This is a genomic window from Streptomyces sp. NPDC093221, from assembly GCF_044753885.1.
GTDB lineage: Bacteria > Actinomycetota > Actinomycetes > Streptomycetales > Streptomycetaceae > Actinacidiphila.
Map to the genome: position 1 here is coordinate 990,945 of NZ_JBIVOA010000001.1, position 56,899 is coordinate 1,047,843.

General features: G+C 71.5%; 52 protein-coding genes (1 of these 52 running past the window's edge). 37 read left to right on the forward strand and 15 right to left on the reverse strand.

What is annotated here, in order from left to right; all coding sequences use genetic code 11:
• Positions 1–57 precede the first annotated feature (57 nt).
• Positions 58–558, forward strand: coding sequence for a hypothetical protein (locus ACIQCJ_RS04450; protein ID WP_402710656.1), 501 nt, complete (start codon positions 58–60; stop codon positions 556–558).
• A 39-nt stretch (positions 559–597) separates the two neighbouring features.
• On the opposite strand, the gene ACIQCJ_RS04455 is transcribed toward ACIQCJ_RS04450, so the two are convergent.
• On the reverse strand, positions 598–5,136 hold the full coding sequence (locus ACIQCJ_RS04455; protein ID WP_402710657.1) for an FtsK/SpoIIIE domain-containing protein: 4,539 nt from the start codon (positions 5,134–5,136) through the stop codon (positions 598–600).
• Between the two features lie 506 nt (positions 5,137–5,642).
• Between ACIQCJ_RS04455 and ACIQCJ_RS04460 the strand changes: the two genes are divergently transcribed.
• From ACIQCJ_RS04460 to ACIQCJ_RS04545, 18 genes are all read left to right on the forward strand, one after another.
• Positions 5,643–6,308, forward strand: a complete 666-nt coding sequence (locus ACIQCJ_RS04460) for a hypothetical protein (protein ID WP_355337480.1) — start codon at positions 5,643–5,645, stop codon at positions 6,306–6,308.
• Positions 6,309–6,327: 19 nt separating this feature from the next.
• Entirely contained in the window at positions 6,328–7,131 is an 804-nt protein-coding gene (locus tag ACIQCJ_RS04465) for a hypothetical protein (RefSeq protein WP_391162466.1), read from the forward strand.
• On the forward strand, positions 7,128–8,435 hold the full coding sequence (locus tag ACIQCJ_RS04470; protein WP_355337486.1) for an ATPase, T2SS/T4P/T4SS family: 1,308 nt from the start codon (positions 7,128–7,130) through the stop codon (positions 8,433–8,435). Before ACIQCJ_RS04465 ends, ACIQCJ_RS04470 begins: the two co-directional genes overlap by 4 nt.
• Positions 8,435–9,511: a type II secretion system F family protein gene (locus ACIQCJ_RS04475; protein WP_402710658.1), complete on the forward strand. Its 1,077-nt coding sequence runs from the start codon at positions 8,435–8,437 to the stop codon at positions 9,509–9,511. Before ACIQCJ_RS04470 ends, ACIQCJ_RS04475 begins: the two co-directional genes overlap by 1 nt.
• Positions 9,508–10,419, forward strand: coding sequence for a type II secretion system F family protein (locus tag ACIQCJ_RS04480; RefSeq protein WP_391162464.1), 912 nt, complete (start codon positions 9,508–9,510; stop codon positions 10,417–10,419). Before ACIQCJ_RS04475 ends, ACIQCJ_RS04480 begins: the two co-directional genes overlap by 4 nt.
• Positions 10,420–10,519: 100 nt before the next feature.
• Positions 10,520–10,768 carry a hypothetical protein gene (locus tag ACIQCJ_RS04485; RefSeq protein ID WP_355337495.1) on the forward strand — a complete coding sequence of 83 codons (249 nt, stop codon included), beginning with the start codon at positions 10,520–10,522 and terminating at the stop codon, positions 10,766–10,768.
• A 20-nt stretch (positions 10,769–10,788) separates the two neighbouring features.
• The gene (locus ACIQCJ_RS04490) at positions 10,789–11,307 is read left to right on the forward strand and encodes a TadE family protein (protein ID WP_355337498.1); all 519 of its coding nucleotides are present in this window, start codon (positions 10,789–10,791) and stop codon (positions 11,305–11,307) included.
• 4 nt (positions 11,308–11,311) lie between these two features.
• Positions 11,312–11,755, forward strand: coding sequence for a TadE/TadG family type IV pilus assembly protein (locus ACIQCJ_RS04495; RefSeq protein ID WP_401310066.1), 444 nt, complete (start codon positions 11,312–11,314; stop codon positions 11,753–11,755).
• Positions 11,756–11,758: 3 nt separating this feature from the next.
• Positions 11,759–12,250 carry a Tad domain-containing protein gene (locus tag ACIQCJ_RS04500; protein ID WP_401856193.1) on the forward strand — a complete coding sequence of 164 codons (492 nt, stop codon included), beginning with the start codon at positions 11,759–11,761 and terminating at the stop codon, positions 12,248–12,250.
• A gap of 147 nt (positions 12,251–12,397) precedes the next feature.
• Complete coding sequence (locus tag ACIQCJ_RS04505; protein ID WP_402710659.1) at positions 12,398–15,472, forward strand: BTAD domain-containing putative transcriptional regulator; 3,075 nt, start codon at positions 12,398–12,400, stop codon at positions 15,470–15,472.
• 75 nt (positions 15,473–15,547) lie between these two features.
• Positions 15,548–15,844: a hypothetical protein gene (locus tag ACIQCJ_RS04510; RefSeq protein WP_402710660.1), complete on the forward strand. Its 297-nt coding sequence runs from the start codon at positions 15,548–15,550 to the stop codon at positions 15,842–15,844.
• Positions 15,820–16,215 (forward strand): hypothetical protein, encoded by a 396-nt coding sequence (locus tag ACIQCJ_RS04515; protein WP_402710661.1) that lies wholly within the window; start codon positions 15,820–15,822, stop codon positions 16,213–16,215. Before ACIQCJ_RS04510 ends, ACIQCJ_RS04515 begins: the two co-directional genes overlap by 25 nt.
• Positions 16,212–17,252, forward strand: coding sequence for a hypothetical protein (locus tag ACIQCJ_RS04520; RefSeq protein ID WP_402710662.1), 1,041 nt, complete (start codon positions 16,212–16,214; stop codon positions 17,250–17,252). Before ACIQCJ_RS04515 ends, ACIQCJ_RS04520 begins: the two co-directional genes overlap by 4 nt.
• 120 nt (positions 17,253–17,372) lie before the next feature.
• Complete coding sequence (locus tag ACIQCJ_RS04525; protein WP_402710663.1) at positions 17,373–17,648, forward strand: hypothetical protein; 276 nt, start codon at positions 17,373–17,375, stop codon at positions 17,646–17,648.
• Positions 17,649–17,653: 5 nt separating this feature from the next.
• Complete coding sequence (locus ACIQCJ_RS04530; RefSeq protein ID WP_402710664.1) at positions 17,654–18,991, forward strand: hypothetical protein; 1,338 nt, start codon at positions 17,654–17,656, stop codon at positions 18,989–18,991.
• Positions 18,988–19,404: a hypothetical protein gene (locus ACIQCJ_RS04535; RefSeq protein ID WP_402710665.1), complete on the forward strand. Its 417-nt coding sequence runs from the start codon at positions 18,988–18,990 to the stop codon at positions 19,402–19,404. The genes ACIQCJ_RS04530 and ACIQCJ_RS04535 overlap by 4 nt, the downstream gene beginning before the upstream one ends.
• A complete protein-coding gene (locus ACIQCJ_RS04540) occupies positions 19,401–20,036 on the forward strand; it encodes a hypothetical protein (RefSeq protein ID WP_402710666.1) in 636 nt (211 codons plus the stop codon). Before ACIQCJ_RS04535 ends, ACIQCJ_RS04540 begins: the two co-directional genes overlap by 4 nt.
• A complete protein-coding gene (locus tag ACIQCJ_RS04545) occupies positions 20,033–20,638 on the forward strand; it encodes a hypothetical protein (protein WP_402710667.1) in 606 nt (201 codons plus the stop codon). The genes ACIQCJ_RS04540 and ACIQCJ_RS04545 overlap by 4 nt, the downstream gene beginning before the upstream one ends.
• A gap of 9 nt (positions 20,639–20,647) precedes the next feature.
• Here ACIQCJ_RS04545 and ACIQCJ_RS04550 read toward each other — a convergent pair whose 3' ends face one another.
• The gene (locus tag ACIQCJ_RS04550; protein WP_402710668.1) at positions 20,648–21,286 is read right to left on the reverse strand and encodes a CGNR zinc finger domain-containing protein; all 639 of its coding nucleotides are present in this window, start codon (positions 21,284–21,286) and stop codon (positions 20,648–20,650) included.
• 194 nt (positions 21,287–21,480) lie between these two features.
• Here ACIQCJ_RS04550 and ACIQCJ_RS04555 point away from each other — a divergent pair, with 194 nt between their 5' ends.
• Positions 21,481–22,887 (forward strand): MFS transporter, encoded by a 1,407-nt coding sequence (locus ACIQCJ_RS04555; protein ID WP_402710669.1) that lies wholly within the window; start codon positions 21,481–21,483, stop codon positions 22,885–22,887.
• Here ACIQCJ_RS04555 and ACIQCJ_RS04560 read toward each other — a convergent pair.
• From ACIQCJ_RS04560 to ACIQCJ_RS04570, 3 genes are all read right to left on the reverse strand, one after another.
• Positions 22,826–24,505, reverse strand: coding sequence for a transporter (locus ACIQCJ_RS04560; protein WP_391162455.1), 1,680 nt, complete (start codon positions 24,503–24,505; stop codon positions 22,826–22,828). The two genes, ACIQCJ_RS04555 and ACIQCJ_RS04560, sit on opposite strands and share 62 nt — an antisense overlap.
• On the reverse strand, positions 24,505–25,386 hold the full coding sequence (locus tag ACIQCJ_RS04565; RefSeq protein WP_391043145.1) for an ATP-binding cassette domain-containing protein: 882 nt from the start codon (positions 25,384–25,386) through the stop codon (positions 24,505–24,507). Before ACIQCJ_RS04565 ends, ACIQCJ_RS04560 begins: the two co-directional genes overlap by 1 nt.
• Before the next feature lie 141 nt (positions 25,387–25,527).
• On the reverse strand, positions 25,528–26,184 hold the full coding sequence (locus ACIQCJ_RS04570) for a bifunctional DNA primase/polymerase (protein ID WP_391043148.1): 657 nt from the start codon (positions 26,182–26,184) through the stop codon (positions 25,528–25,530).
• A 258-nt stretch (positions 26,185–26,442) separates the two neighbouring features.
• Here ACIQCJ_RS04570 and ACIQCJ_RS04575 point away from each other — a divergent pair, with 258 nt between their 5' ends.
• The 3 genes from ACIQCJ_RS04575 to ACIQCJ_RS04585 all read left to right on the forward strand — a co-directional run bounded on the left by ACIQCJ_RS04575 (position 26,443) and on the right by ACIQCJ_RS04585 (position 30,939).
• A complete protein-coding gene (locus ACIQCJ_RS04575; protein WP_188279929.1) occupies positions 26,443–27,822 on the forward strand; it encodes a transcriptional regulator in 1,380 nt (459 codons plus the stop codon).
• 235 nt (positions 27,823–28,057) lie between these two features.
• Positions 28,058–29,554: a hypothetical protein gene (locus ACIQCJ_RS04580; RefSeq protein ID WP_402710670.1), complete on the forward strand. Its 1,497-nt coding sequence runs from the start codon at positions 28,058–28,060 to the stop codon at positions 29,552–29,554.
• Between the two features lie 200 nt (positions 29,555–29,754).
• Positions 29,755–30,939: a serine hydrolase domain-containing protein gene (locus ACIQCJ_RS04585; RefSeq protein ID WP_402710671.1), complete on the forward strand. Its 1,185-nt coding sequence runs from the start codon at positions 29,755–29,757 to the stop codon at positions 30,937–30,939.
• A gap of 55 nt (positions 30,940–30,994) precedes the next feature.
• Here the strand turns inward: ACIQCJ_RS04585 and ACIQCJ_RS04590 are convergent, their stop codons facing one another.
• Positions 30,995–32,257, reverse strand: coding sequence for an ABC transporter substrate-binding protein (locus ACIQCJ_RS04590; RefSeq protein ID WP_402710672.1), 1,263 nt, complete (start codon positions 32,255–32,257; stop codon positions 30,995–30,997).
• 160 nt (positions 32,258–32,417) lie between these two features.
• On the opposite strand from ACIQCJ_RS04590, the gene ACIQCJ_RS04595 reads away from it, so the two are divergent.
• Together ACIQCJ_RS04595 and purU are read left to right on the forward strand one after the other, a co-directional pair.
• Entirely contained in the window at positions 32,418–32,864 is a 447-nt protein-coding gene (locus ACIQCJ_RS04595; RefSeq protein WP_355337548.1) for a hypothetical protein, read from the forward strand.
• A 151-nt stretch (positions 32,865–33,015) separates the two neighbouring features.
• Positions 33,016–33,891: a formyltetrahydrofolate deformylase gene (purU, locus tag ACIQCJ_RS04600; protein WP_188279924.1), complete on the forward strand. Its 876-nt coding sequence runs from the start codon at positions 33,016–33,018 to the stop codon at positions 33,889–33,891.
• Positions 33,892–34,016: 125 nt separating this feature from the next.
• Here purU and ACIQCJ_RS04605 read toward each other — a convergent pair whose 3' ends face one another.
• Positions 34,017–35,366: a maleylpyruvate isomerase N-terminal domain-containing protein gene (locus tag ACIQCJ_RS04605; RefSeq protein ID WP_355337552.1), complete on the reverse strand. Its 1,350-nt coding sequence runs from the start codon at positions 35,364–35,366 to the stop codon at positions 34,017–34,019.
• On the reverse strand, positions 35,363–35,941 hold the full coding sequence (locus ACIQCJ_RS04610) for a sigma-70 family RNA polymerase sigma factor (protein WP_355337555.1): 579 nt from the start codon (positions 35,939–35,941) through the stop codon (positions 35,363–35,365). The genes ACIQCJ_RS04605 and ACIQCJ_RS04610 overlap by 4 nt, the downstream gene beginning before the upstream one ends.
• Positions 35,942–36,223: 282 nt before the next feature.
• On the opposite strand from ACIQCJ_RS04610, the gene ACIQCJ_RS04615 reads away from it, so the two are divergent.
• Entirely contained in the window at positions 36,224–36,613 is a 390-nt protein-coding gene (locus ACIQCJ_RS04615; RefSeq protein WP_402710856.1) for an STAS domain-containing protein, read from the forward strand.
• A gap of 94 nt (positions 36,614–36,707) precedes the next feature.
• Here the strand turns inward: ACIQCJ_RS04615 and ACIQCJ_RS04620 are convergent, their stop codons facing one another.
• Entirely contained in the window at positions 36,708–37,346 is a 639-nt protein-coding gene (locus tag ACIQCJ_RS04620; protein ID WP_402710673.1) for a TetR/AcrR family transcriptional regulator, read from the reverse strand.
• Positions 37,347–37,450: 104 nt separating this feature from the next.
• Between ACIQCJ_RS04620 and mca the strand changes: the two genes are divergently transcribed.
• Complete coding sequence (mca, locus tag ACIQCJ_RS04625) at positions 37,451–38,302, forward strand: mycothiol conjugate amidase Mca (RefSeq protein WP_402710674.1); 852 nt, start codon at positions 37,451–37,453, stop codon at positions 38,300–38,302.
• Between the two features lie 67 nt (positions 38,303–38,369).
• On the opposite strand, the gene ACIQCJ_RS04630 is transcribed toward mca, so the two are convergent.
• Positions 38,370–39,902: a class I adenylate-forming enzyme family protein gene (locus ACIQCJ_RS04630; RefSeq protein WP_402710675.1), complete on the reverse strand. Its 1,533-nt coding sequence runs from the start codon at positions 39,900–39,902 to the stop codon at positions 38,370–38,372.
• A gap of 177 nt (positions 39,903–40,079) precedes the next feature.
• Here ACIQCJ_RS04630 and ACIQCJ_RS04635 point away from each other — a divergent pair, with 177 nt between their 5' ends.
• The 5 genes from ACIQCJ_RS04635 to ACIQCJ_RS04655 all read left to right on the forward strand — a co-directional run bounded on the left by ACIQCJ_RS04635 (position 40,080) and on the right by ACIQCJ_RS04655 (position 45,219).
• Positions 40,080–41,270 (forward strand): amidohydrolase family protein, encoded by a 1,191-nt coding sequence (locus ACIQCJ_RS04635; protein WP_401310667.1) that lies wholly within the window; start codon positions 40,080–40,082, stop codon positions 41,268–41,270.
• The gene (locus ACIQCJ_RS04640) at positions 41,260–42,168 is read left to right on the forward strand and encodes an SDR family oxidoreductase (protein ID WP_401716473.1); all 909 of its coding nucleotides are present in this window, start codon (positions 41,260–41,262) and stop codon (positions 42,166–42,168) included. Before ACIQCJ_RS04635 ends, ACIQCJ_RS04640 begins: the two co-directional genes overlap by 11 nt.
• Positions 42,169–42,175: 7 nt before the next feature.
• Entirely contained in the window at positions 42,176–43,396 is a 1,221-nt protein-coding gene (locus ACIQCJ_RS04645) for an acyl-CoA dehydrogenase family protein (RefSeq protein WP_402710676.1), read from the forward strand.
• Positions 43,381–44,430: an acyl-CoA dehydrogenase family protein gene (locus ACIQCJ_RS04650; RefSeq protein WP_402710677.1), complete on the forward strand. Its 1,050-nt coding sequence runs from the start codon at positions 43,381–43,383 to the stop codon at positions 44,428–44,430. Before ACIQCJ_RS04645 ends, ACIQCJ_RS04650 begins: the two co-directional genes overlap by 16 nt.
• Before the next feature lie 375 nt (positions 44,431–44,805).
• A complete protein-coding gene (locus tag ACIQCJ_RS04655; protein ID WP_402710678.1) occupies positions 44,806–45,219 on the forward strand; it encodes an ATP-binding protein in 414 nt (137 codons plus the stop codon).
• 143 nt (positions 45,220–45,362) lie between these two features.
• On the opposite strand, the gene ACIQCJ_RS04660 is transcribed toward ACIQCJ_RS04655, so the two are convergent.
• On the reverse strand, positions 45,363–46,289 hold the full coding sequence (locus ACIQCJ_RS04660; protein WP_401856212.1) for a cyclase family protein: 927 nt from the start codon (positions 46,287–46,289) through the stop codon (positions 45,363–45,365).
• A gap of 135 nt (positions 46,290–46,424) precedes the next feature.
• Here ACIQCJ_RS04660 and ACIQCJ_RS04665 point away from each other — a divergent pair, with 135 nt between their 5' ends.
• The 4 genes from ACIQCJ_RS04665 to ACIQCJ_RS04680 all read left to right on the forward strand — a co-directional run bounded on the left by ACIQCJ_RS04665 (position 46,425) and on the right by ACIQCJ_RS04680 (position 50,569).
• A complete protein-coding gene (locus tag ACIQCJ_RS04665; protein WP_391043173.1) occupies positions 46,425–47,336 on the forward strand; it encodes an SDR family oxidoreductase in 912 nt (303 codons plus the stop codon).
• Positions 47,337–47,344: 8 nt separating this feature from the next.
• Positions 47,345–48,523 (forward strand): acyl-CoA dehydrogenase family protein, encoded by a 1,179-nt coding sequence (locus tag ACIQCJ_RS04670; protein ID WP_402710679.1) that lies wholly within the window; start codon positions 47,345–47,347, stop codon positions 48,521–48,523.
• Entirely contained in the window at positions 48,520–49,392 is an 873-nt protein-coding gene (locus tag ACIQCJ_RS04675; protein ID WP_402710680.1) for an SDR family oxidoreductase, read from the forward strand. Before ACIQCJ_RS04670 ends, ACIQCJ_RS04675 begins: the two co-directional genes overlap by 4 nt.
• Before the next feature lie 127 nt (positions 49,393–49,519).
• The gene (locus tag ACIQCJ_RS04680; protein WP_402710857.1) at positions 49,520–50,569 is read left to right on the forward strand and encodes a Zn-dependent alcohol dehydrogenase; all 1,050 of its coding nucleotides are present in this window, start codon (positions 49,520–49,522) and stop codon (positions 50,567–50,569) included.
• A gap of 60 nt (positions 50,570–50,629) precedes the next feature.
• Here the strand turns inward: ACIQCJ_RS04680 and ACIQCJ_RS04685 are convergent, their stop codons facing one another.
• Positions 50,630–51,625, reverse strand: a complete 996-nt coding sequence (locus tag ACIQCJ_RS04685) for a GlxA family transcriptional regulator (protein ID WP_402710681.1) — start codon at positions 51,623–51,625, stop codon at positions 50,630–50,632.
• 193 nt (positions 51,626–51,818) lie between these two features.
• Between ACIQCJ_RS04685 and ACIQCJ_RS04690 the strand changes: the two genes are divergently transcribed.
• Positions 51,819–53,159, forward strand: coding sequence for an MFS transporter (locus ACIQCJ_RS04690; protein WP_402710682.1), 1,341 nt, complete (start codon positions 51,819–51,821; stop codon positions 53,157–53,159).
• Here the strand turns inward: ACIQCJ_RS04690 and ACIQCJ_RS04695 are convergent.
• The 3 genes from ACIQCJ_RS04695 to ACIQCJ_RS04705 all read right to left on the reverse strand — a co-directional run.
• Positions 53,149–53,844: a flavin reductase family protein gene (locus ACIQCJ_RS04695; protein WP_402710858.1), complete on the reverse strand. Its 696-nt coding sequence runs from the start codon at positions 53,842–53,844 to the stop codon at positions 53,149–53,151. The two genes, ACIQCJ_RS04690 and ACIQCJ_RS04695, sit on opposite strands and share 11 nt — an antisense overlap.
• A gap of 211 nt (positions 53,845–54,055) precedes the next feature.
• Positions 54,056–54,916: an enoyl-CoA hydratase-related protein gene (locus ACIQCJ_RS04700; protein ID WP_355337597.1), complete on the reverse strand. Its 861-nt coding sequence runs from the start codon at positions 54,914–54,916 to the stop codon at positions 54,056–54,058.
• Between the two features lie 196 nt (positions 54,917–55,112).
• Positions 55,113–56,899 carry the 3' portion of an acetate--CoA ligase family protein gene (locus ACIQCJ_RS04705; RefSeq protein ID WP_402710683.1) on the reverse strand. The gene runs 391 nt beyond the window's last position, so only the last 1,787 of its 2,178 coding nucleotides appear in the window; the start codon falls outside the window, past its right edge; it ends in the stop codon at positions 55,113–55,115.

The window sequence follows — 56,899 nt, forward strand, 5'->3', positions numbered from 1 at the left end:
GGGACCTGCTGGTAGCTTGCCGACGCCGGGTCCAGACAGCGACATGGGGGAGTTCAGGTGCTTCGTCGTACGTCCACGGGAGCGGGAATCGCCGCGGTGGCGGTCGTCACCGCACTCGCTGTGAGCGGGTGCGGCAGTGGCGGCGGGAACGAGGCGAAGAAGGCGCCGCCCGCGAGCGCGAGCGCGTCCGCGACCGGCACTCCGGGCACGGCGGCGAGCATGTCGGCCGAGCCGGGCGCGTCGGGCAGTCCCACCGCCTCCTCCGTCGTCGGCGGCGACTCGACGCAGGGCGTCGAGGGCGTCTGGCTGGCGACGCAGGGCTCGACGAAGGTCCAACTCGTCCTCGGCAAGGGCAAGGCCGGGCTGACCAGCAGTCATCTGTGCGGCGGCACCTACACCGACCGCGGCGGCCTCGGCCTGACGCTGACCTGCATGGACGGCGACAAGGAACGCACCTCCGGCCGCGGCGAACTGACCGGTGACGGCAAGACCCTCACCGTGCGCTGGACCGGTGGCCCGACCGACACCTTCTCCCGCACGGGACTGCCGAGCAGCTGACCGGCGGCCCGTCAGGCCGCCGGTCCCCACGGCGGTCGCTCAGGTGGTCAGCGGCACCGTCACCGTCAGCGGCTCACCGTCGCCGAGGTGGAGCAGAGCCCGGCCCGGCGTGACCTGCCCGCCGACGCTGCTGCGGCTCAGCCGAGTACCGATCAGTTCACCGCTCATGGTCTGCTGCGGCGAGAGCAGCACACCGCGGCGCGCCTTCTTGGCGTCGACCTGCCAGCCGGAGAAGCCCGAGCAGATATCCTCCTCGCCGCCCGCGATGACCACGGCCCGGCCGTGGTCGGAACCGCGGGCGATGATCTCCTTCAGCACATCCTTGGCGTCACAGTCGCGCAGCAGCTCCGCGTCGTCGGCCATGACGACCGCCGGGCCGCCCTCGGCCTCCTCCAGCGCCTTGCCCAGGTCGTCGGCGGGTATGTCGCTGTCGGTGTACATCCGCAACACCCCTTCGGCGCCCGCCAGTTCACGCAGCGGAGACGGGCGGGGAGCCGCGACGACCAGCTTCACGCCCTGTTGCTGGTAGCTGCGCGCGAGGGTGAGCAGCAGCGTCGAGCGGCCCGACTTGCCGGGGCCGCCGATGACGAACGCGGGCAGGCCGTCGGACAGGTTCGGCCCGTAGCCGGTGAGTTCGTCGCCGCCGACGCCGACGAGCGCCCACAGCGGATTGCGCGCCGCGTCGGTGTCGCGCATCTCCCACGCGTCGGCGAACGACAGCCGCGAGGGCAGCACGTCCACCCGGAACGGTCGCCGCGCCCTGGGCAGTGCCGCGTCCCGCTCGGTGGCGGCGGCGCCGATCGCGGCCAGCGCCGCGGCCTGGCCCTGACCGGTGGAGTCGTCGGTGAGCAGCGCGACCTGCGTCTCGATGCCGGACTCCGCCCGGTACGCGCGGCCCGGCTGGATCTCGTCCGGCACCTTGCGCGGATTGACCGAGATCAGCGAGAAGTCCGAGCGGTCCGCGAGCCGGAAGGCGATCTTGTCCTCGGTGAGCGTGGAGATCCGGCCCGCCATCAGTGTGCGGTCACCGGTGATGATCAGGTGGATGCCGACCGAGGCGCCCTCCCGCAGGAACATGAACAGCTCGTCGCTGAGCGCCCCGTGGTCCAGCTCGCCGAGCGAGGGCGTCCAGCCCTCCCAGCGGTCGAGCAGGATCACGATGTGCGGCAGCCGCTCCTCCTCGGTGGTCACCGCCGCGCGCTGCTCGCCGATGTCCGCGAACCCGTCACCGGCCAGTAGCTCCTGACGGCGCGTCATCTCCGCCTTGAGCCGCCCGATCAGCCGGATCGCCCGCTCCGACTGCGCACGGCCCACGACCGCGCCGCAGTGCGGAAGCTTCGTCAGCGCGTTCAGCGCGCCGTTGCCGCAGTCGATGCCGTACAGGTGCAGATCCGCGGTGGAGTGCGTACGGGCCAGCGAGCCCGCGATCGTCCGCAGGAGCTGGGAGCGGCCGGAGCGCGGGGCACCCGCCGCCAACAGGTGGCCGAAGGTGTGGAAGTCGATGGCCACCGGGCGCCGGGCCTGGAGCGCGGGCAGGTCCTCGATGCCGTACGCGGCGGGCGGCAGCGCCCCCGCAGCGACCGGCGTCGGCAACTCGTCCAGCAGCAGACTGTCGGGCAGCGCGGGCAGCCACGGGCTGTGCTGCGGTGGGATCGCCATCCGCTCGTTGGCCTCGCAGATCGCCTCGACGAGCACCTTCAGGTCGGTGATCTCGTCCTCCTCGCCCTTGGCGCCCGCGGGGCGGCGGGGGGCCGAACGGCCGAGCTGCGACCAGTCGACGATGCCCACCCAGGGCGCCACCGTCACGTTCTCGACCGCGCCCGGCCGCCGTCCGCCGACCCGGCCGGACTGGAAGGGGACCAGCGAGGTCGCGCCGAGCCGCACATAGGCGCGGCCCGGAGTGGACTTGGAGATGTTGCCCGCGTCCGGGGCGTCGATGACGTCGGAGGACTCGCTGCCGTCGGTGACGCGCAGCGCTATCCGCAGGTTGGTGTTGGCCCGGATCTCCGGCGAGACGACACCGCTCGGCCGCTGCGTGGCGAGGATGAGGTGGATGCCCAGCGAACGGCCTCGCTGGGCGATGTTGACCAGACCGGTGACGAAGTCGGGCAGCTCACGGACCATCGAGGCGAACTCGTCGATCACGATCAGCAGCCGCGGCATCGGCTTCAGCTCGGGCTGGCGCCGCATCAGGTCGGTGTAGTCCTCGATGTCCTTGGCCCCGGCCTCGGCCAGGATGTGCTCGCGCCGCTTCAGCTCCGCGCCCAGCGACTCCAGCGCGCGCTCCACCAGGTGGGCGTCGAGGTCGGTCACCATGCCGACGGTGTGCGGGAGTTGCACACAGTCCTTGAACGCCGAGCCGCCCTTGTAGTCGATGAGCACGAACGTCATCGCCTCGGGGGTGTTCGCCACCGCGAGCGAGGCCACGATGGTCTGCAACAGCTCCGACTTACCCGAACCGGTCGTACCCGCGATCAGGCCGTGCGGCCCGTCCTTGCGGATGTCGATAGCGAACGGACCGTCGTAGGACTCGCCGACCACCGCCTGGGTGGAGATCGGACTCAGCCGCCAGCGCGAGGCGATGGCGTCGGCCGTCGGCGGCTCGATCTCCAGGACGTCCAACAGGCGGCTGGCGGACGGAATCGCGGAGTCCTCGGCGTCACCGCTGATGTCCCGGATCGGCGACAGGCAGCGGGCCAGCCGGGAGCACCAGGCGGGCGAGACGAGGTCGGGACGCACCTTGCGGATGCGTGCCACCCCCGCCTGCTCGACGCGCAACCGGAAGGCGCCGGAGGCCGGTTCCGCCGCCACCGCCTGGGCCTGCTGCGCGCCCGCGTACCAGGCGTTCACCGAGGGAAAGCCGCCCTGCCGGGGCGCGGCCGCCGCGGCGGTCTCCGGAACGGAAGCGACGGTCGCGTCCACGGCGGGCGCCTCGAACTCCGCAATCACCACGGCCTGGCACTCGCCGGGCAGGAAGCGCTCCTCGGAGTCCAGACAGATGGCGAACATCCCGACACCGGGGCCCTCGCGCAGCAGTTGCACCACGCCGGGCAGCGACCGCATCCGCCGCGACCCGTCGAGGATCACCACGATGTCCGGGTCCTTGAAGAAGGCCGCGTGATTGGCCGCGCTGCCCGCCTTCTGCTTCGCCTTCTGCCGTCCGTCCAGAATGGAGGTCAGCTCCGCGACCCGCGCCGCGACCGTCTCGGCGTCCGTGCCCAGCAGCGCGCTGGCGTCCTGCCCGTCGGTCGGCCGCGAGTGCGGCAGCCACCGCACCCAGTCCCAACTCTGCTGCCCCGACTGCTCGGTGAGCACATAGAACTGCACATCCATCGGGCTGCTCAGCGTCGCCATCTGCGCCACCGCCCAACGGCCCATCGCCCGCGCGTCGTCGCCGGGCGCCGCGAAACCGATCACGCCGAGCCTGCGCAACTCCACCGCGACCGGGGCGTCGTCGATCTCCCAGTTGACCTTGCGGCGGTGCTCCTCCTGCTCCGGGTCGTCCAGGATCACCTCGGACGGCAGCTTCGCCGTGCCGACCCTGATCAGCAGGTGGTCGGCGTCGCCGCGCCGCCGCTCCCACAGCCGGGTGCGCGGCCCCGTCGCGGTGTTGAGCACGGTCGCCGGGTCGGGCGAGGCCGCGGCCCGGTCCTTGCGTTCGAGGTCGAGCGCCTTGTTGGCGTCCTGCTCGATGCGTTCCTTGCGCTCGCGGAACTCGGTGACCGTCTTCGCGTACGACTTACGGCCGTTCTTCTTGTCCATGAAGTGGTTGCCGACCATGACCATCGGGCTGACGACCGCCATGAACAGGTACATCATGCGGTGCATCATGAAGGCCATCATCACGGCCATGAGCAGCGGCATGACCGCCATCAGCCACGGCAGCGGCCGTCCGGCCGGCTCTTTCGGCGGGGTCGGCAGCCGGAAGACGGTGGTCCGCTCGGGCGGTGACAGCCGCGGCGGACGGTTGTAGTCGTAGGTCGCCCCGTCCTCGCCGGGATGCAGCGCCGCGTTCGGCGGGATATAGGGGCCAAGCTCCAGAAGGCTGTTGCCGAGGGAGAGTTGGTCGCCGAGCGGCCATTCCTTCGTGTCGCCGCCGACCGTGACCTGGCAGGTGCCGCCCATGCCCACGGTCAGCACCGCGGCGCGCTCCGCCAACTCCGAGTCGTCGATGCGGATGCGGGACGAGGCACCGCGCCCGATCTCCACCTTGCCGATGCCCAGACGGTGGACCGCGCCCGCGTCCGGGCCGCCCGCGACCCGCAGTTCGACCACACCGGCGGGCTCGCCCGGCAGGCAGCCCGCCGGGTCGTAGAGGCTGACCACCGCGCCCTCGCGCAGCGGTGACTGGGCCACCGACCAACTCGGGTCCACCGCGTACCCGTCCACGTACACCGCGGGCGAGCCGGGCGCGCGCGAGGGGCCGCCGGAGATCGAGATGATCTCCGCGCCGCCTGCGCCGACTTTCCGTCCGAGCTCGCGCGCGACATCCGCGACGGTCGACGCGGACTCGGTCTCCACCACAACATCGGCGCGGTCCCCGCCGAGCGGGTCGACCACGGTCAACGACAGACGCACGACGTTCCTCGTTCCCCCGGATTCGACTTGGTTTCTCAGGACGATATCCGCTGGAGGCCGGTCGTGGGGCCTCAGGTGCCGGGCCTGTGGATAACCTGCACCGGTTTATCCACAGGCCGGGAACAGGGCTGGACACGGCCCCCGTCGCGGGTGGGACAGTGGTCCTCAGGCCGGAGGGAAGAGGGGTGGACGGGGCGGGTGGGGTAGCGTGCGGCCCGAGCGTGGGCATGTCACGGAAGCCGTTCCGTTCTGTTGCAAGGCTGTGAGTCGCTTGTCACGGGATGCGCCTTGAGGGTGTTTGTAAGGCGCTGATAGCGTGCGGTGACTTGACATCGGCCTGCGGGCTGTCGCCGGACAGGAGCGCGGCAGTCTCTCCCCACGCAACCGATTTCGAAGAAGCACGCCGGCTCGACGGGGGCAGTGACGTGAGGACCAGAGAACGTTCCGCTGCGGGCGGCGGCAGTAACAGCCGTCAGTCCGGATCCGCGCCCATGCATGGGGCGCCGATGGGCGGAGAGCGGCTGCCGACGGTGTCGCGGGAGCGCAAACCCGCGTTGGCCGCACTGGCCGTGCTGCTCATTCTCGTCGGCGCGCTCGGCGCCACCGTGATGGTCATGCGCGCGGGGAACAAGATCTCGGTCGTGAAGATCGACCAGGACATCCCGGTCGGGGACCGGATTCCCGCCTCCGCGCTCCGCGAGGTCATGGTCTCCGACGACTCCGGGGTCAACTTCGTGCTGTGGAAGCAGCGCGGCGACCTGGAGAAGAACTACCGGGCGTCCACGAACATCGTCAAAGGCTCCGTCCTGGTCAAGGAGATGGTGACGAACAGCAGCGCCCTCCCGGCCGGGAAGTCGCTGGTCGGACTCTCCCTCAAGCAGGGCGTGTTCCCCGACGGTCTCGCCAACGGCCACACCGTCGCCGCGTATCTGGTGGGGAACGACGCGGCCAAGGGGCAGAACGGCTCCTCGGGCGACAGCGGCGGAGCGAGCGCCAACACGCTGATCAGCGACAGCCTGATCATCAAGTCCGTGAAGTCCGACTCCTCCGGGCTCGGCGGCGGCGACACCCTGGTCACCGTGATCGCGGACTCCTCGGTCGCGGGCAAACTCACCCTCGCCGCCGCGGCGAACGAAGTGGCGCTCGTGCTCATGCCCGACAGCAAGAACTGAGCGAGCGGGCGAATACGTCATGGCACTGATCGCAATCGCCGCGGACAAGGGCTCACCAGGCGTCACCACCAGCGCCGTCGCGCTCGCCGCCGTCTGGCCGCGCCGTGTCCTGCTGGCGGAGGCCGACCCGGCGGGCGGCGACCTCGTCTACCGCTCACCCGCCGCGCACGGCGGCATGCTCGACCCCAACACCGGCCTGCTCTCGCTGGCCGCCACCGCCCGACGCGGCCTGGCCGCCGAGCAGTTGTGGGACCACGCCCAGCCGCTGGCCGGCGGACTCGACGTCCTCGTCGGCATCGGCAGCGCCGAACAGGCCGCCGGTCTGTCCGGACTGTGGCCGATGCTCGGCCAGGCGTTCGCCACGCTCGCCGAGTCGCCCAACGGCGCCGCCGACGTGATCGCCGACTGCGGCCGGATCGGCGCCGACTCGCCCACCCTCGACCTCTTCTCGCACGCCGCCCTCGTCCTCCTAGTGGCCCGCACCGAACCCGAACACCTCGCGCGGGTACGGGACAGGGCCGGTGCGCTGTCGGCCAAACTGCACGGCTCGCAGCGCGGCGCCGCCGCCGCGCTCGGCCACCCGCCGATCGGCATCGTGCTCATCACCGACCCCAGCCACAGCGCCCGACAGGCCAGCCAGGTCAACGAGATGCTGGTGGCCTCGCAGATCTCCGCACGGGTCGTCGGCACCCTCGCGCACGACACGGCGGGCGCCGACACCCTCAACGGCCGCCGCCGGGGCCGCCTGGACAAGTCCCTGCTGATCCGCTCGGCCCGGCAGATCACCGCCGACGTACCGCACCGGTACGGAGTGCTCCGATGAGCACCGTCGACCACCAGTTGGTCAAGCGGTTCCGGCAGGAGGCGGGCGACCGCATCTCGGAACAGCGCCGACTGGACCAGGTGACCGGCGAACCCGCCATGTCACCCGAGGACGAGCGGCAGTTCGCGCGGGCGATCATCGCGCAGATCCTGGAGGACTACGCCCGCGCCGAGATCAACCTCGGCCGCACCCCGCCCGACGCGCAGGCCGAGGAGGCGTACGCGGCAGCCGTGCACGCCGCGCTCTTCGGTGTCGGCAGGCTTCAGCCGCTGCTCGACGACACCGAGGTCGAGAACATCGACATCAACGGCTGCGACCAGGTCTTCGTCGGCTACTCCGACGGCCGCGAGCTCCAGGTCGAGCCGGTCGCCGAGTCCGACGAGGAACTCATCGAGCTGATCCAGGTGCTCGGCGCGTACTCCGGCCTGTCCTCGCGCCCCTTCGACTCCGCGAACCCGCAACTCGACCTGCGGCTCCCGGACGGCTCCCGGCTCTCCGCCGTCATGGACGTCACGCGCCGCCCCGCGCTGTCCATCCGCCGCGCCCGCCTCGGCAAGGTCTTCCTCTCCGACCTGGTCGGCAACTACACGCTCACCCCGGAGTTGGGCTCCTTCCTGTCGGCCGCCGTCCTCGCCCGTAAGAACGTGATGATCGCCGGCGCCACCAACGCCGGAAAGACGACGCTGCTGCGCGCGCTGGCCAACGTCATCCCGCCGCACGAGCGCCTGATCACCGTCGAGCGCGCGCTGGAACTCGGCCTCGACCAGTTCCCCGAGATCCACCCCAACGTCGTGGCGTTCGAGGAGCGGCTGCCCAACTCCGAAGGCCAGGGCGCCATTTCGATGGCCGAGCTGGTCCGCCGCTCGCTGCGCATGAACCCCTCGCGCGTCATCGTCGGTGAGGTGCTCGGCGACGAGATCGTCACCATGCTCAACGCGATGTCACAGGGCAACGACGGCTCCCTGTCCACCATTCACGCCAACAGCTCCGCCGAGGTCTTCAACCGCATCTCCACCTACGCACTCCAGGCACGCGAGCGGCTGCCGGTCGAGGCGTCGCAGATGCTGGTGGCGGGCGCCATCGACTTCGTCGTCTTCGTGCAGCGACGCAACGACTTCCAGCGCGGCGGCACCCTGCGCCGTATGGTCACCTCCGTCCGTGAGGTGAACGGCGTGGACGGCCGCGTACTGTCCAGCGAGGTGTTCGCCGAGGGGCGGGAGGGCGTGGCACTGCCGCACGCCCCGATCTCCTGCCTCGAGGAACTCCTCGCCAACGGCTACCAGCCCACGGGGGTGTGGCGGTAATGACCGGGATCTTCTCCCTGTCCGTGCTCTACGGACTGCTCGCCGGAGCCGCCGTCGGCGGCGGTATCGCGCTGTTCGTCCTCGCGATGCGCGGCTGGGCGCCCAAGCCCGGTGCGACAGCGCCGGGTGAGTCGTCCGGCGACAAAGCGGCGGAGTTCATGCGCTTCCTGTCGCAGCGCGGCTCGCTCGCCATCGTTGCGGGACTTGTCGTCCTCGGCCTGACCCGCTGGGCCGTCCTCGGTGTCTCCACCGCCGTGCTGGTCTTCACCTGGGACAAGCTCTTCGGCGGCGCGGCGGAGGAACGCGCCGCGATGAAGCGCGTCGAAGCCCTGGCGGCCTGGACCGAGTCGCTGCGCGACACCATCGCGGGCGCCGTCGGCCTCGAACAGGCCATACCCGCCTCGGCCCGAGCCGCCGCACCCGCACTGCGCGGCCACCTGTCGTCACTCGTCGACCGCCTCAGGTCGCGCACCCCGCTGCCGGAAGCGCTCCAGCACCTCGCCGACGAGATCAACGACGCGTCGGCCGACATCATCATCGCCGCGCTCATCCTCAACGCCCGCCTGCGCGGACCCGGTCTGCGCGAAGTGCTCGGCGCGCTCGCCAAGTCGGCCCGCGAGGAAGTGGACATGCGGCAGCGCGTGATGGCGCAGCGCGCGAGCACCCGGCGCAGTGTGCAGATCGTCGTCGTGGTGTCCGTGGCCTTCGTGCTGGGCCTGGCCATCTTCAACCGCAGCTTCGTCGAGCCGTACGGCACGGCGATCGGCCAGGCCGTACTCACCTTGGTGTGCGCGCTGTTCGCGGCCGGATTCTGGTGGCTGCGGAAGCTGTCCAACATCGAGACGCCGGACCGGTTCCTGGTCCATGAGCCGGAGCGCGTTTCGGCCGCCGACCGCGTCGGAGTGCCGCCCGGCCACGGCGCCCACGCACAGGCGACCCCCGGCCAGCCGCTGCCGGGTCACGGAGCGCCGGGGCACGCCGCACCCGGCCACGCGACGGCACCGGGCCGCGGCGGTGTGCCCGGCCACGGCGGCGTACCGGGCCAGGCCATCCCGGGTCAGGGGGCGGCACGATGAACAACATCCTCTTCACCTGCCTGGTCGGCGCGGCCGTCGGCCTCGGCGTCTTCGTCCTCATCCGGGCGCTCATGCCCGGCAAGCGCAGCGCCGTGCACACGGTGGCGCAGATCGACGCGATGCGCGCCGCGGGCCCGGTCAGCAGCGGACCGGCGCACTCCGCACCGACCGACTTCAAGGGCCGCGTGGGCCAGCGGGTCGCCACCTTCTACCTCCAGCAGGGCTGGGAGCAGCGCTCGCTCCGCGCCGACCTCGCCGTGCTCGACCGGAGCTGGGAGAACTTCCTGGCCACGAAGATCATCCTGGCTGCGGCCGGTGTGATCTTCGGGCCGTTCCTCTTCGCCGTGATCTGGCAGCTCGGCATGGGCAGCAACCCCGTGATCCCGGTCTGGATGGCCCTGATCTGCGGCGGCGTCTTCTTCCTCCTGCCGGACTTCGAAGTGCGCCGCGACGCCGCCGACAAGCGCAAGGACCTGCGCCGGGTCATCGGCGCCTACCTCGACCTGGTGTCGATGAACCTCGCGGGCGGCCGCGGTCTGCCCGAGGCCCTGATGGCCGCCGCCGAGATCAGCGACGGCTGGGCCCTGACCCGTATCCGCAATTGCCTGGCCGATGCCCGGATCACCGGCACCAGCCAGTGGGTGGCCCTCGGCAGACTCGGCGACGAGCTGGGCGTCGAGGAGTTGAGGGACCTGTCCGTCACACTCGGCCTGGTGGCCGACGACGGCGCGAAGGTCCGCGAGTCGCTCGCCTCGCGCGCCGAGACGATGCGGCACCGGGAACTCGCCGAGATCGAGGGATCCGCGGGCGAGAAGTCCCAGTCCATGCTCGTCGCGCAACTCCTGTTGTGCGCGGGCTTCCTGGTCTTCCTGATCTTTCCCGCCGCGATGCGCGTGTTCCAGGTCTGACCACCAACGTCTCTGAGCACCACTGTCTCCGATCGTCACCGTCCCTCCTGAGCACCACTGTCATCGAAACGCCGAGCGTCGAGTCGAGAGGACTTGAACCATGAACCGCTTGCCCAAGGTCAGCCATCCGGCTGTCGACTTCCTTCTCACCTTCCTCAAGGGGCGCGTCGAGCGCGCCCGTTCCGAGGGCCTGTCCCGCGGTGCCTCCGCCGTCGAGTGGGTGATCATCTCCGCGGTGGTCGTCACCGTCGTCGGCGTGGTCGCCGTCATCATCAACGGCGCCCTCAAGGGCAAGGCATCGGACGTCGGCAACTGCATCTCGAACACCACGGACAGCAAGACCTGCTGAGGCCGGGACCGATATCCGTGATGGAACGACGAATCGACGCGCTGCACCACGCCGTACGCCGCAGGCTGGACGCCGCCCGCGGCGACAGCGGCGTGGGCAGCCGTACGAGCACGAGAGCGGTAAGCGGCGCGGGGGCGCCTACCGGCGATGACCGCGGGATGACCGCGATCGAGTTCGTCTTCCTCACCCCGGTCCTGTTCTTCATGATCTTCGCGACGGTGCAGTTCGGTCTGTACTCCTTCGCCGACCATGTCGCGCAGGCGGCCGCGCACGCCGGTGCCCGCAAGGCGCGGGCGGAGGCCGACGCCGATCCCGGCGGCTGGTCGGGCAAGGCGACCAGCGCGGCCGAGGACCGTATCGACCAGCTCGGACCGAATCTGCTGGACGGCCGCAAGGTGACGTCCTTGCAGCCGGACGCGGCCACGGTCGGCGTGCGCGTCACGGCCGACGTACCGACCATCTTCCCCGGCTTCCACTTCAAGGTGAACGAGAGTTCCCAGGGGCCGGTGGAGCGCTTCGTACCGGACAACGGGGGCTGATCCGATGCGTACCCGACTGCGAACCGCACTGCGCACCAGACGGGTGGGGGAGCGGGCCGACCGAGGGCTGTCCACCATCGAGGTGGTGATCCTCGCCCCGATCATGATCCTGTTCATCCTGATCCTGGTCGCCTTCGGCCAACTCGTCGACGGCCGGGGCGCGGTGGACGGCGCCGCCAGGGACGCCGCCCGCGCGGGGTCGATCCAGCGCAGTCAGGGCGTCGCCATGTCCGAGGCGATCGCGGCGGCCCGGGCGGACCTCGGCGACACCTGCGTGGCCGGCACCTTGTCGGTGAAGAAGACCAGCGAGGGCTTCGAGGCCGACACCCTCTTCAGGGTCGAGGTGAGCTGCACCATCCGCGGCCTCGCCTCGCTCGGCCTCAAGATCAACAAGACGATCACGTCGACGGCGGCCTCACCGCTCGACCCGTACCGACGGGCGGAGTGACCGATGCACCGGACACGGCACGTCGTACGGCGCCTCGTAGGAAGGGTGGCGCGGAGGGTGGTACGCCGCCCCGACCGCGGCTCCGGCACCGCCGCGATGCTCATCTTCGCCGTGGTGTTCATGGCGCTCGCCGCCTTCGTCGTCGACGGCGGACTGTCGATCTCCAAGCGCGAGCGCGCCGCCGACATAGCCGAGCAGGCGGCCCGTTACGCGGCCCAGGACATCGACGTCGAGGCGCTGCGCAACGCTCCCGCGGGCACCCAGCCCGTGATCAACACCGGGGCCTGCACCGGCAGGGTCAGGAATTTCGCCGAGCAGTCGGGGCTGAGCCCGGCCGACGTCATGGCCTCCTACTGCACCTCCGCCCTGCCCAACCGGGTGGAGGTGACCGTCCAGCTCACGTATGAGCCGATGCTCACCGGTTTCTTCTACGACCACAACATCGTCGTCCACGGTACGGCGGCGGCCGAGTCCGTCACGGGACCGGCCAACTAGTCCGTGACAAGCAGCCCTTAGCAGCATTCGTACAGCACCAGTCGTACAGCACCAGTCGTACAGCAGCAGTCGTTCAGCACCAGCCGTTCAGCACCAGCCGTTCAGCCGAAGCACCAGCCGCTCCAACCGAAGGCAGAGGAAGCAGCCATGGCACGCACGACCGCCACGGGACGTAACCGTACGCAGCAGGGTGGGGCGGCGGCGCGCCCGCCGCGCAGGCACCGTACGTTCGGCGACTTCGTGCGCGCGCTCGGCGCGTTCCTGGCGCTCGCCGTGCTCGTGGTGGGCGTGCCGGGCGCGCTCCTGTACTTCATCGGGTCGCCCTTCCCGCACCACTTCGACTCCGACCTGGTGCAACAGCCCATCACCAGCGAGACGTTCGTCAACACACTGGCCGTGATCGTATGGCTGGCCTGGGCGCAGTTCACGGCGTGCGTGCTGGTCGAGACCAAGGCGGCGGTCTCCGGCGTGGGCATGCCGAGCCGGGTGCCGGGCGCGGGCCCGAGCCAGTTGCTGGCACGGCAGTTGATCGCGGCGCTGCTGCTCGTCGGCGTGAGCACCGCGGGCCTCGTCCCCGGTCTGTCCCAGCTCGGCCAGGGCAACCAGCACGAGAGCCAGGCGCGGCCGGGCGTGGCCGCCACCGCGCAGCAGACCCCCGGCCAGCAGCACCAGGCACGTACCGTCAGCGCCGCCGTACCGCATCAGCAGGCCGCCCAGCACGCGGCGGGATCGCACCAGAGCGCGGGTCAGTCGGCGCACAAGGACACCAAGTTCTACCGGATCCAGCCGCCCGAGGGCAGGCACCACGACTCGCTGTGGGAGATCGCGCAGCGCCACCTCGGCGACGGCCGCAGGTACAACGAGATCTACCAGCTCAACAAGGACCGCGTGCAGCCGGACGGCTCCAAGCTGTCGCAGGCCAGCCTCATCCGGCCCGGCTGGGTGATGGAGATGCCCTCCGACGCGCACGGCGGCGACCTCGTGGAGATGCCCGTCGCGGCCACGCACGTCGCGCCCGACGTGCAGCATTACGCCGAGCACGGCGGCGCCAAGGACACCACGGCCGAGGGCGCGCACGCCTCCGCCCAGCACGCGGCGGCCGAGCAGGGCGCCGGCGGGACCGGCGCCCAGGGCGGCGGATCGGGCGGTTCCGGTTCCACCGACAGCGCGTCCGCCGAGACCGGCCCCGACGGTACGGGCACGGGCGGTACGGGCACGGGCGGTACGGGCGGGTCCGGCGGTCGCCACGCGGCCGTCACCACCCCGGCCCATGCCGAGACGGCCCCCGAGCACGGGCCCACCGCCGCCTTCACCGCGAACTCCTCCTCCCACTCGCACGGCTTCGACCTGTCCGAAGCCCTGATCGCCGCCCCGCTGCTGGCCGCGGGCCTGCTCGCCGCGCTCGGCCGCCGCCGTCGTACGGCCCTGTGGCAGTCGGTCACCGCGGGCGGCCTGCGCACGCCGCGCACCCCCACCGGGCCGCAGGCCGACGCCGCCGACGCGCTGCGCGTGGGCGCCGACCAGGACACCGTCGCCTTCCTCGACCGCGCGCTGCGCGCGCTGTCCGGCCGCCTGGACGCCGAGGGCCTCAAGCTCCCGACCGTCTACGCCGCGTGGCTCACCGACGAGGCCCTGCACCTGCAACTGGCCTGGCCCGAGGGCCAGCCGCCGGCCCCCTGGCAGCTCGGCCAGGACCAGACCTTCTGGCGGCTCGACCGCGCCGACCTCACCGAGGACGCGGACGTGTCGGCGGCGGCCCCGTACCCCGGCCTGGTCGCGCTCGGCACGCTCGACGGCGCGCGGCTGCTGCTCAACCTCGAAGCGGTGCCCGGCATCGTCTCGCTGTCCGGAGCCGCCGCCGACCGCGAGGCCGTACTGGCCTCCGTCGCCTCGGAGTTGGCCACCAACGGCTGGTCGGACCGGATGACCGTCACCCTCGTCGGCTTCGCCGAGGACCTCACGGCCCTCGCCCCCGCCCGCGTCCGGCACCTCGCCGACGTGCCCGAGGTCATCGAGACGATGTCCGCGGAGACCGCGCAGCGGGCGGGCGCCCTGCGTACGGCGGGCCAGGACAGCGTCCTCACCGGCCGCACCGGCCGCGCCCAGCACACCCAATGGGCACCGCACCTCGTCCTGCTCGCCGCCGAGCCCACCGAGGAGGAGGCGAACCGGCTGGCCGAACTCGCCTCCGACGCGGGCCGGCTCGGCATCGGCTACCTCGTCGCCTCCAGCCGTCCCGACATGCCGGGCGCCGCCTGGGAGCTGGAGATCACCTCCGCGGGACGGCTGCTCGCCCCGCTGCTCGGCCTCGACCTCGAAGCGCAGGTGCTGCCCGCCGATCAGTACCAGGCCGTGCTGCGGCTGTTCGCCGAGGCGGGCGGCGAGGACGGCCCCGGATCCGGCCCCGACGCCCCGCCGTTCATGGTGGACCTCTCCGACCAGGGACGGCCCGGCGTGTACGCGCGCCTGCTCGGCTCCTTCGAACTCGTCGGCGTCGACGAGCCGTCCGCCGAGCGCAGCCAGCTCCTCCACGAGGCCCTGGTCCTGCTCCTCCTGCACCGCGAAGGCGTCCACCCCCGCGTCCTGGCCTCCGCGCTCTGGCCGCGCGGCGTCACCGAGGACGTACGCGACGCCCTCGTCGAGCGCCTCCGCGACTGGCTCGGCACCGGTCCCGGCGGCATCGCCCGGCTCACCATCGACGACACCGGCCGGATCGTCCTCGCGTCCTCCGTCGTCTCCGACTGGGACGTCCTCCAGACCCTCCACCACGAGGCCACCGAGGGCAGCGCCGCCTCCGACCCCACCGCCCGCCGCCGCCTGCTCACCCAGGCCCTCTCGCTGGCCCGCGGCCCGCTCCTCCAGGACCGCACCGCGGGCCGCTACGGCTGGCTCTCCCACGAGATAGTCGACGCCCAACACCCCGTCCTCGTCGCCGAGATCGCCCTCGCGCTCTCCGCCCTCCACCTCGACGCGGCCAAGCCGAAGGCGGCCGTCGCGGCCATCGAGACGGCCCTGGTCGTCGCCCCCAACGACGAGCGCCTCTGGCTCGAACTCCTCCGCGCCACCCAGGCCACCGGCGACCCCGCCCGCCTCCAGGCCGCCGCCAACTCCCTCATCGCCCGCAGCGACTCCCTCGGCGGCCCCAGCCGCGGCCTCCCGCCCCGCGTCGAAGCCCTCCTGGACGAACTGCTCCCCGAATGGCGCGGCAGCATCGCCAACTGACCCTCACGAACTGACCATCATGGCGGGGGAGTATCACCAACCGACCCTCTCCCCACGGACTCTCACGGAGCTTCGATGAACAAGTCCCTCGCCGCCGCGGTCTCGACCGTCACCCTCACGGTGACGGCCCTCGTCACCCTCACGGCCTGCGGTGGCTCGGACGACTCCGCGAGCGACAAGATCACCGACACTCCGTCGTCCCAGTCCGCCCCGTCGCCGACCGCGTCCGCCACGGCGTCGCCGGTCACCTCCGCGACGGCGGAGCCCATGGACTTCCACCTGCCGTCCGACATCAAGGTCGTCATCGACGCCGATGCGACCGGCGACGCCGCCAAGGACGCGGTACTGTGCACGGCCAGGCCCACACATTGACGGCGCGTCAGAAGCTCTACGTCGACCTGGATCCGGCCTCGAACGTACTGAAAGCGTACTTCTCCGGACAGGCCCGGTCGTTCTACGCTGAGCAGATCGCGAAGCGGAAGAAAGAGGGCCGTACGGTGACGGGGACCTACCGCTACTACGACCGCAAGGTGACGGCGGTGACGGCCGATACCGCGGTCGTGACCTATTGCGAAGACCAGTCCAAGGCGTACTCGAAGGACATCAAGACCGGTGAGGTCCTGCGCACCGCGCCGACCGCCGACGACTACCGCCTCTATACGGCCACTTTGCTGAGGAACGCGGCGGGCGTCTGGCAACTCGACTCCTTCCAGGGCAAAGCGGCCGCCCCAGCCTGCCAATGAGGGCCCCTCGGCGGGCCGTCGTCGGCGCGAGCGTCCTCAATATCCTCGGCGTCCTCGGTTTCCTTGGCGTCGCGTTACTGGGAGCGGCGAGTCCCGCCGTCGCGGGAGACGGCGACCCCATCTCCCCGCCGCCCAAGCCTCCTACGCGTCAGGCGACCTCCGACAACGGCTCCATCAGCGCGGGCGTCCAACTGGACACACGCCACAACGGCAGCGGACGCTCGGTACCGGTGTCGGCGGTGGACCGCAACTGGACGCCGCCGCTGTGCTGGAGTCAGCCGAAGTACGACGCGGAGCAGTACAAGGACTGGGCGCTCGGCCCTGAGAACGTCGGAATCGGTCCCAACGCCGCCCAGATCGCCGAGACCGTCAAGAAGCGCACCGACTTCCACGAAGACGCCAAGGGCGCATGGTGGTTCCGGACCTACGACGTCGACCAGATGACGTCCGGTTCCACGACGCCCGGCCGGGTGGCCGCGTGCACGTCGGTCCCCGGCCAACAGTGGGTCGACGCCGTCGCCCCCAAGCCGATGCTCGCTCTCTCACCCCAGGTGCTGTCGGGCCTGGCCTACAAGGCCCTGCTCCTGCCCACACCCCCCGTCCGATTGAGCCCGGTCGCCGACAACCAAATCGTCAACGTCCCCACCTTCGCGTCGTTCACCGGGGCCCTCCCCGACCGTGTCTGGGTGACCGCCAGCTTCGACGCACTCGGCCTCACCATCGCTGCCACAACTGTCGCTGTCCCCAGCGCCCTTCGCATCGACGCGGGTACTCCTTACGCCGAGCCGCAGACGTGTGAATACGACCTCACACCTGCCGCGGGCGGCGGGTACCAGGTGGACTCGTCGAAGGACGCCTGCAACGTCACGTACCGCAAAGCGGGCCCGTACACCCTGCACGCCGAGATCACGTGGAAGGTGACGTGGACGGCGTCGGCGAATCCGAACGGACCGGTGGCGGAGCCGGGCTTGCCGGACGGACTGTCGGGCAATGATGTCGCGGTGGTGGCGAAGGAGGTCCAGACGGTGGTGCGCTGAGCGTGTGAGCGGTGCCGCGTCAAATCCGATTCACCCGTAACCCCGAGGCGGATCGGGGTCGTTGTCAGTCCGTAGGTAACGGCATATGACGGCGACAACGAGGGTGGTCGGGGTACGAGGATGGCGGACCTCATTGTGACGGATCAGGTGCTCGCCGATTCGGAGCGGCTGTTGACGAAGCTGCACTTCGAGTTCAAGAGCATCAAGGTCCATCGGGACGACCTGCACCACATCTGGGGGTCGGGCGCGGTGGCGGGCGCGATGGACGCGTTCGTCAACAACTGGGCGTGGTACCGCAAGAAGCTCATCGGCGGCATCGAGTCCGTCGGCGGACTCGTCGGCGCGGCCCGCGAGACGTTCAAGCAGACCGACGAACACCTCGCCAAGAGCGGCTGACCCCCGTGGCGACGACCACCAGGCCGCGCCCGCGCGACTGGCACCCCCTCACCGACACCGATCCCACCCCCGGCGACCCCGAGTCCATTCGCGACGAAGTCGCCCACATGAAGCTCCTCGCGGGCATGCTCAGAGCCGAGGCCGCCGACCTCAAGGTCATCGGCGCCGGCGACGGCCTCAAGGGCCGCTACGCCACCAAACTGCGCGACGAAGCCCGCGAACTGGAAGTCCACCTCCGCGAGACCGCCGGCCGCTATGAACGCATCCACGGCCATCTCACCGCCTGGGCCGCCGAATTGGAGGCCATCCAGTCCGACGCCGACCGCATCCTGCGAGGCGCGCGCGCCGACGCCGAGACGGCTCCCCCTGAGGATGCCGAATCCACCTCGGGCCCGGGCTCCGGTTCCGGCTCCAGCGACGACCCGCTCGCCAGGCACCGCCGCTCCCTGACCAGGGTCGAGGCCCACCGCGACGAGCGGGCATCGCACTACGCGGCGCGTATCCGGCACGAGATCAACGACAAGATCAAGGACAGTTGGTGGGAGCGGCGCAAGAACGAGATCGACGGGGTGAAGGGGGCGATTTCGCTTGTCGCGGATGTGATGAGCTGGGTCGCCACCGCTATCGCCCTGGTCGCGATCGTGATGACTCCAGCGGGCTGGGTCGCGGCACTCGCGATGTGGCTCGCGATCGGCGTTTTCGCCGCGCACCTGCTGCTCGCCTCCGCCGGTGACTGTTCCTGGCTGGACGTCGGCATGGACATCTTCGGCCTCCTTACCATGGGCGTTGGCACGATCGCCCTCAACAATCTCCGAGGCGTCCAGATCGCCACGAAGCTCGCCGCCGAGGCCGCAGCCGAGGAGCGGGCCGCCGCCACTGCCACCCGCGCCTCCCGGTCGGTCCTCGACCGGACCTCCGCCACCGTCAATCGTCGCGGTACCACCAGCGCAGCCCGGGCCACGGCCCGCCACGAGCGCAACATCGCCAAGGCGGCGGCAAAGCGCGCGGGCCGCGCCGCCGCTGCGGGCGAGGCCGCCACCCCCGTGGCCGAGGCCACCCAGCGCGAAGCGGTGCTTCTGGGCGGCGACCGCGAGACGGCGAATCTTTACAAGGACGTGGTCCGGATGCGGGCCGCGTATCCGCAGAGTGCCGCTGTGCAGCGGGCGAGCCAGGGTGCCGAGCGGCACCGGAACGCGTTCCGGGACGCATGGGCTGGCGCGACCGCAGTTGACCTTGGCGACAAGTTCGTCGGTGACAGCGACCTGTTCCCTATGAAGCCCGCTTCTGAGGACTACGGAGGCTTCAAGGAGCAGTACGTCAAAGAGATCGGGAGTGCCTGGTGAGGACAGTGCTTCCCTCGCGTGGCCGCAAGCTTGAGTCCTGCGGTGATCTCACTCTTGTCCGCAGCGACAAGCTGATCCGGTGGGGCGGGGTCATTCCACCACTGTCCGTCTTTCCGACCCTGGTCGCGTTACGGCTCCTGGACGGGACGGCTGGCGAACTCGCCGTCGTCATTGGACTCTTCGCCCTTGCCGGGCAGGCACTCGTCTGGACCGGCATGCGGGGAATGCAGAGGTGCCAGGGCTGGGCGGACGGGGTTTTGTTCTATCTCGCCGCAGGCGGATTGTTCTCGGGCATGACGCTCTTCCTCACGGGCATTCCGGCAGTCATGCCGATTCCCCTCCTGGCTCCAGCCACCGCCTGGCTTGCCAAAGTGCGGCTTCGCCGCAAACCCCCGGCGGAGGCGGCCCCGTGACCGCAGAGGCCACCCCCGTCGGGTACACCCTCGTGCTGCCCCCGGGCTGGGCCCGGATCCCTCTGCGCGCGGGCACCGCGACGGCGTTGGACGAGAAGGTGTTTCGGGGGATCGAGCGGATTCCGGCGGGGGTGCCGAGGGATGAGGGGATGGCGTTTCGGGCGGAGGTGCGCCGGAGGGTGGAGGGGATGGCGCGGGAGGCGAGGGCGGGGGGTGGGCTGGATCTGTATGTGCCGGTGAAGGCGCGGGCGGGGCTGGTGGTGGGGGCGTCGTTCGTGGTCGCCGAGGTGGCGGGGGAGTGGGCGGGGGAGGAGCCGGGGGCGGAGGCCGTGTTGGGGCGGCTGGTGGGGGAGGAGCGGGGCGGGGCGCCGGGGGAAGTGCGGGAGGTCGCGGGGACGTTGGGCGTGCGGTGGGAGTACGTGGAGCCGCCGGCCCTCCGCGAGAGCGAACCGGTGGAGACGTATGCACGGCATGTCGACTACGTCGTCCCCGTGCCGAGGCAGGGCGCGGGGCGGTGGCTCGCGGTGGCGTTCTCGACGGTGGGGGACGGAGATCCGGGCAGCGAATTCACCAGGGCGCTGGCCGAGTTGTTCGACGCGCTGATGACGACGTTCCGTTGGAGCTACGCGTGAGCGGGAGCCGGCTGGACGCCCGGCGGGTGGACGGTTCGCGGTGGGTGTGGGTGCCGCCGCGGTGGCCGGTGCCGGGGAGCGAGGGGGAGTTCCCGGACGCCGCCGCGTACGCGCGGGTGATGGCCGAGGCGCACTGGGAGGACAGCGCCTTGACGCCGGGCCCCGGCGAGGTACGGGAGTTGGCCGAGGCGCTGACGTACGGGATGGAGCGGTATCCGCGCGTCTATCCGGGGTACGGGCTGCACTTCCACCTGGACGGCCCGCGCGGGAATCCGCTGGCCGTGTACTGGGCGGAGTTCGACATCGAGGGCGAACTGCCCGGCGAATTGCGGGAGCTCACCCACGCGGACGCGGAGTACGCCGTGGAGCCGCCGATCGTCGAGGAGTTCGGCAGTGAGCACTTGGGCACCGGCATCCGCGTGATGCGCTACTTCGTCGACCCGGACGACAACGGCATCACCATCGGCCTCCGTTACGGGTGGCGCGTGCCCGAGCACGGTGCGGACGTGCTGGTGATGACGGCGGCGCCCGATCCGGGGCGGGTGCTCCGGGCTATGGACGACATCGACGCCTTCGCGCGGGCCCTGCACTTCGGCCCCTGACGTCACCGGCTACGCGCTCCGCGCCCGTAGCGCCGTCTTCTTGGCCTGGTTGCCGCACACGTCCATGGAGCACCAGCGCCGCGTCCCCGGACGGGACTGGTCGAGGAAGACGGCGCCGCAGGCCGGGGAGGCGCAGGGGCGCAGGCGCGGCAGCAGTTCGGGGGTGGCGGCGAGGTCGAGGGCGTCGCGGGCGATCAGGGCGAGGGTCGCGGCGAGGGGGTCGTCCGCGTGCCACTGGAGGTCGCCGGAGGGAGCGAGGCGGGGGGCGGGGACGGCGTGGGCGGCGGCGCGGTTGAGCCGGGTGCGGGCGGTGTCGCCGAGGCCGGAGCCGGGGGCCGCGCCGGGTTCCCTGCCGGGGGCCATGGCGGCGCTGACCAGCGCGTGGACCGCCTCGCGCAAGGCGCGGGCCTCGCGCAGCCGGGCGGGTGTGGGCGGGGTGGCGGGTACGTCGGAGCAGGGGCCGCACTGCCGTACCCAGGCGATCAGCGCCTCCGGATCGGCCAGCTCCTCGGTGACCGCGGGCGTGCCCCGGTAGCGCAGTGTCCGCAGGTAGTCGAGGCACAGCCGCCCGGCGCCCTCGCGGAAACGCGGCTGAGTACGGCCGCCGTCCAGGGCCGGGGCGTAGGCGTCGATGCCGTTCGCGGTCATACGGGCCACTCTACCGGGGAACCGGTTTAACTGGTACCTTCGGAACTGGTTAAACCGGTTTCCACTTCGACGAGGTATCGATGTCCCAGCCGTCGTCCGACGCACCGTCCCCAGGGCCCGAACCCGTGCACATACCCGCGTCCGGACCCGCCGCCGCAGGGCCCGGACACGCAGTCGGCGCCACACCGGTCCCCGTGCCGGGCCCGCCCCGCCGCCTCATCGTCCTGCTCGCCGTGGCCTGCGGTCTGACCGTCGCCAACCTCTACTACGCGCAGCCGCTGCTCAGCGAGCTGCGCCAGGCGTTCGGGATCGGCGCGGTCGCCGCGGGCAGCCTCGTCACCGTCTCCCAACTCGGTTACGCCGCCGGCCTGCTGCTCATCGTCCCGCTCGGCGACGTCATCGAGAAGCGCCGCCTCGCCACCGTCCTGCTCGCCCTCACCATCGCCGGTCTGGTGCTGGCCGGTCTCGCACCGGGCTTCGCCGTCCTGCTCGCCGCGCTGCTGATCGTCGGCACGACGCTCGTCGTCGCCCAGATCCTCGTGCCCTTCGCCGCCGACCTCGCGCCGGACGAGAGCCGCGGCAAGGTCGTCGGGCAGGTGATGAGCGGCCTGCTGACCGGCATCCTGCTGTCCCGTACCTTCGGCAGCCTGCTGGCGGACGCGACCAGCTGGCGGGTCGTCTACCTGACCTCGGCCGGGCTGATGACCGTACTGACCCTGGTACTGCGCAGGTCCCTGCCGCGCCGCGCTCCCGGAGCCGACGCCGCCACGCTGTCGTACGGGCTGCTGCTGCGCTCCACCGCCCGCCTGCTGCGCGTCCATCCGGCGCTGCGGCGCAGGGCGCTGTACCAGGCCGCGATGTTCGGCGCCTTCAGCGTCTTCTGGACCACCATCTCCTTCGTTCTGACCAGCGATCCCTTCAACTACAGCCAGTGGCAGGTCGGCCTCTTCGCGCTCGCGGGCGCGGGCGGCGCACTGGTGGCACCGCTCGCCGGACGCTGGGCCGACCGCGGCCTGGTCCGGCCGATGACGGCCGTCGCCTTCGTCACCGCGGCCCTGGCCTTCGGCCTCGCCGGGGTGGGACGGCACAGCGTCATCGCGCTCGGTGCCGCCGCGGTGCTCCTCGACATGGCCGTGCAGACGACCCTGATCCTCGGCCAGCAGGTGATCTACCGGCTCGACGGCCAGGCCAGGTCCCGGCTCAACAGCGCCTTCATGGCCACCTTCTTCGTCGGCGGCGCGGTCGGATCACAGGCTGGTTCCTACGCCTACCACGCCGGTGGCTGGACCTCGGTGGCCCTGCTCGGCGCCGCCCTGCCCGCCCTCGCGCTGCTCTACTGGATCGCGGAATGGCGCGGCCCGCGGCGCCGCGCCGACCGAGCGGACGGCATCGACACGGCCGGCACCGCCGACAGGAAAAGCAGCACAGTCCGGGCAGGCAAGGACGGCAGCACAGGCCGGGCAGGCAAGGACGGCAGCACAGGCCGGGCAGGCAAGGACGGCACCGCCCTCAACGACCACCTGCCACCGGCCCCGTCCGTCACGCCTTCGCCACCACCCCCAGGATCTCCGGAAGACGATCGAGCAGCCGCGGAGCGGTGAACCGCAGCGAGACCGCCGCGACCGCGAGCCCGTACAGCGCGCCCACCGGGAGCACCACCCACAGCAGCGAATGGAGATCGTTGAAGTGGAGGGCGAGGGTCAGCGCGATCACCGGTAGCGACAGGGCCGCGCCGCTGAAGGTGCCGCCGACGACGTTCAGCGCGACGAGACCGCCCTGGCCGGGCGCCGCGTTGGCGAACGGGTTGTCCTGCGGGAGCGCGTACGGGTAGCGGACGCTCGCGTAACTGCCGGTCGCGATGAGCGCGCCCAGGAAGGCGAAGGACAGCCCCAGCGTCTCGGGCAGCGCCGACACTCGGTGGAGCAGCAGCGCCGCGCCGGTGGTGACGACGGTGACGTACGGCACGGCGATGGCGGCCAACGTCAGCGCCCGGCCGCGCAGTTCGAGCGCCGCGTCCCTGCGGGTGGTGATCGTCGCCGACACCGTCCAGAAAGCGGAGCCGTCCATGCCGAACTGGTTGTACATCTGCATGCCGAGCAGCCCCGCCGCCCACAGGCACTGGTAGACGGTGCCGTGCTGCACCACCGCGACCAGCGGCAGCAGCAGCCCGACGGCCAGCCCGGTCGCCCACGCCGCCTTCGACCTCGGGTCGCGCCACAGGTACCGGAACTGCCGCTCCATCACCGTGGCCGTCCGGCCGCCCACCAGCCGTCCGGGCAGCAGCCGGGCCGGCAGCGAAGGGCCCGCCGCCGCCCCGCCCCGCGCCTTCGACCCCTCGCGCTCCGGCGCCGCCTGGAGCGTGGACGCGTCGGGCGAGACCATCAGCCGGTGCAGGCTGGCGTGCCACCAGCGCAGGACCAGCGCCAGCACGGCGACGGTGAGGGCCAGTTGCACGACGGCCAGGCCGTACGACCCGCGCGCCGTCGAACGCACCGCGTCCACGGCGGGCGCGGGCGGAATCCAGCGCAGTACGGACGCCACCGAGGTCGCCCGGTGCAGACCGCCGTCGGACGACAACGAGTTGACGCCGAGGTTGACGAGCTGGGCACCCACCGCCACGAACAGACCGCTGAGCAGGGCCAGGTCGCGGCCCTTGCGGCTGGTCAGCAGCCGGGTGTTGGCGGCGGCCACCGCCCGCGACAGCGCCACGCACAGCAGCAGCGTCAGGGCCACGGCCACGACCGCGACGACCCACGCGGCCCCGCCGTGCGCGACCGCGACGACCGCACCGGTCGACACCAGCAGTGTGAAGAGCGGACCGACGCCGATCAGCGACGACACCAACAGCGCCGTTATCAGCGGGCGCGGCCGTAGCGGCAGCATCGCCAGCCGGGTCGGGTCGAGCGTGTCGTCGCCGCCGAAGAAGAACAGCGGCATGATCGCCCAGCCCACGACCAGGACGACCGTCACCGTGACGGCGGCGGACGGTGCGTAGTGGTTGTTCCGCAGCGCGACCATTCCGGCGCCCATGCCGAGCGCGTACAGCATCGCGAAGGCGACGCCGAGGGACCAGCCGACCGTCCGGCCGGTGGACCGGCGCAGGCCGTTGCGGAAGAGGGTGAGCTTGAGCCGTACGAAGACCGGCGTGAGCGAGGAACCGCGACCCGGCGGGGGCGGCGGCGCGGGAGCGGCGAGCGGGGCGGTGGCCGAGGTGGTCATCACTTGCCGCCGCTCAGCCAGTCGAGCGCCTGCCCGTCGCGCCGGTCGGCGCCCACCAGCGACAAGAAGGCGTCCTGGAGCGAGGGAGCGGTGCCGCGCACCTCGGCGAGCGGGCCGCGCGCCACGATCTTGCCCGCGGCCATGACCGCGACCCAGTCGCACAGGCTCTCCACCAGCTCCATCACGTGCGAGGAGAAGACGACCGTGCCGCCTGACTCCGTATAGCGCTCCAGCACACCGCGGATGACCTGCGCGGACACCGGGTCGACGCCCTCGAACGGCTCGTCGAGGAAGAGGACTTCGGGATTGTGCAGCAGGGCGGCGGCCAGGCCGATCTTCTTCCGCATACCGGTGGAGTAGTCGACGACCAGCTTGTTCTGCGCGGCCGACAGGTCCAGGACGTCGAGGAGCTGACCGGCGCGCTTGTCGACCTCGGCGCCCGGCAGACCGCGCAACCGACCCGTATAGCCGAGCAGTTCACGTCCCGACAGCCGCTCGAACAGCCGCAGACCCTCCGGCAGCACGCCGATCCTGGACTTCACGCCGACCGGGTCCGTCCACACGTCGTGGCCCACGATCCGCACACTGCCGTCGTCCGGCCGCAGCAGGCCGGTGATCATGGAGAGCGAGGTCGTCTTCCCCGCCCCGTTCGGCCCCACCAGGCCGATGAAGCGGCCCGCGGGCAGCTCCAGATCGATCCCGGCCACGGCCACTTGCTCGCCGAACCGCTTCCACAGCCCGCGCACACGCACAGCGACCGGATCGGTGTCTCCGGCCGCCTCGGACACCTCCTCGGCGGTCCTCCCGTACGGCACCGGCCGGTACGGCGTCAGCTTCCGCTGCGACTCCTGCTCCCCCTGCGACCTCTGCGGCTCCGACATGGCGGCACCTCTCCCCGTCTCGCGCCCCTGCCCCCGGCGCGCCGCTGGTCGGACGACGCGCGAAGGTCTACGTCCGACAACCCTAGACGCGACCACTGACAGTGACCGAAGAACTCGGGAGCGTGAGCCTCCGAACAGGGGTCAGCGGCCCCTCGCCGCCGCCAACTCCCGCCCGCACGCGTACGCCAGCGGGCTCAGCAGCTCCTCGACGTCCGGCAGCCACCGGTTCAGGGCGGTCGGCTGCCGCGCCCACTGCACCGAGGCGCCCGGCCCCGTCCGTGTCGGCGGCGCGGCGATCCAGTCGCCCTCGCCGCGCACCCGCAGGTCGAGCGAGCCGGGCGCCCAGCCCAGCTTCCGCAGCAGATCGGGCACCTTGACAGTGGCGCCGGGCAGGACGAAGAAGACCAGCCTGCGGTCGGGCGTGCAGATCACCGGGCCCAGCGGCAGATCCATCCGCTCCATCCTGGCCAGCGCCAGGCACCCCGCCACCTCCGGCACGTCGACGGCGTCGAACGTACGGCCTGTCGGCAACAGGACCGAGGCGCGCGGCTGCTTGCCCCACATGCGCCGTACCGCGTCGGCGCTGCCGCTGGCGTGCGCCGCCCAGTCGGGCCGGGTCGGGTGGGCGCCGGGAGCAGGGCAGGTGGGAGACGCGCAGGAGCACAGCGCGGGGCCGCCCGTGTCGTCCTCGATCCAGGAGCCAGGGAGCACGTCCCAGTGCCGCTCCTGCGCGTATCGGACGGCCGTGTCGAGAAGTTGGGCGGTGAGCTGCCGCGGTGCTCCGATGGTGTCTTCCACGCGCTGCACAACTTCCCTCGTCAGCGTGAGTTACGGGGGCCGGCCCCTCGGCTCATGGCGGGCGCACTGGTGCACGCCCGGGGGCGCGTGCGCGATCCGGGCCCGTATTCGGGTAGTCACTTGGGGTCCGCGTGTCGTTCCGCTCGTTCCGCTAAAGGCGAAAACGACATGAAATGCCGCTCTAACAGGGCATTTTTCGGTGATGAGATGGGCACCTGTCACCAGGACGAGGTACGCATCGTCGAAGTGGGGGAATTGATGGCCGCACGACCGCTCGTGGCTCGGCAACCGAACGAACGGCTTCAGGCACTTATCCAGGAGGCCGGCTGCTCCAACGCCGGGCTCGCCCGCAGGGTCAACATGTGCGGCGCCGAACACGGCCTCGACCTGCGGTACGACAAGACGTCCGTGGCCCGCTGGCTGCGGGGTCAGCAGCCGCGCGGCCGGGCCCCGGCCATCATCGCCGAGGCGATCGGCCGCAAGCTGGGACGCGCCGTGTCCATCGACGAGATCGGCATGGCCAACGGCAAGAACCTGGCCACCGGCATAGGTCTGCACTTCGCGCCGACCGTCCTCGGCGCGATCGAGCAGGTCTGCGAGCTGTGGCGCAGCGACGTCGGCCGCCGCGACTTCCTCACCGGCTCCACGGTCGCCGCCTCCGCCCTCGTCGAGCCCAGCCGCGACTGGCTGATCACCCGCCCCGACCAGGGCGTCGCCCGCAACGGCGGTGCCAGGGTGGGCATGTCGGACGTCGAGGCCGTCAAGGCGACGACGCAGGCGCTCACCGACCTGGACCACCGCTTCGGCAGCGGACACGTCCGCCCGGTCGTCGTCCACTACCTCAACAGCGTGGTGTCCGGGTTACTCGCGGGCACCTACCGCGACCAGGTCGGCAGGGAACTCTTCGGCGCCGTCGCGCGGTTGACCGAACTGGCGGGCTACATGGCCGTCGACACCGGACAGCCCGGACTCGCCCAGCGCTACTACATCCAGGCGCTGCGCCTGGCCCAGGCGGCGGGCGACCGCGGCTACGGCGGCTACATCCTCGCGGCCAGCATGAGCCACCTCGCCGCCTCGCTCGGCAACCCGCGCGAGATCGCCCAACTCGCCCGCGCAGCACAGGAAGGCGCCCGCGGCCAGGTGACACCCACGGCGGAGGCGATGTTCTACGCCGCGGAGGCCCGCGGCCACGCGCTGCTCGGCGACGCCCGCACCTTCGCGACCGTGGCCAACCTCGCGGTCGAGTCCATGGAACACTCCCGGCCCGACGACGACCCGCCCTGGATCGCCCACTTCGACCACGCCTACCTCGCCGACGAACTGGCGCACTGTCACCGCGACCTCGGCCAGGCCGCGCCCGCCGCGCGCCGCGCGGAGGAAGCGCTCGCCGCGCACCCCGAATCGCGCACCAGGCGCCGTGCCATCGACATGCTGCTGCTCGCCGACGCCCAGGTGCAGCAGCGCGAACTGGAAGAGGCCTGCAACACGGGCACCCGCGCCGTCACCCTTCTGTCCGGTCTGCGCTCCAACCGCGGCGCGGAGTACCTGGACGACTTCCGCCGCCGCCTGGAGCCCTACGCGGCGGAGCCCGTGGTCCGCGAGTTCGGCGCCCGTCTGGAGGAACAGGACGCCGCATAGCGGACCATCACCGAATCGTTACGCGACCGACACCGCGTCCCCGCGCGGTGGCCAAAGCGCTGGAGAGACCTTGCGGGAACGGGCCCGGTACGCCCGGTACTTCCGCCCTCTCGGTGTGTCATGACGTTCACTCGTTCGGGTACGTGGTTGATGGTCCGGTTAACCCGGTAGCGTTGGCGGATGGTTCGGAAGGATCCGGCAACGGACGACAGGGCATAGGCGGGAGTCAGCGGCGATGCACACCGACGGACGCGGCGAGGAGACGCCTGAGGCGTACCGGGGCGTCGTGGTGCCCGCGGGGCGGCAGCAGCCGCCCTACGGGGAACATGTGCAGCCGGCCGGCGGCTCCCCCTGGGGCGAGCCCGCCCCGCTGCCCGAGCCCGCCGACGCCACCCAGATGCTGCCGCCGTATCCCGGGAGCATGCCGCCGCCCGCCGTCCCGGTGGCCGACGCCACGCAAATGCTGCCCCCGTACCCCGGCGGCGACCCCGGCATGCCGATGGCCGCCGCGAGCCAGGGGCCGGGCCCCGTACCGCCGCTGCCGCCCGTCCCGCCGCAGGCGCCGCCCGCGGCCCCGCAGCAGCAGGCCGCCGACGCCACCCAGGCGCTGCCGCTGTCCATCTTCCAGGACCGCGACCAGCAGGAACAGCAGCCGCAGTACGGCGGCCCGCAGTCCCCGCCCCCGCAGCAGCCGTACGAGCAGTCCTTCGAGCAGCCTTACGACGGCTACGGGCAGCAGGGGTACGACCAGCAGCAGTCGTACGGCGGCCAGCAGCAGTACGGCCAGCAGTCGTACGACCAAGGTCAGGGCCAGGGTCAGGGTCAGGGCCAGGGCGGCGGGTACGAGGAGCAGCCCCAGACGGGGCCGCAGCACGACAGCGACTACGACCACCTGTTCCGCAGCGACGTGCCCGGCCCGGAACCGCTGCGCCAGCGGATCATCCAGCCGCCGTCCCAGCAACAGCAACAGCAACAGAAGCAGTACGGGCAGCAGCAGGGCGGCATGGGCCAGCCCCCGCAGCAGCCGTACGACCCCGGTTACGGCTACGACGGCGGGCACGGTCAGGACGACGGTCCGCGCCGCAGGCTGTCGCCCCTCATGGTGATCGGCATCGTCGTCGCCGGGTGCGTGGTCGCGGGCCTCGTGGTCGGCGGGCTGTTGAACAAGGGCGGCGACGCCAAGACGGACAACACCGCGTCGAAGAGCGGCACCCCGGCGTCCTCCGCGCCGAGCACGTCCGCGAGCGGCAGCACCGACTCCGCGGCCGACGACGCCGTCAAGCAGCAGGCGCAGGGCCTCGACGCGCTGCTGAAGACCAGCGGCAACAGCCGCAGCTCCGTGGTGAGCGCGGTCGAGTCGATCAAGAACTGCAAGAATCTCGGGCCCGCCGCCGCCGACCTGCGGTCCGCCGCCACCCAGCGCACCGGCCTGGTCACCCAGCTCGGCAGCCTGTCGGTGGACAAGCTGCCCAACCACGCCGACCTGACCGAAGCCCTCACCAAGGCGTGGCAGGCCTCGGCCGCCGCGGACGGCCACTACGCGAACTGGGCCGACCAGGCCGCGCACAACCACAGCGTCTGCAAGGGCGGCCACGCCCGCAGCACCGGCGAGGCCCAGGACGGCAACCGCGAGAGCGGCACCGCCACCGAGCAGAAGAAGCGCGCGGTCCGGTTGTGGAACGCCATAGCGAAGCAGTACGGGCTCACCGAGCGGCAGTACAGCCAGCTCTGAGCCGCGGGGCCGTTGGTTGACGGGGCCACGCGCGTATACGCGTCACCGCGCGTTTCCTTGCCCGCCTGTGCGCTCCCGTGCGCTTATATGCGTGCGTACACGGACGGACGGTGACGGAGCCGACACGTCCGCGCCCGACCGATGAATCCGCGCCGACGCGGCAGTCTTCCTCTCGACCGCACCACGCGAGAGGTGGACCGATGACGCATCCCACGAACAGTTCCACGACCGATCCGGCGGCGGGCCTGCGCGGCGTCCTGGAGCCGTACATCGACAACGGCACGATTCCGGGTGCGGTGGGTCTGGTGGCACGCGGCGACCGGGTGGAGGTCGCAGCGGTCGGTTCCGCGCACCTCGAGGGCGCCGTGCCGATGGCCAGGGACGCGATCTTCCGGATCGCCTCCGTCAGCAAACCGATCACCGCCGCCGCCGTGATGATGCTCGTCGACGACGGCCGGATCGCGCTGGACGACCCCATCGCGACCTGGCTGCCGGAACTGGCCGCGCCGGTCGTCGTCCGCACCCCGGACGCCCCGGTCGACGACGTGGTCCCGGCCGCCCGGCCAGTCACCGTGGCCGACGTGCTCACCTTCAGGGCCGGGTACGGCATGCCCAGCGACTTCTCACTCCCCGCCCTGCAACCGCTGTTCACCGAGCTGAAGCAGGGCCCGGCGCGGCTGTCGGGCTTCGCGGGCCCCGACGACTGGCTGGCGGCGCTGGCCCGTATCCCGATGCTCCACCAGCCGGGAGACGCCTGGCTGTACAACACCGGCTCGGACATCCAGGGCGCGTTGATCGCCCGGGTCTCGGGCCGCTCCTTCGCCGAGTTCCTCGCCGAGCGGATCTTCGAACCGCTCGGCATGGCCGACACCGGCTTCACCGTGGCCGCGACCGCGCTCGACCGGCTGACCAGCGCCTACGGGACGGGCGCGGACGGCGGTATCGAACTGTCGGACGCGCCGGGCGAGGAGTGGACCAAGGCGCCCGGTTTCACCTCGGGCGCGGGCGGCCTCGTCTCGACCGTCGACGACTGGTTCGCCTTCGCCCGCATGCTGCTCGCCGAGGGGACCGTGGACGGCCGCAGGCTGCTGTCCGCGCGGTCGGTACGGATGATGGCCACCGACCACCTGACGCGGTCCCAGCGCGACGCGAGCGAGCTGTTCCTCGAAGGCCAGGGGTGGGGCTTCGGCGGCTCGGTGGACGTCGCGGAGACCGACCCCTGGAACGTCCTCGGCCGCTACGGCTGGGTCGGCGGCAGCGGCACCACGGCGCATGTCACGCCCTCGACCGGCGCTGTCAGCATCCTCTTCACGCAGCGCTCGATGACCGGCCCGACGCCGCCCCAGGTGATGCGGGACTTCTGGCGGTACGCGGCGGGGGTGTGAGGGCGCGCGCGTCCTGGACGGGGCGCTCGGGGTCGTACGGGCCGCTCGGGGGTGGTCAGTTCTGCGCGGACGAGTTCTGCCGGAGCGTCTTGGTCAGGTCCACGAAGCCCGGCCGCGCCAGCACGAGCCGCCCGTCGCGTACCACCTGATAAGTGACCTTGGAGTTCACCATCCGGGAGTGGCTCGGGATGCCCAGCAGATCGGTCTGCGTCCAGCCGAGATCCGGGGTGAGGCCGGCGGTCGACAGGTGGGTCGTGATGTCCATCGCGCGGTGCAGATTGTCCGCGTTCACGCTGACCTTCTCGTCCATCGCCCGCACCACCTTGGCGAAGACGGTGTACGCGACCCAGGTGGTCTGCACCCCCGGGTCGGCGACGTCGATCCGGTCGTCGCCGAACGCGTACTTCTTCACCACCGACTTCATCTCGGCCCACTTGGCGTCGGACGCGGGCGGGTACCAGCCGGTCACGTACGCGTTCTCCAGCGGGCTGCCCGCGCCGCCGGTCGAGTCCACCACCGACTGCTGCACGCTGCCGAGCACCGAGGACAGCCGCACTTTCGGCTGCTCCTCGCCGACCCGGCGCAGGGAGTCGAAGAAGGTGCTGGTGCGGTCGCCGAGCACCGCGGAGACGCAGGTGGAGGGCTTGTTGTTGCCGACCGCGGCGGTGGCGATGTCGGTGTAGTCGTTGGAGTCGTCGGCCGTGAGCATGTCGCGCGCGGGCGGCCGGCCGCCGCTCTTGAGCCCCTGGTCGAGGAAGATCGGGAACTGGTCACCGGTGATCGTGTCCGGCCGTACCAGATTGACCTTCTTGCACAGGTCCGCCAACTGCCGTCCGCTGCCCGCCAGCAGCGCGGGCAGACCGCCGTTGACCGGGTACGACAGCAGGCTCTGGAACTCGTCGGCGGTGATGCCGTAGCCGCCGATGTACGGGATGCCGTTCGACTCCAGGGCGGTGGTGAAACTGCCGCCCTCTTCGCTGTAGGAACCGACAACCGCGACCGCGCCCGCCTTCGCCGCCTGCTGCGCGCAGTCCGTGACGGCGACCGCGTCATGGCGTTCGTTGCAGGTCAGCACCTTCAATTTGCGGCCGTTGAGACCGCCCTGCTCGTTGGTGTACTTCTCGAATGCCTGCGCCATGGCGAGCATTCCCGGCATATTGGTCGATTTCGTGTCGACCGGCGCCCACGTCATCACGACGAGCGGTCCCGTGGAGCCGCCCGAACCTCCGGGAAGCACACCGCACCCGCTGAGCAGCGCACTTGTGGCCAGCAGCGCGACGGCAGCCGTGCGGACCCTGCGGATACGCCGTTCCCTCATGTCATGCGAAGATTCCGGCCCGCACCCAACGCCGGGGTGACCACAAGCGAACGGACGGTCACTATCAGGTGAATTACGGGTGGCGTCGGTGGAGAACGTACGATGCGCCATTGTGCAAGGTTCGGAGAAGTCTTCCCGTCGCGGCCGTCACTCCTCCACGATGGGGGGCATGCCGCTCAATGACATGCCCTGGTGGCGCTGGCGCAGCAATGTGCGCTCCGCGCTGCACATGATCAGCGACCCGGTGTTCCAGCGGGAGGTCTGGCAGACCGGCCGCGAGGGATACGGGGACGTCACGGACGCCGTGTACCGGCTCGTCGAGGACACCTGGCTCGACAACTGGTCCGCCGAGAAGTACGTGGGCACGATCTTCCGCGACTCGCAGGAGGCCGCGCTCGTCGACGTCGCCGTGCTGCGCGTCCTCAAAATCCTGCACCAGGTGGGCGCCGACGCACCTGTCGCCGCCTATCTCGACCACCACGCCTGGCCGGAGGCGGTCCGCGCCGCCCGCGACGCCCACGTACGGATGTCCGCCGCCGACGGCGACGACCCGGACACGCCGCCGCGCTCGCTGGAGGTGCTGGCGATCTACATACGGTCGGCGTGACCGTCGGATGTTCGTACGTCCCCGGGCCGCACCTGGTGCGTGTTTTCCGGTGGCACCTGTTTTCCCCCGCGCCACCTGGCGCGCGATATCCGTGGGTTCCGCTTGACGGACAGTCCGACCTGAGGGGGTCGGTTTGTGCGAGGCTGACGGCGTGACCGAACAGCAGCCGCCGCAGCCAGACCCACAGTACGTCCTCACCCTGTCCTGCCCGGACAAACAGGGCATCGTGCACGCGGTCTCCAGCTATCTCTTCATGACCGGTTGCAACATCGTCGACAGCCAGCAGTTCGGCGACCAGGACACCGGCCTGTTCTTCATGCGGGTGCACTTCTCGGCCGAGCAGGCGGTGACCGTGGACAAGCTGCGCGCCAGCTTCGCGGCGATCGCCGAGGCGTACCACATGGACTGGCGGATCCACCCGTCAGACGAGCGCATGCGGGTCGTGCTCATGGTCAGCAAGTTCGGGCACTGCCTCAACGACCTGCTCTTCCGCACGAGCATCGGCGCGCTGCCGGTCGAGATCGCCGCCGTGGTCTCCAACCACACCGACTTCCAGGAACTTGTGGGTTCCTACGGCGTTCCCTTCCACCATGTGCCGGTCACCAGGGACACCAAGGCCGAGGCCGAGGCGCGGCTGCTGGAGATCGTGCGCAAGGAGGGCGTCGAACTCGTCGTGCTCGCGCGCTACATGCAGGTGATCTCCGACAACCTGTGCCGTGAGCTGTCCGGTCAGATCATCAACATCCACCACTCCTTCCTGCCGAGCTTCAAGGGCGCCAAGCCCTACCACCAGGCGCACGCCCGCGGTGTGAAGCTCATCGGCGCCACCGCGCACTATGTGACGGCCGACCTCGACGAGGGGCCGATCATCGAGCAGGAGGTCGAGCGGGTCGGCCACGAGGTCACGCCGGAACAGCTCGTCGCCATCGGGCGCGATGTGGAGTGCCAGGCGCTGGCCCGCGCGGTGAAGTGGCACAGCGAGCACCGGGTGCTGCTCAACGGCCACCGCACGGTCGTCTTCGCCTGAGCGGGCTCTTTGCTTGAGTCTTCTGTCCGAGCTCTTCGCCTGAGTCTTCTGTCCGGGCTCTTCGCTTGAGCTCTCTGTCCGAGCGGGCTCGTCGGCCGGCCCTCGTCAGGGCAGAGGCGTCCGTCTCAGAGGCGGGACAGGGACGCCGTGGCGAAGAGCACGTCACGGATGACGTCGCGGTCGCCGATCTGGCCGACCGCGATCCGCTCCGGCTCGATGTGACCCGCCGCCAACTGGCAGAACTCGACGCAGTCCATCGCCACATGGGCGACCATCTCCTCCGGCGACGCGACGGCGCCGGGCGAGTCCAGCGGCAGATACCACTGGCCGCCGCCCTTGCCCTCGACTTCGAGCAGCAGCGAACGGCCCGGCGTACCGGCCGTCACCAGATGCGTCGGCGAGGTGGTCAGACCGGCCCTGCGCCGGTCCGCCAGCGCCTCGGGCAGCAGCCGCGCGGCGAGGTCGATGATGCGGTTGAGATTGCGCGGCGCCGGGGGATCGTACGGATAGTCCACGGCCTCGGCGATGTCCGACGCGTGGATCCAGCACTCGAAGGCCCGGTCCAGGAAGGCGTCTTCCAGCGGCAGCGCGAACGAGCCGTAGTCGACATCGAGCCCGCCCGCGCCGCCGCCCGCGAAGGAGACCGTACGCACCAGGCTGTGGCTCTGCTCGCGCCACAGGGAGCGCACGGTCGCTCCGGGCAGCATGCTGTGCGTCGCCCAGTGCGCGGCGGTGCGCTCGACCGGGGTGAGCGGGAAGTCGCCCATAGTGCGGGCGTTGCGCAGCCGGGCGCGGGAGGCGATGCCCATTCCGATGCCCAGGCCCAGGCCGCCGAGCCCGGAACGCGGCGGGTCCGCCGACGGGTCGCCGCCGTCCGGCGGCAGCCCGAGCGACCTGGCGATCAGGCTGTCCACGGCGGTGAGATGACCGATGACCTGCGCGACCGTGAACTCCGTCGACCGCTGCTCGCCGTCGTGCCACTTCAGCTCGACCGGTGCCTTCCAGTAGCCGTCGCCGAGGTCGCGCAGCAGCGCGTCCAGTCGGGCGGCCTCCGCGTCGAACGGTCCGGCCCACTCGGGCACCGGGATACGCGCCGGCCGACGGCCGAGGCAGCCTTCCAACACCCGTGCCCGCAGCAGCGGATCGAGGTCGAGCGAATCCTCCTGGTGCAGCAGACCCACCGCGTCCCGCAGTCGCAGCGCCTCATCCGCACAGGTGGCGCAGTCCGTCAGATGCACTTCGACCGCCAGCGCCTCGTCCTGCGAGCACACCGACAACGCCCACGCGCCGAGCAGCGACTTGAGGGTGCGGTGGTCGTAGTGCGGCAGTTGGGGCATCGGCTGGTGCGACTCCGCGGGCGGCTGCCGGTGCGCGGTCTCCCGCGTCTCGGGCTGCTCGCGCTGGTACGGGACGCGCGGCTCGCCGTCGTCCCCGCCGTGCGGGCCGTCGCCGTTGTGGAACGCGGGACCGCTCATCGTCGCCCTCGCTGTCCCCGGGGATCCAGCGGGTGGTCGTCGCCCTGCTCGCCCGGTTCCATGGCCGTGGACAGCAGTTGCAGCCCGAGCCGGAGCCGACGGCGCGCCTCGTCCTCGCTCACCCCGAGCCCGGCCGCCGCGGTGCGGTAGTCGACCCTTTCCCGGTAGGCCAGTTCGAGGGCGGCGCGCAGCGGGGCGGGCATCGAGGTGACGATGAAGTCGGCGCGGGCCGCCGTGTTGGCCTCGCGTACCCGGGCCTCCACTTCGTCCGGCGTGGAACGGCCCCGGTTCGACTGCTGTCGCAGCCGGTGCACGGCCTGCCGCTGGGTGAGTGTCGCGATCCACGACCGCAGCGAGCCGTGCTTCGGGTCGTAGGCGTCCGGATTTTCCCAGATGTAGCCGAACACCTCGCGGGTGATGAGGTCGGCCGCGTCGTCGTCGTCCATCACGCGATAGGCCAGGCCGTGCACAAGTGAGGCGTACCGGTCGTACAGCTCGCCGAGTGCGGCTTCCTCACCGCGCGCCAGCCGCTGCTGCATCTTGCGGTCCCAGCGCGGTGGTGCGGGTGTCGCCATCTGCCGCCCCCTTGCCTCGTCGCCTGCCCTGTCGCCCCTTGCCCGGCCACCGACCGTAGCCGAGTGTGTTCAGCGTGCCCGAATGCGCTCAGGTCGAATGTAACGGGCACCTCCTGCGACGTGCGTCGCTTTGCACCAACCTGCTGCTGACTGTGATCGATTTTGGCGGTCTGTTATCCGGGTGTGACCGGAACATTGCAGAGTTACGACGGAGAACGGGCATAGGGTCATGGTGATGATGTTCCTGAAGTCGACGGCGAGGCGAGGTGGGAACCGGTGCTGGTGACCCAGGCCGAGCGAGACGGCTGGGTGGTGGTGACGGTCGCGGGTGAGATGGACCTGATCTCGTCTCCCGCGGTCCGGCAGAAGGTTCACGACGCGGTCGCCGCAGGGCGGCGCCGGGTGGTACTCGACCTCGTTGACGTGCGCTTCTGCGATTCCAGCGGAGTCGGTGTCCTGATCGGTGCCCGGCGGCTGATGCGGTCCTGTGCGGGCCGCCTGCGCATCGTGCTGCCCGAGGACGTTCCCATGGTGACGGCGCCCACCGAGGGCTACGGCGGCGGCGCGCACGTCAACCGGGTGCTGGCCGCCCTCGGCGTACGACGGCTCTTCGAGGTCTATCCGGATCTGGAAGCCGCGACGGACGACACCGCCAGGCCGCTCTCGGCCTGAACCGGCCTCTGCCGGCGGCCCCTTTCGGCCAATCTCGCTCGACTTCGCTCGCCTTCACCATTCCTCTCCTTTCCTCTTTCCTTCCCGTCCGTCTTCACTCGTGCGGGGACTCCCGCACCGCGTACGCGCCCAATGACGGCTCCAGTCGCGTGAACGCCTCCCGCGCAATCCGCCCCAGCGCGTCGAACAACTCCCTTTCGGTCGTGCCCTGTCGCACCCGGTGCTGCGCCTCACCGAACAACAGCCTGAGCACCGTGCTGAGTTGGGCGGCAGCATGCCGCGGCTCGAAGGCGTCCGGCTCGTCGCCCACGGCCTCGGCGAGCGTGACGGACAGTGCCTGCTCCTGGTGGTCGTACATCTCGCGGAGGCGGGCGCGCAGCACCGGACTCTCGTCGATCAGCCGCGTGAATCCGGGCTGGGTCCAGCCGAGCAGCGCGTCGTGCCGCTCGACCGCTTCGAGGTAGTCACGGCGCACCGCGTCCAGTGCGGACTCGCCGACGGGGCGGGCGGCGAAGGCGCGGGCGGGGCCGGTGATCACCTCTTCGTGCATGTCGAAGAACAGGTCCTCCTTGCGCGGGAAGTAGTTCGTGACGGTCATCTTCGAGACCCCGGCCGCCTCGGCGACGTCGGCGATTGTCGTCCCCTCGAAGCCCCGCTCGACGAAGAGGGCGGTGGCGGCGTGGGTGATGGTCTGCCGGGTCTGTTGCTTCTTGAACTCGCGGAGCTGGGCCATGGTTCCCACTTTAGTAGGTCGGACCTAAAAAAAGACTTGACGGGTTGAGTGGGTTCGTCCTAACTTTAGGTCCAACACAAGAAATTGAGGAAGAGGAGACCGTGATGACACTCCGACTGATGGCCGTCCACGCCCACCCCGACGACGAGTCCAGCAAGGGCGCCGCCACGCTCGCGCACTACGCGGCCCATGGGGTCGATGTCCTGGTCGTGACCTGCACGGGCGGGGAGCGCGGTGACGTGCTCAACCCGCTGCTGGACACACCGGAGGTCAGGGCCCGGCTGCCGGAGGTGCGACGACGGGAGATGGCCGCCGCGGCGGCCGTCCTCGGGGTGCGCCAACGGTTCCTCGGTTTCTCCGACTCGGGACTGCCCGGGCAGGGCGAGGCGCTGCCGGAGGGCTGCTTCGCCCGCGAGGATCCGCTGGTCGCGGCCGAGCGGCTGGTCGCGGTGGTCCGGGAGTTCCGGCCCCATGTCCTCGTCACCTACGACGAATCCGGCGGCTATCCGCATCCGGACCATGTCCAGACCCATCGCGTCGCCGCCGAGGCGTTCGACGCGGCGGGGGACTCGGCACGCTTCCCGCTGGTGGGTCCGGTCTGGCAACCGCTGAAGCTGTACTACCAAGTGGCCTTCTCGCGCGCCTGGTTCGAGACCCTGCACCACGGCATGACGGCCCGAGGGCTCTCCTCCTCGATGGGCCAGGTGCTGGACGAGTGGCCCGACTGGGCGGTCGAGCTGCACCCGACGACCCGGATCCGCTGCGAGGACCACTTCGCCACCCGCGACCGCGCCTTTCGCGCGCACGCCAGCCAGGCCGCTCCGGACAACCCCTTCTTCTCCCACCCCCGGGACCTCGAACGGGCCCTGTGGCCCACCGAGGACTACGTTCTCGCCCGCTCCTACATCCCGGCCAAGCTTCCGGAGACCGATCTCTTCGCCGGAATCAAGGAGTGACGGGCGGTGCGGGGAGGAAGGAGCGCGGGACGCGCGCCGCCGGTCGGGGCCTGGCCGGCCGGTCCGCTCAGTTCGGCCGCTCGTGAGTGTCGGCGAAGCGCTCGCGGAGCTTGAACTTGAGGACCTTGCGCAGGGTCTCGTTGCGGGGCAGGGCGTCCACGATCTCCAGTTGCTCGGGGAGTTTGTGGACGGCGAGCCCCGAACGGCGGAGGTGGTCGGTAATGGTGGCCAGGGTGAGGGGATCGGCGCCCGGCGGCTGTTCGACCACGGCGCAGACGCGTTCACCACGGTCGGGATCCGGCAGGCCGATGACGGCGACGTCGCCCACCGCCGGGTGCTGGTAGAGGAGTTCCTCGATCTCCTTGGCGGAGATGTTCTCGCCCTTGCGGATGATGACGTCCTTCAGGCGCCCGGTCAGGACGAGATGACCGGTCTCGGTGAGGCGGCCGAGGTCACCGGTGTGGAAGTAGCCCTGGGTGTCGAAGGCTTCGGCGGTCAAGGCGGGATCGGTGTAGCCGAGGCACACGGCCTCACCGCGCAGCAGCACCTCGCCGTCGTCGGCGATCCGGATCTCCATCGCGGCGGGCGGGCGGCCCTCGGTGGTGGCCCTTTGGCCGACGGTGTCACGGGGGGAGCCCATGGTGATCATCGGTGCCTCGGTCATGCCGTAACCGTGGGCGAGATCGCAGCCGAGTTCCCGGACGATCTCGTGGTAGAGCTCCGGCGGCTTGGGGGCGCCCCCTCCGGAGAGCAACCGCAGGGTGGGGATGAGTGTGCGGCCGGGCCGCTTGCGCTGCTCGGTGAGGAAGAGCGAGTAGAAGGCGGTGGAGCCGCCGGCCATGGTGACGCCGTGGGACCGGTAGGCGTCCAGAGAGGCGGGGAGGGCGAACTGTTCGAGGAGCAGGGCCGGAAAGCCGTACAGCAGCAGCATCACCAGATAGTCGGGTCCACCGATGTGAGCGAAGGGGAAGGCGATGGAACCGATGTCCTCGGGCCGCATCTCCAGTGCGTGGGCGAGACAGGAACCGCCCGCGATCAGACCGCGGTCGCAGTGCAGCACACCCTTGGGGTCCGAGGTGGTGCCCGAGGTCCAGTAGATCCAGCGGACGGTGGTCCCGTCGGACGGCGGCGGGGGCAGGGCGCCGGGATCGCCTTCGGGAAGGGAGTCGTAGGCGACCAGGACGGACGGGCGGTCGGCGAGATCGAGGCGGTCGGCCATGGCGGTGTAGTCGAAGCCGCGCCAGGTGCCGGGTACGGCGAAGAACTCGGCCCGTGTGCGGCTGAGGGCGTAACCGACCTCGCGGTCGCGGTAGATGGGGATGACCGGGATCTGCACCGCCCCGAGCCGGGCCAGGGCCAGGGAGAGGACGACGGTCTCGACGCGGGTGGGCAGTTGCCAGGCGAAGCGGCTGCCGGGCCGCACCCCGAGTCCGTACAGGCCGGCGGCCACGCGCAGCGCCCGTGCGCGCAGTTCGCCGAAGGTGACGCGGCGGTCCTCAGTGTCGAACAGCACGGGGGCGTCGGGGCTGAGGGCGGCGCGGCGGTCCAGTAGCTCCCACAGGGTCCGGGAGTCGCTGAGTGTCGCGATGGTCGGATCCATGCCGATCGCCTCCCGGCACCGTAACTGACGAAGCGTCAGATTTCTCAGAAGGGTAAGTCGCCGCCGCTTGTCGGTCCAGAGGTGGGTCGATACGGTAGATCTGACGGTCCATCAGATCAGATGCCTCGTCAGATCGGCGATCGGAAGCGTCATCCGGATGCAGTGAGGGAGTGGCCGATGGAACTGCCCAGGATCATCAGCGTCGACGACCATGTCATCGAGCCCGCGCATCTCTTCTCGACCTGGCTGCCGGAGAAGTTCCGCGAGCGGGGACCGCAGCCGCTGACGGCGGGGATCGGTGAACTGGCCTACATCGGCGGGAAGTACCGGTTCACCACCGATCCCGAGGGTCAGCTCACCGACTGGTGGCAGTACGAGGGCGAGTTCTTCCCGTATAAGCGGATCATCGCGGCGGTGGGGTTCTCGCGGGACGAGATGACGCTCGACGGGATCACCAGGGAGCAGATGCGGCGCGGGTGCTGGGACCCGGTCGAGCGGCTGAAGGACATGGACCTCAATCACGTCGAGGCATCCCTCTGCTTCCCCACCTTCCCCCGGTTTTGCGGGCAGACGTTCGCGGAGGCGCACGACAAGGAGGTGGCCCTGGCGTGTGTGCGGGCCTACAACGACTGGATGGTGGAGGAGTGGTGCGGTGACAGCGGGGGCCGGCTGATCCCGTTGTGCCTGATCCCTTTGTGGGACGTGGAGTTGGCGGTGGCGGAGATCCGCCGCAACGCCGCGCGGGGGGTGCGGGCGGTCACCTTCAGCGAGATCCCGACGTATCTGGGGCTGCCGTCGATCCACTCCGGCTACTGGGACCCGTTCTTCGCTGCCTGCGAGGAGACCGGCACGGTGGTGAACATGCACATCGGGTCGTCGTCGCAGATGCCCGCCGCGTCCCCCGACGCGCCCCCGGCGGTGCAGGCGAGTCTGAGCTTCAACAACGCGATGGCGTCGATGATGGACTTCCTGTTCTCCGGGGTGCTGGTGAAGTTCCCGCGCCTGACGCTGGCCTACAGCGAGGGCCAGATGGGGTGGGTGCCCTACGCGCTGGAGCGGGCCGACGACGTGTGGCGCGAGCACCGGGCCTGGGGCGGGGTCAAGGACCTGATACCGGAGCCGCCGTCCACGTACTACCGCAGGCAGATCTACTGCTGCTTCTTCCGCGACATGCACGGTGTCGCCTCGCTGGACACCATCGGTGAGGACAACGCGATGTTCGAGACCGACTACCCGCACGTCGACTCGACCTGGCCCCATACCAAGCAGGTAGCCGCCGACCACATGGCGGGGCTGTCGGACGAGGTCACGTACAAGCTGCTGCGCGGCAACGCCATCCGGATGCTGGGCCTCGACCTTGACCGGTGAGGCGGTTGGCGAAGCCGCCGGCGGTGCCGGGATCGCCCACGGCCTGGTGGTCGCCGTCACCGGGGCCGCGCGCGGGATCGGCAGAGAGCACGCGCTGGCCTTCGCCGCCGAGGGCGCCCGGGTCGTCGTCAACGACGTGGAGTCGGCCGCCGAGGTGGTGGCCGAGATCCGGGCGGCGGGCGGTGAGGCGGTCGCGCACGAGCGGTCGGTCGGTGAGTGGGCGGGCGCGCGGTCGCTGGTGGACGCGGCGGTGGAGCACTGGGGCCGGCTGGACGTGCTGGTCAACAACGCGGGGGTGCTGCGGGACCGAATGCTGGTCTCGATGACGGAGGAGGAGTGGGACACGGTCGTACAGGTCCATCTCAAGGGGCACTTCGCGACGCTGCGGCACGCGGCGGCGCACTGGCGGGAGCGGAGCAAGGCGGGTGAGGAAGTGAACGCGAGCGTGATCAACACGACCTCGGGCGCGGGGCTGCTCGGCAGCGTCGGACAGGCCAACTACGCCGCCGCCAAAGCCGCGATCACCGCGCTCACCCAGGTCGCGGCGGTGGAGCTGGCGCGCTACGGAGTCACCGTCAACGCCATCGCGCCCGCCGCCAGGACGCGGATGACCGAGCAGGCGATGCCGGACCTGGTCGCCCGGCCCGCCACCGGCTTCGACGTCTACCACCCGGCCAACGTCTCCCCGCTGGTCGTCTGGCTCGCGGGACCCGAGGCACGCGAGGTCACCGGGCGGGTCTTCGAGGTCGAGGGCGGCGGCGTATCGGTCGCCGACGGCTGGCGGCACGGCCCGCGGACCGACGTGGGACGCCGTTGGCGGCCGGTCGAACTCGGTCCCGTGGTCGGCGCGTTGCTCGCCGAGGCGACCCCGCCGGAACCCGTCTACGGAACGGGGTGAGCGGACCGTGGACCTCGCATACACCGACGAGGAAGAGGAGTTCCGCGCCCGACTGCGCGCCTGGCTCGGCAAAGCGCTGCCCACCCTGCCTCCACCACCCGACCCCCGCGACTGGCCGGGACGGCGCGCGTACGACACGGGCTGGCAGCGGCTGCTGTACGACGCCGGATACGCGGGACTGCACTGGCCCGAGGACGCCGGGGGCCGCGGCGCCACCCCCACCCAGCACCTGATCTACCTGGAGGAGACCGAGCGGGCCGGAGCGCCGTACGTGGGCGCGAATTTCGTCGGGCTGCTGCACGCGGGGCCCACCATCGCGGCCGAGGGCACCGAGCGGCAGCGCCGCCGCTGGCTGCCGCCGATCCTGCGGGGCGAGGAGGTGTGGTGCCAGGGGTTCAGCGAGCCGGACGCCGGTTCCGACCTCGCGTCCCTGCGCACCCGCGCGGTCCGCGACGGCGACGCGTACGTCGTCACCGGCTCCAAGATCTGGACCTCGCACGCCGAGGTCGCCGACTGGTGCGAGCTGTTGGTGCGCACCACCCCGCGCGCCGACGGCACGCCCAAGCACCACGGCATCAGCTGGCTGGCGATGCCGATGGACGCGCCGGGAGTACGGGTACGGCCGCTGCGGACACTCGCCGGATCGACGGAATTCGCGGAGATGTTCCTGGACGAGGTCCGGGTGCCGGTCGGCAACCGATTGGGGGCGCAGGACGACGGCTGGCGGGTCACCATGGTGACGCTGTCCTTCGAGCGCGGCACGGCGTTCGTCGGCGAAGTCGTCGCCTGTCGCCGCACCCTCGGCGAGGTCGCCCGCGCGGCCCGCGCCAACGGCACATGGGACGACCCCGCCGTCCGCCGCGCGCTCGGCCGGCTCGCCGCCGAATTCTCCGTCTTGTGGCGCCTCACCCAGTGGAACGTCAGCGCCTCCCAGCACGCCCTGCGCACCGGCGGAAGCGCCGTCCCCGGCACCGGCGCCTCCGTCTTCAAGCTCCGCTACTCGCAGGCGAGGCAACTCCTCTACGACACCGCCGCCACCGTCCGCGGCCCCCTCGCCCCCGACGCCGACCACCCGTGGACGGTCGAACGCCTCAGCTCGCTGTCCTACACGATCGCCGCGGGCACCTCGCAGATCCAGCGCAACATCGTCGCCGAACGCGTCCTTGGCCTGCCCAAGGAGCCGAGAGGGTTACCGGAGAGGAGCGCACCGCCATGGACTTCCGGCTGACCGACGACCAGCGCGCCCTGGTCGGCGCGTTGCGGGACCTGCTGGCCGCCCGCTTCGACCGGACCGCCCTGCGCGCCGCCGTGGACGCGGCCGAGGCGGAAGGCGGTACCGCCATCCCGCCACGGGACATCTGGCGAGCCCTCGGCGAGACCGGCTTCTTCGGGCTGCGCCTGCCCGAGGCGGACGGCGGCGTCGGGCTCGGGCTGCCGGAGGCCGCGCTGCTCTTCGAGGAGGCGGGCGGCGCGCTGGTGCCCGGCCCGCTGACCGCCACCCACCTCGCGGCGGGAGTGGTACCGGGGGCCGCGACCGGCGAGGCCGTGGTCACCCTGCTCGACGCGAGGGGAGCGGGTCCGCACTCCGTCGCCCACCTCGACGCGGCAGACGCCGTCCTCGTCCTCACCGGCACCGGCACCGGCACCGGCACCGGCACTGGCACCGATACGTCTGAGGCCGAGGCCGAGGCCGAGGCCGCAGTCACGGTCACGGTCGCCGAGGCGTCCGCCGTACGGCGGCACGCCGAGCCGCTGCGGTCGGTGGACCCGCTGACCCCGCTGCATCTGCTCACCGCGGCGGACATATCAGAAATAACGGTGAGCGGGACCGTGCCCGCGCGAGCCGTCGCGTTACGGCGTGAGGCGGCCGTGCTGGAGGCCGCGCAACGGGTGGGGAGCGCGGGGCGGATGGTGCGTATGGCAGTGCAACACGCCCGGGAGCGGGAGCAGTTCGGACGACCGATCGGCTCCTTCCAGGCGGTCAAGCACCTCTGCGCCGAGATGCTGGTCCGCGCCGAACTGGCCCGTACCGCGCTCTACGCGGCGGCCGTCACCGCCGACCCGTACGAGACCGCCGCCGCGCGCCTGCTCGCCGACGAGGCGGCGACCCGTAACGCACGCGACTGCCTGCAGGTCTTCGGCGGCATGGGCTTCACCTGGGAGGCGGATGTGCAGCTGCACATCAAGCGCTCCTGGATACCCTCCGTGTGCGGCCAGGAGTCAGCGGCTGACGAGGACATGCTCGCCGAATGGCTGCTGTGATGACGCTGCGCACACACCGTGGCCGTTCGCTGACCCTCCGATTACGGAGTGTCCGCACGGTGTTGTGTCCGATGCGTGACTTGCCACGCAGTGGAGTCGGCGAACACCTCGGGTACGCTCCATCGGGTGCGTGTTGGTTCCAGGCTGCCCAGAGGCGCCGTCCGGCTGAGTCGGACGGGCGTCACGGCTGGGCGTTCGAATCCCCGTCGGAAGTGCCGCACAGTATGCAGCACACGTACTCCGTTGCGCTGGAATATGCCCGAAGCGCTTGTTGGCGTGACTGTAGGTCAATCATGCTGTGTTGTGCCGGGGTCACGCACGGTGATCTCGGGCAGAAGCGAGGCGTTGTGTCCGCCGGTTCGGATGGTGTGAGCGGTGCAGGTGCTTCAGGTGCAGCTTGAGGTCGGTGTGGACCCCGCGGAGGTGGGACGGGCGCGTCGCTGGGCGCGGTCCCGGCTCGTGGGTTCGGGTATAGGAGCCGACGAGCCGGTCGCGGAGACGTTGATCCTGCTCATCTCCGAGCTGGTGACGAACGCGGTGGTGCACACCGGCTGCCCCGCCGTCCTGCGGATGCTGTTCCCCTCGGCGCCCGCCTCTCCGGTGCGGGTCGAGGTGTCCGACAGCAGCGAGGCCCCGCCCGCCCCCCGGCACGCGCACCGCGACGAGACCGGCGGTCGCGGCCTGGAGCTGGTCGACGGCCTCGCCGACCGCTGGGGCTGGCAGCCGGAAGGCGGGGGCAAGCAGATCTGGTGCGAGGTCGACCGCCGTCAGGCCACGGTCCTCACCTAGGACGCGGGGGCGTCGGACCGCACGCCCCGCCGTACAGCCACCGCACCGCGCGCCCGACTCGTAGGACCAGCACCAGCGTCAGCACCCCCGTCTGCCCCGTGCCATCCCAGGGGCCAGGGCCAGGGTCAGGGCCACCGCACCGCTCACAGGACCGCCACCGGAGCCACCGGCGCGCCCGTCCCGCCCACGAAGGGCTCCGGCGTGGCATCGAGCCAGAACGCGTAACGCCCCTCCTCGGCGCAGGCCGCCGACAGGCCCTCCAGATTCCAGTTCTGGCCCTGGAGCATGCCCATCTCGACCAGGTCGAGCCCGTGCACCGCCAGCCACAGGTTCTCGACCTCCGGCGGGAAGATCTCGAAGGTCAGCGTGTCGTTGGCGACCGCCGCGACATCCCGCGCGTGGAACCACTCCGGTGTGCGGATCGACAGGCCGGGCGACGGATACGCGTACGCCTCCTTGTCGCCGCCGAGATACGCCCGCATCTGGCCGGTCCGCACCAGCACCACATCCCCGGCCCGTACCGCCGTGCCCGCCAACTCCTCCGCCGCGCAGAGGTCTTCCGGGGTCACGGCGTGGTCGCCGGGCAGCCGGTCGACGCCGAGCGCGCGCGCCACGTCCAGCAGCACGCCGCGCGACACCACGGAGGTCACCTTCTCGATGCCGCTGAAGGCGGCGCCCGCGTGCGCGGTCACCGAGTCGGCCGGGCGCCCGTTGTAGATCAGGCCCGAGTGCGAGACGTGGGGGAGGCCGTCCCAGTGCGTCCCGGCCTGAAGGCCGAGGGTCACCACGTCGTCGCTGGTCGCGATGGTGCCGGGCCCGAAGATCTCCTGGTTGAGCGCGACCATCGTGCGCAGCGGATTGACCCGGCCGGGGATCAGCCCGGTTTGTACGCCGTCCTGCCGCAGCGGCAGCGCGAGCGGCACGCGGCGGCCACCGCGTACGGTCGCGGCGGCGGCGCGCACCACCTCGTCCGTGATCAGGTTGAGGGTGCCGATCTCGTCGTCGGCGCCCCAGCGGCCCCAGTTGTTGACCCGGCGGGCGATGTCGAGGAACGCGTCGGGGAGGGCCACCGGATTCTCCAGATCGTGTGAGGGGTCGCGTACGCGGTCGTGTACGGGTCTTGTGCTGGACGGGGTCCGCACTCGTAATATCTAACGACCCGTCAAATCTAACGGTCCGTCAGAAACGATGAGAAGGGGCGGGACGTGGGCAACTTCCTGGCCGGAAAAGTCGTGGCCGTCACCGGCGCCGGGCGCGGCATCGGACGCGCGGTCGCCATCGCCTGCGCCGCGCAGGGATCGAAAGTCGTCGTCAACGACTACGGCGTCGCCATGGACGGCGCGGGCCAACCGGCAGGCGAGGTGGCCGAGTCGGTGGTGAAGGAGATCGAGGCGGCGGGCGGCGAGGCGGTCGCCGTGGCCGACGACGTGTCCACGATGGCGGCGGGCGAAAGGATTGTGTCGGCCGCGACGGACCGCTGGGGACGGCTCGACGGCGTCGTCTGCGTCGCCGGCATCCTGCGCGAACGCATGCTCTTCAACATGGCGGAGGACGAGTGGGACCCCGTCATCGCCACCCACCTCAAGGGCACGTTCACCGTCTTCAGGGCCGCCAGCGCGGTCATGCGCCGCCAGGGCCACGGCACGCTGATCGGCTTCACCAGCGGCAACCACCAGGGCAGCGTCTCGCAGGCCAACTACTCCGCCGCCAAGGGCGGCATCATCTCGCTCGTCCGCAGCGCCGCCCTCGGCCTGAACAAATACGGCGTCACCGCCAACTGCGTGGCCCCCGTGGCCCGTACCCGGATGTCCGCGGGCGTGCCCATGGAGCTGAAGGAGATCGGTGAGCCGGAGGACGTCGCCGCGCTCGTCGTCTACCTGCTCTCCGACCGCGCCGCCGACACCACCGGGCAGGTCTACACGGTCGCGGGCCCCAAGATCGCGCTGTGGGCGCAGCCCAGGGAGATACGTTCCGCCTGGTCGCAGGACGGGCCCTGGACGCCGGAACGGCTGGCCGACGTCATCCCGGCCACCATCGGCACCGACCCCATGCCCCTGCTGGAACAGCTCGACGCCATGCGCAGGGCCGCCGCGGCCAAGGACCGCCCCAACGCCTAGGGAGCGCCATGGACTTCACCTTCGGACCCGAGGTCGACGCCTTCCGCGTGGAGGCCCGGCAGTGGCTCGCCGCCAACGCCCCCGCCAACGCCCTCGCCGACACTCCGGCCGCCACCGACATGCGCGCCGCGCCCGACCGCCGGGCCTGGGAACGTACCCTCGGCGCGGCGGGCTGGATCGGCCTCGGCTGGTCCGGAACGTACGGCGGCAACCGGCGCGCGACACTCGCGCAACAGGTCGCGTGGGGCGAGGAGTACGCCCGCGCGGGCGCCCCCGTAAGGACAGGACACATCGGCGAGAAGCTGCTGGCGCCCACGCTGGAGGCGCACGGCACACCCGAGCAGTGCGAGCGCTTCCTGCCGCCGATCGCGCGCGGGGAGGAGTTGTGGTGCCAGGGGTACAGCGAGCCGGGCGCGGGCTCCGACCTGGCGGGCGTGCGGACGGCGGCCGTACGCGATCCGGCGGAGGGCTCGTACCGGGTGTCGGGGCAGAAGATCTGGACGTCACTGGCGCGTGACGCCGACTGGTGCTTTCTGCTCGCGCGCACCGAGCCCGGCTCGCGCCGCCATCACGGCCTGAGCTTCCTGCTGCTGCCGATGGACCAGCCGGGGATCGACGTGCGCCCGATCCGGCAGATGTCCGGCGCGGCCGACTTCAACGAGGTGTTCTTCGACGGCGCCCGCGCCGTCGGGGTCGTCGGCGCGGAAGGCGACGGCTGGCAGGTCGCCATGGCGCTCCTCGGCCACGAGCGCGGCGTGTCCACACTGGTCCAGCAGATCGGCTTCGGGCGGGAGTTGGCGGAGGTCACGGAGGCGGCGCGGCGCACAGGGGCCGACACCGATCCGATGATCAGGCAGCGGCTGATACGGCTGTGGGCGGAGTTGCGGACGATGCGCTGGAACGCGCTGCGCACCCTCGGCACCGCCGACCTCGCCGCGCCCAGCGCGGCCAAACTCCTCTGGTCGGCCTGGCACCAGCGGCTCGGCGAGCTGGCGATGACCGTACGCGGGCCGTCCGCCGCCACCGGTCCGCGCGACTGGACACCGGCCGCGCCGTACGAACTCGACGCCGCCCAGCACCTGTTCCTCTTCTCCCGCGCGGACACCATCTACGGCGGCTCGGACGAGGTGCAGCGCACGATCATCGCGGAGCGGGCGCTGGGGCTGCCGAGGGAGCCGAAAGGGTGAGCGCGTCCGAGGAGGAAGAGGCCATCAGGGTGAGCGCGTCTCCCCCGCACGCCCCGCACCCCCAGCACACCCCGCACCCGCCGCACGGCCCTGGGCGCGAGCCGCCCTACGAACCCGCGCACGGCCTCCTGCGCGGCCGTACGGTCCTGGTCACGGCCGCCGCGGGCAGCGGCATCGGCTTCGCGACCGCGCGGCGCTGCGCCGAGGAGGGCGCGGTCGTGGCGATCAGCGACCGGCACGAGCGGCGGCTGGCCGAGGCGGCCGCGGAGTTGGAGAAGCTGACCGGCCAGGCGCCGCTGGCCGTGCCGTGCGACGTCACCGTCGAGGACGATGTGCGGCGGCTCTTCGCGGCCGTCACCGAGCGGTTCGGCGGCCTGGACGTCCTGGTCAACAACGCGGGCCTCGGCGGCACCGCCGCGCTCGTCGACATGACAGACGCGCAGTGGTCGACCGTCCTCGACGTCACCTTGAACGGCACCTTCCGCTGCACCCGCGCCGCCCTGCGCCACATGCGGGAACGCGGCACAGGGGTGATCGTCAACAACGCGTCTGTGCTGGGCTGGCGCGCCCAGGCCGGACAGGCGCACTACGCGGCGGCCAAGGCGGGCGTGATGGCGCTGACCAGGTGCGCGGCCGTGGAGGCGGCCGAGTTCGGCGTACGGGTCAACGCGGTCGCGCCGTCGCTGGCGATGCACGCCAACCTCGCGAAGGTCACCAGTGACGAATTGCTGGCGGAACTGACCGCGCGCGAGGCGTTCGGGCGGGCCGCGCGGCCCTGGGAGGTCGCCAACGCGATCGTCTTCCTGGCCAGCGGCTACAGCTCCTATCTGACGGGCGAGGTGGTCTCCGTCTCGTCCCAACACCCTTGACACCCTTGAGGGGGCGCACATGAGCGGGCACGGCGGCACGGTAGGCAGCACTAATGGTGACGCGCACGCGGACGACACCAAGGGGGGCGCCGCGCTGGACAGCACTTATGGTGACGTCCGGGGACGTGTGCGGGGCGTCGTCTTCGACGGCAAGCAGGCACAGGTCGTGGACGACCTGGAGGTCCGCGCGCCGGGGCCCGGTGAGGCGCGGGTACGAATCGCGGCGGCCGGGCTGTGCCACAGCGACCTGTCGGTGATCGACGGGACGATCCCGTTCCCGGTGCCGGTCGTGCTCGGCCACGAGGGCGCGGGAGTGGTCGAGGCGGTCGGCGCGGGGGTGACCCACGTGGTGGTCGGCGACCATGTGTCGCTCTCGACGCTCGCCAACTGCGGGACGTGCCCCGAGTGCGACCGTGGCCGCCCCACGATGTGCCGTCAGGCCATCGGCCGCCCGGGAAAGCCCTTCAGGCGGCAGGGGAAGCCGCTCTTCAACTTCGCCTCGAATTCCGCCTTCGCGGAGCTGACCGTGGTCAAGGCCGTCCAAGCGGTGAAAATCGCACCGGAGATCCCGCTCACCTCGGCCGCCCTGATCGGCTGCGGTGTGCTGACCGGCGTCGGCGCCGTCCTGAACCGGGCGCGCGTCGGCCTCGGTGAGAGCGTCGTCGTCATCGGCACCGGCGGCATCGGCCTCAACGTCCTCCAGGGCGCGCGGATCGCGGGCGCCTCCCGCATCGTCGCCGTCGACAACAACCCGGCCAAGGAAGCGCCGGCCCGGCGGTTCGGCGCCACGGACTTCGTCGCCGACGCCGCTTCCGTACGCGACCTGCTGCCGCACGGCGCCGACCACGTCTTCGAGTGCGTGGGCCGCACCGCCCTGATCCGGCAGGCGATCGACCTGCTCGACCGGCACGGCCAGGCGCTGCTGCTCGGAGTGCCGCCCGCCGACGCCGAGGCGTCGTTCCGCGTCTCCTCGATGTTCCTGGACAAGGCGATCCTCGGCTGCCGATACGGTTCCTCGCGCCCGCAGCGCGACATCGCCCTCTACACCGACCTCTACCGGCAGGGGCGGCTGCTGCTGGACGAACTCGTCACCGAGACCTACCCGGTGGAGGACTTCGCCAAGGCGGTGGACGACGCCGCGCACGGGCGGGTGGCGCGCGGCGTGCTCACCTTCTGAGCCCTCTCTCCCGGCCGTCCGAGTCCTACGGGCCCTCCGCGCCTTCCGGACCCTCGGGGCCTACCGTCCGGCCGCGCTGTGGAACGTGCGGCGGTACGCCGTCGGTGACACGCCGAGCGCGGCCTGGAGGTGCTGACGCATCGACGCCGACGTGCCGAAACCCGCTTGCCCGGCGATCTGGTCGACCCCGAGATCGGTGGACTCCAGCAGGTGGCGGGCGTGTTCGACGCGCTGCTGCGTCAGCCACTGTCCCGGGCTCATCCCCACCTCCTCGCGGAACCGCCGGGTGAAGGTGCGTACGCTCATCGACTCGCGCTCGGCGAGCTGCCGCAGTGTGAGCGGCGCGTGCAGCCGGTCCAGCGCCCAGGAGCGCGCCCGCTCCGTACTGGCCAACTGCGGCTCCGGCAGCGGCCTGCGGATGTACTGCGCCTGGCCACCCTCCCGGTGCGGCGGGACGACGGTGCGGCGCGCGACCCCGTTCGCCACCGCCGTACCGAAGTCGCGGCGCACGATGTGCAGGCACAAGTCGATGCCCGCGGCGACCCCGGCCGAGGTCAGGACGTCGCCGTCGTCCACGTAGAGGACATCGGGGTCCACCTTGACCTGCGGGAAGAGCCGCTGGAAGTGGTCCGCGCTGCTCCAGTGGGTGGTCGCGGGGCGGCCGTCGAGCAGGCCCGCGGCGGCGAGCAGGAAGGAGCCGGTGCAGATCGAGACCGTACGCGTGCCGGTCCGCATCCGGCGGAAGGCGGCGGCCAGCGCGGGCGTCAGCACCCCCTCGGTGTAGACGGTCCCCAACTCGTGCGAGGCGGGCACGACCACCGTGTCCGCCTCGGCCAGCGCTTCGAGCCCGTGCTCGACGACGACGCTGAAATCGGCGTCGGTACGGACGCTGCCGGGGGCGACGCTGCACGTCACGACCTCGTACAGCTTCCTGCCGTCCTCGACGCCCTGTGCGGCGCCGAAGATCCGCAGCGGGATGCCCAGTTCGAACGGGATCACGCCGTCGAGCGCGAAGACGGCGACCTTGTGCCGGTCGGGGTCCTGGAAAACGGCCATGGCCCGATCCTTTCACATCATGGCCATCGGGCCACTCGTCCGGTGGTACCGATCTCCGGAGACTGTTCGAGTGACGCAGACATCGCACTCCGCCGGTCAGGTCCCTGACACCGTGACCGCCGCACCACGGCCGGCCGCCACGCCTGGCGAGGCCGCCGCGCCCGGTGTTGTGCCGGGTGCCGTACCCGGTGTCATGACCGGTGTCGGTGTCGGTGTCGCGCCTGGTGCCGTATCCGGCGTTGTTCCTGACCTCGGTCCCCGCCCCGGCGCCCGCGTACGACCGCACCGCGCCTGGGCCGTCGCCGTCGTCACCTTCGTGACCCTCGTCGGCGCCGCCGCCTTCGCCTCGCTCCCCGGACTGCTGATCGACCCGCTGCACACCGAATTCGGCTGGTCGCGCGGCATGATCGGCTTCGCGGTCTCGGTGAACCTCGCGCTGTACGGGCTCACCGCGCCCTTCGCCGCCGCGCTGATGGACCGCTTCGGCATCCGGCGCGTGGTGGCGTGCGCGCTGGTCACCATCGCGCTCGGCGCGGGACTGACCGTCTACATGACGCAGGTGTGGCAACTCGTGCTGTGCTGGGGCGTGCTCGTCGGCCTCGGCAGCGGCTCGATGGCGCTGGCCTTCGCCGCCACCGTCACCAACCGGTGGTTCGTCGCCCGCCGCGGCCTGGTCACCGGCATCCTCACCGCGGGCGGCGCGGCCGGACAATTGGTCTTCCTGCCCGTGCTGTCCTGGATCACCGAACACCACGGCTGGCGCCCGGCCGCCGCGGTGGTGGCCTGCGCCGCGCTCGCCGTCGTCCCCTTCGTCTGGTTCCTGCTGCGCGACCACCCCGCCGACGTGGGCCTCGCGGCCTACGGCGCCGCCGAGTTCACTCCCAAGCCCGCACCGGTCGCGGGCGCCGCGGGCCGGGCGCTGCGGGCCCTGCGCGACGCGGCGCGTACCGGACCGTTCTGGCTGCTCGCGGGCACCTTCGCGATCTGCGGCGCGTCCACCAACGGCCTGGTCAAGACCCACTTCGTGCCCGCCGCCCACGACCACGGCATGCCCGTCACCGCCGCCGCCTCCCTGCTGGCCGTGATCGGCGTCTTCGACATCGCGGGCACGGTGGCCTCCGGCTGGTTCACCGACCGCGTATCACCGCGCCGCCTGCTCGCGATCTACTACGGCCTGCGCGGACTCTCCCTGATGTTCCTCCCCATCCTGCTCGCGGACAGTGTCCATCCGCCGATGGTGCTGTTCATCGTCTTCTACGGCCTCGACTGGGTCGCCACGGTCCCGCCGACCATCGCCCTGTGCCGCGAGCACTACGGCGAGAACAGCGCGATCGTCTTCGGCTGGGTCCTCGCCTCCCACCAGATCGGCGCCGCCCTCGTCGCCTATCTGGGAGGTGTCGCGCGTGACGCGTTCGGCTCGTACGACGTCGTCTGGTACTCCTCCGGCGCCCTGTGCGCGGTGGCCGCGCTGATGTCCCTCGTCATCCGCCGCCGACCGGTCGCCGCGGTACCGGCGTTGGCGGTTACGGGGTGAACGGGCCAAAAGGAGCGAAAGTTCCGAATCCGCCCCGGTAGAACAGCAAAGGTCCGGAAGGGTCCTCGGGGCCGGCCGGGGCGTCCGGGCCGTTGGCGCCGTCCGTCGCGCCCAGCGCGACCACCCGGCCCACCACCACGAGGTGGTCGCCCCCGGTGTGCACCGCGTGGATCGCGCAGTCGATCCACGCGGACGCGCCGCCGATCCGGGGCGACCCCGAAACGGGCGCGGGCGTCCAGTCCACGCCCGCGAACTTGTCCGAGCCACTCACCGCGAACTGCCTGCACAGCGAAGCCTGCCCCGCCGTCAGTACGTTGGCGCAGAAAACGCCCGCACGGGCGATGCGCGGCCAGGTCGTTGACGTACGCCCGACCATGAACGCCACCAGCGGCGGATCCAGCGACAGCGACACGAACGACTGGCAGGCGAAGCCGGCCGGCCCGTCGGGGCAGGCCGCCGTCACCAGTGTCACGCCGGTCGCGAAACGGCCGAGCACCCCGCGGAATTCACCCTGGTCCACCGGTGCCCGCTCGTCCGGGCCCACCGCCCGCAGCGCGGCGCGCGCCCCGGCCAGTGGTGCGGCGCCCGGCAGCGCCGTGGGCGCCGTCGTCGGACCTCCGGCGCCCGGCGCCGCGGCCGTCGCCGCCCCGACCGACCTCAGATACCGCACGGCGGTCTCCGCCATTCCCGCGTGTCCCATCACCCCTCCATTGAATCTGACGGACCGTCAGATAGGAAGGGTGAGGTGAGGCCGGGGTGAGGTCGGGGTGAGGTCGGGGCGCTGTCGATCGGCGGGAACCGGGTTTCTCGGCGGGGGCGTGCTCGTCGGCGGGTGGCGGGTGGCGGGTGGCGGGTGGCGGGTGGCGGGCGGCGAGTGGCGGACGGCGGGAATCGGGTCACCGGCCCCGGAAGTGCGGCTGCCGCCGCTCGGTGAAGCTGCGGACGCCCTCCAGCGCGTCGGCGGTGGTCATGACGATCTCCTGCGCCGCCGCCTCGGCGGCGAACGCGGTGGCGCGGTCGGTGTCGAGGGAGGCGTTGACGAGCTGTTTGGCCAGCGCCGTCGCGCGCGTGGGCCCGGCGGCCAGGCGGTCCGCCCAGGCGCGCGCGGTCTTGTCCAACTCGGCGGCCGGTACGACGCGGTTGACCAGTCCGAGGCGTTCCGCCTCGGCGGCGGGCAGCGCGTCGCCGAAGAAGAGCAGTTCCTTCGCGCGCTGCGGGCCGATCAGCCGCGGCAGCAGATACGCGCCCCCGCCGTCGGGGGCCAGGCCGCGCCGGACGAACACCTCGATGAACGTGGCCCGTTCCGAGGCGAGGACGAGGTCGCAGGCGAGGGCGAGGTGGGCGCCGATCCCGGCGGCGGTGCCGTTGACCGCCGCGACGACCGGCTTCTCGCAGTCGAGCACGGCCGCGATCAGCCGCTGCGCGCCGCGCCTGATCGTCCGCGCCACATCGCCCGGCACCCGCTCGGCCGGTGCGCTCGCGCCTCCGCTCAGATCCGCGCCCGCGCAGAACGCCCGGCCGGTCGCGGTCAGTACGACGGCCCGCACGTCCGGTTCCGCCGAGGCTGCTTCGAGCAGGCCGATCAGGCGTTCGCGCTGGTCCCAGGTCAGGGCGTTCATGGCGTGCGGGCGGTCGAGCGTGATCCACGAGACCCCGTTGTCAGTGGCGTGACGTACAACTGACTCAGCGGAATCGTCTGGTGACTCAGCGGAGTCGGCGGCGGTGTTGTCGGAGTCGGTGGAGGGGGAGTCGGCCATGGGAATCCTCGGTCGGAGCGGGAAGAGCGGGCACGGGGTATGCGGGCACGGGGCACGCGGGCACGGGGTGTTCGAGGGCTGGGCATGGGGGTGCGCGGCGTCCGGGAGCGGGTCGTGTCGGCGTGCGCCCTTCCGGCGCGGACCGTTCCGGCACGGACCCGGGAGGGGCGAATCGTCGGCGTACGGGTCGGCGCGGTCAGTAGCAGACGGCCAGTGCGTCGAGCGCGACCGCGCCCTGCCCGCGCGGCAGCACCATCAGCGGGTTGATGTCGAGTTCGGCGAGCGAGTCGCCCAGTTCCATCGCCATCCGCTGCACGCGCATGACCACGTCGACGAGCGCGTCGGTATCGGCGGGCGGCGCCCCCCTGACCCCGTCGAGGATCCTGCGGCCCCGCAGGTCGTCCAGCATGCCGCGCGCGGTGTCCGGCCCGAAGGGCGGCACGCGTACGGCGGTGTCGGCGAGGACCTCGACCAGGATTCCGCCGAGTCCCACGGTGACGGTCGGGCCGAAGAGCGGGTCGGGCGAGACGCCGACCACCATCTCCACGCCGCGCTCGACGAGTTGGCAGACGAGGATGCCGTCCAGGTCGATGTCGGCGGCGCGGGCGGTGTCGGTGAGTTCGCGGTAGGCGTCCCTGACCTGGCTGGCCGAGGTGAGGCCGAGCCTGACCAGGCCCAGCTCCGTCTTGTGCCCGAGCTGCGCCGCGGAAGCCTTCATCACCACCGGGTAGCCGACCAGGCCCGCGGCCCGGACGGCGCCCGCCGCGCTGGTCACCAACTGCTCGCGCGGCACCCGGATCCCGTACGCCCGCAGCAGTTGCTTGGCCGCGTGCTCGCTGAGCTGGTGGCCCGCGCGCAGCAGGCCGCGCGCCTTGCGCGCCGAGGACGACGGTGTGCGCGGCGCTTCGTCGAAGGGCGAGCGGTAGGCGGCGGTGAAACGGTGGTGGTCGAGGTAGGACTTCACGGCGGTGACGCAGTTGCCGAAGGTGCGGAAGGTCGCCAGCCGGGAGGAGCCGAGCAGGGTGGTGCGGTAGGCGTCCTCGGTGCCGACCGGGGAGCCCCACACCACGCAGATCAGCTTGTCCGTCTCCTCGGCCGCGTCCGCCAGGTCGCGCGCCAGCTTGTCGCTCATCGGCGGGAAGGGGCCGGTGATGGGACAGATCAGTACGCCGACGGCCGGATCGGCCAGGATCGCGTCGATGATCTTCCGGCCGCGCCAGTCGCCCACCGGGTGGCCGCCGTTGTCGACCGGGTTGGCGACGTTCAGGTAGTCCGGGATCCACTGGTGGAGTTCGGTGCGCTTGGCCTCCGACAGCGCGGGCAGCCGCAGCCCGGCCGAGGTGGCCAGGTCGGCGAAGTGCGCGCCGGTGCCGCCGGATATGGAGTAGACGACGACCCCGTCCGCGGCGGGCGGCCGGGCGCGGGCCAGCAGGGCCGCGGTGTCCTGGAGTTCGTCGAGCCCGTCGACGCGGATCACGCCGAACTGCCGCAGGGCGGCGTCGATCACGGAATCGGTGCCGGTGAGCTTGCCGGTGTGCGAGGCGGCGGTCCTGGCCCCGGCGTCGGTACGGCCCACCTTGACCATCACCACCGGCACCTTGCGCCGGGCCGCGCGGTCGGCGGCGAGGCAGAACGACCTGCCGTCCTTGAGCCCCTCCACATACGCGGCGATGGCGCCGACCTCGGGCTGCCCGGCGAAGTAGGAGATGAAGTCGGCGGTCTCCAGGTCCGCTTCGTTGCCGGTGGGCGCCCAGTGGCTGAGCCGGATGCCGAGTTGCTGGAGGGAGTGCAGGGGGCGGCCCTGGTGGCCGGACTGGGTGATCAGCGCGATGGCGGGTCCCGTGAGGTCCTCGCGGAACTCCTCGAAGGCGTTGAGGTTGGTGTTCGGTCCGAGCAGCCGCATGCCGGAGCGGGCGACGACCTCGGCCAGCCGGGTCTGGGCCGCCGCGCCCTCGGCGCCGGTCTCGGCGAAGCCGGAGGCGA

Bases quoted from the DNA above. Each gene is read 5' to 3' on its own strand.
- ACIQCJ_RS04460 (WP_355337480.1), top strand. From the start codon at position 5,643: ATGGGCGGAGAGCGGCTGCCGACGGTGTCGCGGGAGCGCAAACCCGCG.
- ACIQCJ_RS04465 (WP_391162466.1), top strand. From the start codon at position 6,328: ATGGCACTGATCGCAATCGCCGCGGACAAGGGCTCACCAGGCGTCACC.
- ACIQCJ_RS04470 (WP_355337486.1), top strand. From the start codon at position 7,128: ATGAGCACCGTCGACCACCAGTTGGTCAAGCGGTTCCGGCAGGAGGCG.
- ACIQCJ_RS04475 (WP_402710658.1), top strand. From the start codon at position 8,435: ATGACCGGGATCTTCTCCCTGTCCGTGCTCTACGGACTGCTCGCCGGA.
- ACIQCJ_RS04480 (WP_391162464.1), top strand. From the start codon at position 9,508: ATGAACAACATCCTCTTCACCTGCCTGGTCGGCGCGGCCGTCGGCCTC.
- ACIQCJ_RS04485 (WP_355337495.1), top strand. From the start codon at position 10,520: ATGAACCGCTTGCCCAAGGTCAGCCATCCGGCTGTCGACTTCCTTCTC.
- ACIQCJ_RS04490 (WP_355337498.1), top strand. From the start codon at position 10,789: ATGGAACGACGAATCGACGCGCTGCACCACGCCGTACGCCGCAGGCTG.
- ACIQCJ_RS04495 (WP_401310066.1), top strand. From the start codon at position 11,312: ATGCGTACCCGACTGCGAACCGCACTGCGCACCAGACGGGTGGGGGAG.
- ACIQCJ_RS04500 (WP_401856193.1), top strand. From the start codon at position 11,759: ATGCACCGGACACGGCACGTCGTACGGCGCCTCGTAGGAAGGGTGGCG.
- ACIQCJ_RS04505 (WP_402710659.1), top strand. From the start codon at position 12,398: ATGGCACGCACGACCGCCACGGGACGTAACCGTACGCAGCAGGGTGGG.
- ACIQCJ_RS04510 (WP_402710660.1), top strand. From the start codon at position 15,548: ATGAACAAGTCCCTCGCCGCCGCGGTCTCGACCGTCACCCTCACGGTG.
- ACIQCJ_RS04520 (WP_402710662.1), top strand. From the start codon at position 16,212: ATGAGGGCCCCTCGGCGGGCCGTCGTCGGCGCGAGCGTCCTCAATATC.
- ACIQCJ_RS04525 (WP_402710663.1), top strand. From the start codon at position 17,373: ATGGCGGACCTCATTGTGACGGATCAGGTGCTCGCCGATTCGGAGCGG.
- ACIQCJ_RS04550 (WP_402710668.1), bottom strand. From the start codon at position 21,286: ATGACCGCGAACGGCATCGACGCCTACGCCCCGGCCCTGGACGGCGGC.
- ACIQCJ_RS04560 (WP_391162455.1), bottom strand. From the start codon at position 24,505: ATGACCACCTCGGCCACCGCCCCGCTCGCCGCTCCCGCGCCGCCGCCC.
- ACIQCJ_RS04565 (WP_391043145.1), bottom strand. From the start codon at position 25,386: ATGTCGGAGCCGCAGAGGTCGCAGGGGGAGCAGGAGTCGCAGCGGAAG.
- ACIQCJ_RS04575 (WP_188279929.1), top strand. From the start codon at position 26,443: ATGGCCGCACGACCGCTCGTGGCTCGGCAACCGAACGAACGGCTTCAG.
- ACIQCJ_RS04580 (WP_402710670.1), top strand. From the start codon at position 28,058: ATGCACACCGACGGACGCGGCGAGGAGACGCCTGAGGCGTACCGGGGC.
- ACIQCJ_RS04585 (WP_402710671.1), top strand. From the start codon at position 29,755: ATGACGCATCCCACGAACAGTTCCACGACCGATCCGGCGGCGGGCCTG.
- ACIQCJ_RS04590 (WP_402710672.1), bottom strand. From the start codon at position 32,257: ATGAGGGAACGGCGTATCCGCAGGGTCCGCACGGCTGCCGTCGCGCTG.
- ACIQCJ_RS04595 (WP_355337548.1), top strand. From the start codon at position 32,418: ATGGGGGGCATGCCGCTCAATGACATGCCCTGGTGGCGCTGGCGCAGC.
- ACIQCJ_RS04605 (WP_355337552.1), bottom strand. From the start codon at position 35,366: ATGAGCGGTCCCGCGTTCCACAACGGCGACGGCCCGCACGGCGGGGAC.
- ACIQCJ_RS04610 (WP_355337555.1), bottom strand. From the start codon at position 35,941: ATGGCGACACCCGCACCACCGCGCTGGGACCGCAAGATGCAGCAGCGG.
- ACIQCJ_RS04620 (WP_402710673.1), bottom strand. From the start codon at position 37,346: ATGGCCCAGCTCCGCGAGTTCAAGAAGCAACAGACCCGGCAGACCATC.
- mca (WP_402710674.1), top strand. From the start codon at position 37,451: ATGACACTCCGACTGATGGCCGTCCACGCCCACCCCGACGACGAGTCC.
- ACIQCJ_RS04630 (WP_402710675.1), bottom strand. From the start codon at position 39,902: ATGGATCCGACCATCGCGACACTCAGCGACTCCCGGACCCTGTGGGAG.
- ACIQCJ_RS04635 (WP_401310667.1), top strand. From the start codon at position 40,080: ATGGAACTGCCCAGGATCATCAGCGTCGACGACCATGTCATCGAGCCC.
- ACIQCJ_RS04650 (WP_402710677.1), top strand. From the start codon at position 43,381: ATGGACTTCCGGCTGACCGACGACCAGCGCGCCCTGGTCGGCGCGTTG.
- ACIQCJ_RS04670 (WP_402710679.1), top strand. From the start codon at position 47,345: ATGGACTTCACCTTCGGACCCGAGGTCGACGCCTTCCGCGTGGAGGCC.
- ACIQCJ_RS04685 (WP_402710681.1), bottom strand. From the start codon at position 51,625: ATGGCCGTTTTCCAGGACCCCGACCGGCACAAGGTCGCCGTCTTCGCG.
- ACIQCJ_RS04690 (WP_402710682.1), top strand. From the start codon at position 51,819: ATGACCGGTGTCGGTGTCGGTGTCGCGCCTGGTGCCGTATCCGGCGTT.
- ACIQCJ_RS04695 (WP_402710858.1), bottom strand. From the start codon at position 53,844: ATGGCGGAGACCGCCGTGCGGTATCTGAGGTCGGTCGGGGCGGCGACG.
- ACIQCJ_RS04700 (WP_355337597.1), bottom strand. From the start codon at position 54,916: ATGGCCGACTCCCCCTCCACCGACTCCGACAACACCGCCGCCGACTCC.